The organism is Micromonospora sp. CB01531, assembly GCF_001905095.1.
Taxonomy (GTDB): domain Bacteria; phylum Actinomycetota; class Actinomycetes; order Mycobacteriales; family Micromonosporaceae; genus Micromonospora.
In genome coordinates this window covers 70,467-126,454 of sequence record NZ_LWLS01000060.1, presented here as the reverse complement: position 1 = coordinate 126,454, position 55,988 = coordinate 70,467, and the positions used below count along the sequence as shown (strand labels likewise).

General features: G+C 73.0%; 52 protein-coding genes and 2 pseudogenes (1 of these 54 only partly in view). 22 read left to right on the top strand and 32 right to left on the bottom strand.

Annotation, left to right across the window (positions count from 1 at the left end; translation table 11 throughout):
• A protein-coding gene (locus tag A6A27_RS11725; RefSeq protein ID WP_073834601.1) for a carboxymuconolactone decarboxylase family protein crosses the window boundary here: on the bottom strand, positions 1 to 926 show its 5' portion. Its footprint begins 154 nt before the window's first position; only the first 926 of its 1,080 coding nucleotides appear in the window; it begins with the start codon at positions 924 to 926; its stop codon lies off the left edge, out of view.
• A 280-nt stretch (positions 927 to 1,206) separates the two neighbouring features.
• Complete coding sequence (locus A6A27_RS11720) at positions 1,207 to 2,319, bottom strand: carboxymuconolactone decarboxylase family protein (RefSeq protein WP_073834600.1); 1,113 nt, start codon at positions 2,317 to 2,319, stop codon at positions 1,207 to 1,209.
• Between the two features lie 82 nt (positions 2,320 to 2,401).
• Between A6A27_RS11720 and A6A27_RS11715 the strand changes: the two genes are divergently transcribed.
• Positions 2,402 to 2,863, top strand: coding sequence for a winged helix-turn-helix transcriptional regulator (locus A6A27_RS11715; RefSeq protein ID WP_073834599.1), 462 nt, complete (start codon positions 2,402 to 2,404; stop codon positions 2,861 to 2,863).
• Between the two features lie 42 nt (positions 2,864 to 2,905).
• Here A6A27_RS11715 and A6A27_RS11710 read toward each other — a convergent pair whose 3' ends face one another.
• Both A6A27_RS11710 and A6A27_RS11705 read right to left on the bottom strand, forming a co-directional pair.
• Positions 2,906 to 4,561 carry an FAD-dependent oxidoreductase gene (locus tag A6A27_RS11710; protein WP_073834598.1) on the bottom strand — a complete coding sequence of 552 codons (1,656 nt, stop codon included), beginning with the start codon at positions 4,559 to 4,561 and terminating at the stop codon, positions 2,906 to 2,908.
• Positions 4,558 to 5,127, bottom strand: coding sequence for a DUF5987 family protein (locus A6A27_RS11705; protein WP_443189968.1), 570 nt, complete (start codon positions 5,125 to 5,127; stop codon positions 4,558 to 4,560). The genes A6A27_RS11710 and A6A27_RS11705 overlap by 4 nt, the downstream gene beginning before the upstream one ends.
• Before the next feature lie 398 nt (positions 5,128 to 5,525).
• On the opposite strand from A6A27_RS11705, the gene A6A27_RS11700 reads away from it, so the two are divergent.
• The 5 genes from A6A27_RS11700 (at position 5,526) to tsaA (ending at position 8,592) form a co-directional block, all read left to right on the top strand.
• Positions 5,526 to 6,122 carry a hypothetical protein gene (locus A6A27_RS11700; protein ID WP_073834597.1) on the top strand — a complete coding sequence of 199 codons (597 nt, stop codon included), beginning with the start codon at positions 5,526 to 5,528 and terminating at the stop codon, positions 6,120 to 6,122.
• A 40-nt stretch (positions 6,123 to 6,162) separates the two neighbouring features.
• Positions 6,163 to 6,735 (top strand): copper resistance CopC family protein, encoded by a 573-nt coding sequence (locus A6A27_RS11695; protein ID WP_158073979.1) that lies wholly within the window; start codon positions 6,163 to 6,165, stop codon positions 6,733 to 6,735.
• A 30-nt stretch (positions 6,736 to 6,765) separates the two neighbouring features.
• The gene (locus tag A6A27_RS11690) at positions 6,766 to 7,569 is read left to right on the top strand and encodes a TIGR03084 family metal-binding protein (RefSeq protein WP_073834595.1); all 804 of its coding nucleotides are present in this window, start codon (positions 6,766 to 6,768) and stop codon (positions 7,567 to 7,569) included.
• A gap of 77 nt (positions 7,570 to 7,646) precedes the next feature.
• Positions 7,647 to 8,105: a chorismate mutase gene (gene aroH, locus A6A27_RS11685; RefSeq protein ID WP_073834594.1), complete on the top strand. Its 459-nt coding sequence runs from the start codon at positions 7,647 to 7,649 to the stop codon at positions 8,103 to 8,105.
• A gap of 55 nt (positions 8,106 to 8,160) precedes the next feature.
• Positions 8,161 to 8,592, top strand: coding sequence for a tRNA (N6-threonylcarbamoyladenosine(37)-N6)-methyltransferase TrmO (gene tsaA / locus A6A27_RS11680; protein WP_073834593.1), 432 nt, complete (start codon positions 8,161 to 8,163; stop codon positions 8,590 to 8,592).
• Between the two features lie 45 nt (positions 8,593 to 8,637).
• On the opposite strand, the gene A6A27_RS11675 is transcribed toward tsaA, so the two are convergent.
• Positions 8,638 to 9,267, bottom strand: coding sequence for an MBL fold metallo-hydrolase (locus tag A6A27_RS11675; RefSeq protein WP_073834592.1), 630 nt, complete (start codon positions 9,265 to 9,267; stop codon positions 8,638 to 8,640).
• A complete protein-coding gene (locus A6A27_RS11670) occupies positions 9,264 to 10,352 on the bottom strand; it encodes an S-(hydroxymethyl)mycothiol dehydrogenase (protein WP_073834591.1) in 1,089 nt (362 codons plus the stop codon). The genes A6A27_RS11675 and A6A27_RS11670 overlap by 4 nt, the downstream gene beginning before the upstream one ends.
• A 152-nt stretch (positions 10,353 to 10,504) precedes the next feature.
• Between A6A27_RS11670 and A6A27_RS11665 the strand changes: the two genes are divergently transcribed.
• Positions 10,505 to 10,924, top strand: a complete 420-nt coding sequence (locus tag A6A27_RS11665) for a hypothetical protein (RefSeq protein WP_073834626.1) — start codon at positions 10,505 to 10,507, stop codon at positions 10,922 to 10,924.
• 59 nt (positions 10,925 to 10,983) lie between these two features.
• Here A6A27_RS11665 and A6A27_RS11660 read toward each other — a convergent pair whose 3' ends face one another.
• The 3 genes from A6A27_RS11660 to A6A27_RS11650 form a co-directional block, all read right to left on the bottom strand.
• Positions 10,984 to 12,291 (bottom strand): MFS transporter, encoded by a 1,308-nt coding sequence (locus A6A27_RS11660; RefSeq protein WP_073834590.1) that lies wholly within the window; start codon positions 12,289 to 12,291, stop codon positions 10,984 to 10,986.
• Positions 12,288 to 12,950 (bottom strand): GntR family transcriptional regulator, encoded by a 663-nt coding sequence (locus tag A6A27_RS11655; protein ID WP_073834589.1) that lies wholly within the window; start codon positions 12,948 to 12,950, stop codon positions 12,288 to 12,290. The genes A6A27_RS11660 and A6A27_RS11655 overlap by 4 nt, the downstream gene beginning before the upstream one ends.
• A gap of 70 nt (positions 12,951 to 13,020) precedes the next feature.
• Entirely contained in the window at positions 13,021 to 14,127 is a 1,107-nt protein-coding gene (locus tag A6A27_RS11650; protein ID WP_073834588.1) for a CapA family protein, read from the bottom strand.
• A gap of 65 nt (positions 14,128 to 14,192) precedes the next feature.
• On the opposite strand from A6A27_RS11650, the gene A6A27_RS11645 reads away from it, so the two are divergent.
• Positions 14,193 to 14,990, top strand: a complete 798-nt coding sequence (locus A6A27_RS11645; RefSeq protein ID WP_073834587.1) for an inositol monophosphatase family protein — start codon at positions 14,193 to 14,195, stop codon at positions 14,988 to 14,990.
• Positions 14,991 to 15,003: 13 nt separating this feature from the next.
• Here A6A27_RS11645 and A6A27_RS11640 read toward each other — a convergent pair whose 3' ends face one another.
• The 3 genes from A6A27_RS11640 to A6A27_RS11630 are packed head-to-tail and all read right to left on the bottom strand — an operon-like array spanning position 15,004 to position 18,256.
• Positions 15,004 to 15,858 (bottom strand): alpha/beta fold hydrolase, encoded by an 855-nt coding sequence (locus tag A6A27_RS11640; RefSeq protein WP_073834586.1) that lies wholly within the window; start codon positions 15,856 to 15,858, stop codon positions 15,004 to 15,006.
• Entirely contained in the window at positions 15,855 to 16,748 is an 894-nt protein-coding gene (locus A6A27_RS11635) for an SDR family NAD(P)-dependent oxidoreductase (protein WP_073834585.1), read from the bottom strand. Before A6A27_RS11635 ends, A6A27_RS11640 begins: the two co-directional genes overlap by 4 nt.
• 14 nt (positions 16,749 to 16,762) lie before the next feature.
• On the bottom strand, positions 16,763 to 18,256 hold the full coding sequence (locus A6A27_RS11630) for a flavin-containing monooxygenase (protein ID WP_073834584.1): 1,494 nt from the start codon (positions 18,254 to 18,256) through the stop codon (positions 16,763 to 16,765).
• A gap of 100 nt (positions 18,257 to 18,356) precedes the next feature.
• Here A6A27_RS11630 and A6A27_RS11625 point away from each other — a divergent pair.
• Positions 18,357 to 18,631: pseudogene (locus A6A27_RS11625) on the top strand (TetR/AcrR family transcriptional regulator); the annotation flags it as partial.
• Here the strand turns inward: A6A27_RS11625 and A6A27_RS11620 are convergent.
• The 3 genes from A6A27_RS11620 to A6A27_RS11610 all read right to left on the bottom strand — a co-directional run bounded on the left by A6A27_RS11620 (position 18,601) and on the right by A6A27_RS11610 (position 20,066).
• Positions 18,601 to 19,047, bottom strand: a complete 447-nt coding sequence (locus tag A6A27_RS11620) for a PH domain-containing protein (protein ID WP_143193978.1) — start codon at positions 19,045 to 19,047, stop codon at positions 18,601 to 18,603. The pseudogene A6A27_RS11625 and the gene A6A27_RS11620 overlap by 31 nt on opposite strands.
• Before the next feature lie 87 nt (positions 19,048 to 19,134).
• The gene (locus A6A27_RS11615) at positions 19,135 to 19,590 is read right to left on the bottom strand and encodes a hypothetical protein (protein ID WP_073834582.1); all 456 of its coding nucleotides are present in this window, start codon (positions 19,588 to 19,590) and stop codon (positions 19,135 to 19,137) included.
• Positions 19,590 to 20,066, bottom strand: a complete 477-nt coding sequence (locus A6A27_RS11610; protein WP_073834581.1) for a hypothetical protein — start codon at positions 20,064 to 20,066, stop codon at positions 19,590 to 19,592. Before A6A27_RS11610 ends, A6A27_RS11615 begins: the two co-directional genes overlap by 1 nt.
• Positions 20,067 to 20,109: 43 nt before the next feature.
• On the opposite strand from A6A27_RS11610, the gene A6A27_RS11605 reads away from it, so the two are divergent.
• On the top strand, positions 20,110 to 21,102 hold the full coding sequence (locus A6A27_RS11605; RefSeq protein WP_073834580.1) for a helix-turn-helix transcriptional regulator: 993 nt from the start codon (positions 20,110 to 20,112) through the stop codon (positions 21,100 to 21,102).
• 100 nt (positions 21,103 to 21,202) lie between these two features.
• Here the strand turns inward: A6A27_RS11605 and pdxR are convergent, their stop codons facing one another.
• Positions 21,203 to 22,678 carry a MocR-like pyridoxine biosynthesis transcription factor PdxR gene (gene pdxR / locus A6A27_RS11600; RefSeq protein WP_073834579.1) on the bottom strand — a complete coding sequence of 492 codons (1,476 nt, stop codon included), beginning with the start codon at positions 22,676 to 22,678 and terminating at the stop codon, positions 21,203 to 21,205.
• Between the two features lie 29 nt (positions 22,679 to 22,707).
• On the opposite strand from pdxR, the gene A6A27_RS11595 reads away from it, so the two are divergent.
• On the top strand, positions 22,708 to 23,319 hold the full coding sequence (locus A6A27_RS11595; RefSeq protein WP_073834578.1) for a LysE family translocator: 612 nt from the start codon (positions 22,708 to 22,710) through the stop codon (positions 23,317 to 23,319).
• A gap of 9 nt (positions 23,320 to 23,328) precedes the next feature.
• Positions 23,329 to 24,036 (top strand): B3/B4 domain-containing protein, encoded by a 708-nt coding sequence (locus A6A27_RS11590; RefSeq protein WP_073834577.1) that lies wholly within the window; start codon positions 23,329 to 23,331, stop codon positions 24,034 to 24,036.
• Between the two features lie 44 nt (positions 24,037 to 24,080).
• On the opposite strand, the gene A6A27_RS11585 is transcribed toward A6A27_RS11590, so the two are convergent.
• The 4 genes from A6A27_RS11585 to A6A27_RS11570 all read right to left on the bottom strand — a co-directional run bounded on the left by A6A27_RS11585 (position 24,081) and on the right by A6A27_RS11570 (position 27,260).
• Positions 24,081 to 25,343: a WD40/YVTN/BNR-like repeat-containing protein gene (locus A6A27_RS11585; protein WP_073834576.1), complete on the bottom strand. Its 1,263-nt coding sequence runs from the start codon at positions 25,341 to 25,343 to the stop codon at positions 24,081 to 24,083.
• The gene (locus A6A27_RS11580; RefSeq protein WP_073834575.1) at positions 25,336 to 25,902 is read right to left on the bottom strand and encodes an RNA polymerase sigma factor; all 567 of its coding nucleotides are present in this window, start codon (positions 25,900 to 25,902) and stop codon (positions 25,336 to 25,338) included. The genes A6A27_RS11585 and A6A27_RS11580 overlap by 8 nt, the downstream gene beginning before the upstream one ends.
• Positions 25,903 to 25,981: 79 nt before the next feature.
• Positions 25,982 to 26,404 (bottom strand): hypothetical protein, encoded by a 423-nt coding sequence (locus A6A27_RS11575; protein WP_073834574.1) that lies wholly within the window; start codon positions 26,402 to 26,404, stop codon positions 25,982 to 25,984.
• A gap of 94 nt (positions 26,405 to 26,498) precedes the next feature.
• Positions 26,499 to 27,260 (bottom strand): hypothetical protein, encoded by a 762-nt coding sequence (locus A6A27_RS11570; RefSeq protein ID WP_073834573.1) that lies wholly within the window; start codon positions 27,258 to 27,260, stop codon positions 26,499 to 26,501.
• 375 nt (positions 27,261 to 27,635) lie between these two features.
• On the opposite strand from A6A27_RS11570, the gene A6A27_RS11565 reads away from it, so the two are divergent.
• Positions 27,636 to 28,064 (top strand): archease, encoded by a 429-nt coding sequence (locus tag A6A27_RS11565; RefSeq protein ID WP_073834572.1) that lies wholly within the window; start codon positions 27,636 to 27,638, stop codon positions 28,062 to 28,064.
• 19 nt (positions 28,065 to 28,083) lie between these two features.
• Here A6A27_RS11565 and A6A27_RS11560 read toward each other — a convergent pair whose 3' ends face one another.
• From A6A27_RS11560 to A6A27_RS11530, 7 genes are all read right to left on the bottom strand, one after another.
• Positions 28,084 to 29,502, bottom strand: coding sequence for an RtcB family protein (locus A6A27_RS11560; RefSeq protein WP_073834571.1), 1,419 nt, complete (start codon positions 29,500 to 29,502; stop codon positions 28,084 to 28,086).
• 161 nt (positions 29,503 to 29,663) lie between these two features.
• Positions 29,664 to 30,725 carry an ABC transporter ATP-binding protein gene (locus A6A27_RS11555; protein WP_083672560.1) on the bottom strand — a complete coding sequence of 354 codons (1,062 nt, stop codon included), beginning with the start codon at positions 30,723 to 30,725 and terminating at the stop codon, positions 29,664 to 29,666.
• A complete protein-coding gene (locus A6A27_RS11550) occupies positions 30,722 to 31,786 on the bottom strand; it encodes an ABC transporter ATP-binding protein (RefSeq protein ID WP_073834570.1) in 1,065 nt (354 codons plus the stop codon). Before A6A27_RS11550 ends, A6A27_RS11555 begins: the two co-directional genes overlap by 4 nt.
• A 13-nt stretch (positions 31,787 to 31,799) precedes the next feature.
• Entirely contained in the window at positions 31,800 to 32,789 is a 990-nt protein-coding gene (locus A6A27_RS11545; protein ID WP_073834569.1) for an ABC transporter permease, read from the bottom strand.
• A gap of 59 nt (positions 32,790 to 32,848) precedes the next feature.
• Entirely contained in the window at positions 32,849 to 34,594 is a 1,746-nt protein-coding gene (locus A6A27_RS11540; protein WP_073834568.1) for an ABC transporter substrate-binding protein, read from the bottom strand.
• A 59-nt stretch (positions 34,595 to 34,653) separates the two neighbouring features.
• Positions 34,654 to 35,676 carry an ABC transporter permease gene (locus tag A6A27_RS11535; protein WP_073834624.1) on the bottom strand — a complete coding sequence of 341 codons (1,023 nt, stop codon included), beginning with the start codon at positions 35,674 to 35,676 and terminating at the stop codon, positions 34,654 to 34,656.
• Between the two features lie 366 nt (positions 35,677 to 36,042).
• Positions 36,043 to 36,651, bottom strand: a complete 609-nt coding sequence (locus A6A27_RS11530) for a hypothetical protein (RefSeq protein ID WP_073834567.1) — start codon at positions 36,649 to 36,651, stop codon at positions 36,043 to 36,045.
• Positions 36,652 to 36,845: 194 nt separating this feature from the next.
• Between A6A27_RS11530 and A6A27_RS11525 the strand changes: the two genes are divergently transcribed.
• From A6A27_RS11525 to A6A27_RS11515, 3 genes are all read left to right on the top strand, one after another.
• On the top strand, positions 36,846 to 37,703 hold the full coding sequence (locus A6A27_RS11525; RefSeq protein WP_073834623.1) for a pentapeptide repeat-containing protein: 858 nt from the start codon (positions 36,846 to 36,848) through the stop codon (positions 37,701 to 37,703).
• A 233-nt stretch (positions 37,704 to 37,936) separates the two neighbouring features.
• Positions 37,937 to 38,173 (top strand): preprotein translocase YidC, encoded by a 237-nt coding sequence (locus tag A6A27_RS11520; RefSeq protein ID WP_073834566.1) that lies wholly within the window; start codon positions 37,937 to 37,939, stop codon positions 38,171 to 38,173.
• A 42-nt stretch (positions 38,174 to 38,215) separates the two neighbouring features.
• Positions 38,216 to 38,443, top strand: coding sequence for a hypothetical protein (locus tag A6A27_RS11515; protein ID WP_073834565.1), 228 nt, complete (start codon positions 38,216 to 38,218; stop codon positions 38,441 to 38,443).
• On the opposite strand, the gene A6A27_RS11510 is transcribed toward A6A27_RS11515, so the two are convergent.
• The 3 genes and pseudogenes from A6A27_RS11510 to rnhA form a co-directional block, all read right to left on the bottom strand.
• Complete coding sequence (locus tag A6A27_RS11510; RefSeq protein WP_083672567.1) at positions 38,392 to 38,649, bottom strand: ferredoxin; 258 nt, start codon at positions 38,647 to 38,649, stop codon at positions 38,392 to 38,394. The genes A6A27_RS11515 and A6A27_RS11510 overlap by 52 nt on opposite strands.
• Before the next feature lie 14 nt (positions 38,650 to 38,663).
• Positions 38,664 to 39,887: pseudogene (locus tag A6A27_RS47125) on the bottom strand (cytochrome P450).
• 84 nt (positions 39,888 to 39,971) lie between these two features.
• The gene (gene rnhA, locus A6A27_RS11500; RefSeq protein WP_073834563.1) at positions 39,972 to 40,448 is read right to left on the bottom strand and encodes a ribonuclease HI; all 477 of its coding nucleotides are present in this window, start codon (positions 40,446 to 40,448) and stop codon (positions 39,972 to 39,974) included.
• Positions 40,449 to 40,556: 108 nt separating this feature from the next.
• Here rnhA and A6A27_RS11495 point away from each other — a divergent pair, with 108 nt between their 5' ends.
• The 6 genes from A6A27_RS11495 (at position 40,557) to A6A27_RS11470 (ending at position 53,178) form a co-directional block, all read left to right on the top strand.
• Positions 40,557 to 41,666 carry a serine hydrolase domain-containing protein gene (locus A6A27_RS11495; RefSeq protein ID WP_198940271.1) on the top strand — a complete coding sequence of 370 codons (1,110 nt, stop codon included), beginning with the start codon at positions 40,557 to 40,559 and terminating at the stop codon, positions 41,664 to 41,666.
• A 792-nt stretch (positions 41,667 to 42,458) separates the two neighbouring features.
• Positions 42,459 to 44,969, top strand: coding sequence for a glycosyltransferase (locus A6A27_RS11490; protein ID WP_073834561.1), 2,511 nt, complete (start codon positions 42,459 to 42,461; stop codon positions 44,967 to 44,969).
• A gap of 26 nt (positions 44,970 to 44,995) precedes the next feature.
• A complete protein-coding gene (locus tag A6A27_RS11485; RefSeq protein WP_073834560.1) occupies positions 44,996 to 46,633 on the top strand; it encodes a glycosyltransferase family 39 protein in 1,638 nt (545 codons plus the stop codon).
• Positions 46,630 to 48,006: an alkaline phosphatase family protein gene (locus A6A27_RS11480; protein ID WP_073834559.1), complete on the top strand. Its 1,377-nt coding sequence runs from the start codon at positions 46,630 to 46,632 to the stop codon at positions 48,004 to 48,006. The genes A6A27_RS11485 and A6A27_RS11480 overlap by 4 nt, the downstream gene beginning before the upstream one ends.
• On the top strand, positions 48,003 to 50,279 hold the full coding sequence (locus tag A6A27_RS11475; protein WP_073834558.1) for a hypothetical protein: 2,277 nt from the start codon (positions 48,003 to 48,005) through the stop codon (positions 50,277 to 50,279). Before A6A27_RS11480 ends, A6A27_RS11475 begins: the two co-directional genes overlap by 4 nt.
• Positions 50,280 to 50,340: 61 nt before the next feature.
• The gene (locus tag A6A27_RS11470) at positions 50,341 to 53,178 is read left to right on the top strand and encodes a CBM96 family carbohydrate-binding protein (protein WP_143193975.1); all 2,838 of its coding nucleotides are present in this window, start codon (positions 50,341 to 50,343) and stop codon (positions 53,176 to 53,178) included.
• A 74-nt stretch (positions 53,179 to 53,252) separates the two neighbouring features.
• Here A6A27_RS11470 and A6A27_RS11465 read toward each other — a convergent pair whose 3' ends face one another.
• On the bottom strand, positions 53,253 to 54,491 hold the full coding sequence (locus A6A27_RS11465) for a lycopene cyclase family protein (protein ID WP_073834556.1): 1,239 nt from the start codon (positions 54,489 to 54,491) through the stop codon (positions 53,253 to 53,255).
• An 81-nt stretch (positions 54,492 to 54,572) separates the two neighbouring features.
• Positions 54,573 to 55,841 (bottom strand): MFS transporter, encoded by a 1,269-nt coding sequence (locus tag A6A27_RS11460; protein WP_241825231.1) that lies wholly within the window; start codon positions 55,839 to 55,841, stop codon positions 54,573 to 54,575.
• Between the last annotated feature and the right edge of the window lie 147 nt (positions 55,842 to 55,988).

Below are 55,988 nucleotides of genomic sequence, written 5' to 3'. Positions count from 1 at the left end.
GAGGCGAGAGCGGTGAGCAGGGCCAACCGCGCGGCGGCCCGCTCCGCCGCGGGCAGCCCGGCGACGAGGTCCTCGCACCACTGCCGGCTCAGCCCGGTCTCCTCACCCCGCCAGTCCGCCAGCCGGGTGTGCACCAGCGCCCGGACCTCAGGCGACAGCGCCCGCTCGCCGGCCGCCTCCAGCGCCGCGTACGCCCGGGAAACCGCCTCGGCCACCACGTGGTTCCCGGCGGCCCAGCCGGCGTCCACCGGCAGCGCGGCGGGCGGCAGCAGCGACAGCGACCGGCCCGGCGGGAACGCGCCGCGCAGGGTGGGGCTGAGCAGGTGACTGATGCCCTGCTTGGCCCGCCGGCGGGCGGCCGGCGACAACCGCGGCGGCAGCAGGAAGCTGGCGAGGAAGACGTTGACCATCCGGGTCAGGTAGTGGAAGGCGACCATCACCCCCACCAGCTCGGGGCGCTCGGCCTCGGTGAACACGGCTCCCGACGGCATCGGCGCATCCAGCAGGTGCGCCTCGCGAGCCCAGCCGGCCAGCCGCCGGAGGCGCTCGTCGCGCACGTCGTCCAGCCGGTCCGTGGCGATCGCCTCCGCGTCGTCGGGGCCCGCCAGGCCGTACATGTTGGTGCTGTGCATGTCGAGGCAGTACGGGCAGATGTTCGCCACCGACACGGCGGAGGCCACGGCCTCCTTCGCCGACCGGTCCACCACGCCGCCGGTGGTCAGCGGCTCCCGCATCAGCATCCAGTACGCGGCGGTGGCCGGCGGCGACGGCGAGTGCAGCAGCACCGGTGGGACCACCAGGCGCATCTCCCCCGCCACCTGGTCGTACACCTCGGCGACGATGCCCTTGGCGGATTCCTGTGGGACGGGCTTGACGTACTTGACCTGACGCTGGACGACCGATGAAACGACCCGGCTGGCGAGCACTCCGCCTCCATGGTTGTGCTGACGTGGGCCGGGACCGGAGTCCGACTTGTCCCGGCTCCGGCGGGACGGGGTCCCGGCAGGGCCGGAGCGGAGGTCGGTCCCCTCCGGCAGGCCGGTCGTGGTGGGCGCCGTCGGGCCCCCGACCGGCGGCCACCGCCCCGGAACGGCGGGACTGGTGCCAGAATGACCGACCGCACCGAGGTGGCAGAACTCCGAGCGTGCGAACCTGAGCCGCCGTGGCGGGCCCACGGCGCGACCCGTGCCGGCCCGACACGCCGGCTCACCGCTCGGCGGGCTGCCCCGGGGTCCGGCTCCCGGTGGCCGGGCCGGCGCCGGCCCACATCCAGGTGCCGATCCGGCGTGCCGCGGTGAGGCTGGCCCAGGAGGTCGCCGCGATCAGCCCCCGGTCGTCCAGGCCGGCCCCTCGCGCGTCGTCGATCACCGACGCGTCCACCTGATAGGAGGCGAGGGCCGCGAGCAGAGCCAACCGGGCGACCGGCCGCTGCGCCGCCGGCAGGTCGGCGACGGTCGCCCGGGTCCAGGACCGGCTCGGGCCGAGCGGCCGGCCGTCCCACCGGCTCACCTCGGCCACCACCCGGTCCCGCACCTCGGGGGCGAGCGCCCGGGCGCCGGCGGCCTCGATGGCCGCGCCGGCGCGGGCGAAGGCGTCCGCCACGGGCGCGGAACCCCGCGCCCAGGCGAGGTCCGCCGGGAGGGCGGCCGGCGGCAGTTGGCCCCGTGCGGTACCGGCGGCGCGGGCCGTCCGGCCGGTGTGCCGCATCACCGTACGCAGCAGCCGGCGCAACGCCGACTGCACGGCGACCGGCGCCGCCGCCGGCAGCGGCGAGTCGTCCAGGAAGATGTTCACCATGCGGTTGATGTAGTGGAAGGTCACCGCGACGCCGATCACCTCCGGCGCCTGCGCCGGCCCGAACGGGGGCGCGGGACGGTCGGACGGCTCACGGACCCCGCTGTGCCGGGCCCAGGTCGCCATCCGCCGCACCTCGGGGTCGGTGACGAGGTCGACCCGGTCCCGCGCGACCGCCGTGGCGTCCGGGCCGCCGGCCAGGGCGTCCAGGGCGGTGCCGTGCACCTCCACGCAGTACGGACACCGGTTGGCGACGGAGACAGCCGCCGCCACCGCCTCCTTGACCCCCCGGTCCACCCGTCCGGCCGCGACCAGGGTCTCGCGCAGCATCGCCCAGCAGGCCGCGAGCGCGTCCGGCTCGGGCGAGTGCAGCACCACCGGTGGTGCGAGTACACCGAAGTCCCGCTCGACCTGGTCATAGAGCGCGGCCACCGGCGGCGGGGCCGCCGCCGGTAGCACCGGTGTCACGTACCGGATCTCCACAATCGACCGGCGCACGGCCGTCCTGAGCAGCCAGCCTCGCACAGTCCACTCCCTCGTCCCGGACGGCGCCGCCCGGCGGTCCGTCATCATCGGTCGATGTCGACGCGGTCACTAAGATGACCGGATGTACAACCGGATCTACACAGGCCAGACCTGCTCGATCGCCCGTTCTCTCGACGTGGTCGGCGAGCGGTGGAGCCTGCTGATCGTCCGGGAGGCGCTGGTCGGCGCGACCCGCTTCGACGTGTTCCTGCGCAACCTCGGGATCGCCCGCAACGTGCTGGCCGACCGGCTCGGCACCCTGGTGGACGGGGGCGTGCTGCAGCGGGTGCCCTACCAGGAACGCCCGCTGCGGCACGAGTACCACCTCACCGACCGCGGCCGGGAGCTGGTGCCCGTGATCCTGGCCCTGATGCAGTGGGGAGACCGGCATTTCGCGGGCCCGGCCGGCGCGCCTCGGATCGCCGAGCACGACGGCTGCGGGGGCGCGGCCCAGGCCGTGATGCACTGCGTCGAGTGCGAACGGCCACTCACCCCCGCGGAGGTGACCACCCGCCCCAACCCGGATCATGTCCCGCCCCGGTGACGCCGGTCCGCCGCGGCGGCCGGGCAACGGCCCGCCACCCGCTCAGTTCGCGGCGCGGCCGGCCACCAGGGGCAGGACCCCGCGCCGACCCGCGGTGCCGCCGTCCGGCGACGGAGCGCCGTAGCGGACCTGCACACCCCGCTCCTGGGCGGCCCGCACGATGGCCGGCACCGCGCGTTCGGCGAGCGCCGCGATGGTCATGGCCGGATTGACGGTGAGGGCGCCCGGCACGGCGGATCCGTCGGTCACGAAGATGCCGGGGTGGTCGCGCAGCTCGTGCCGGTCGTCCAGGGCGGAGCTGGCCGGGTCGTCCCCGATTCGGCAGGACGCCAGCGGGTGCACGGTGTAGGCGCCCACCACCTCGTTGGTCCACGGCATCACCCGGGATAGCCCGTCGCGTTCGAGGATGTCCCGCACCGCCGCGTCCGACTCGGCCCAGCCGCGCAGCGTGTTGGACGTCGGCCGGTAGCGCAGCGCCCCCCGGCCGAGCATCTGCTGGGACAGCCGCTGCGAGTTGCCGGACTCCGGGGGCGGCCCGAACACCCCCTCGTTGTCGTCCTCGCTCATCGTGAAGATGGTCAGCCAGGACCGCCACCGGCGGAGCAGTTCCTTCTTCTCCACGCCGAACCAGGTGGGGCCAACGGCGTCCGGCACCTGGGCGAGGATGGTGCCGAAGCCGGGCGGGAAGTACAGCTGCTCCAGCGAGAAGCGGGTGTACTCGGGCAGTGATCCGTCCAACCGGTCCCAGCTGGCCACGCACGGCCCCTTGCCGATCTGGTAGCCCTCGTACGGCACACCGTCGGCTCGGGACAGGCCGAGCACGTCGCGCACCCGGTCCTCGTCGAAGACCGCGGTGTTGAGCCGTTCCCCGTTGCCGGAGAAGTACCGGCCGACGGCCGACGGCATCGGCCCGAGGTGCGGCTCGGAACGTTGCAGGATCACCGGGGTGGCGCCCGCTCCGGCGGCGAGCACGACGATCCGGGCGTCGATCGCCCCGGCGCCGACCTCGGCCCGGTAGTCGACCTCGTCCAGGACGCGGTAGTGCACCCGGTAGCCGCCGTCGTCGGTGCGGGCCAGGTACTGCACCTCGTGCATCGGCCGGATCTGCGCGCCGTGGGCCAGGGCGGCCGGGAGGTAGTTCAGCAGCAGGGACCGCTTCGCGTCGAAGCGGCACCCGGACATCATCCAGTTGCAATTGGTGCAGCGCTCCCGGTCGATGGCGACCGGGACCGGGTTGGCGGTCCGACCGGCGTGGGCGCAGGCCGCGCCGAACAGCCCGCCGGAGTACGGCACGTCGGTCCAGGTCTGCTGGCTGACCGGCAACGCCTCGGCGACCCGGTCGTACCAGGGGTCCAGGGTGTCCCGGGAGATGGCGGCGGGCCACATGCGACGGCCGATGCTGCCCTGCCGGTCGAAGACGAAGCGGGGCGCGCGGGGCATGGCGGCGAAGTAGACGACGCTGCCACCGCCGACGCAGTTGCCGCTGAGCACGCTCATCCCGTCGCCGATGACGAAGTCGAACACCCGGGTCGAGGACGATCCGAACTTGAAGTCCTGGTCGAACTCCTCGCCCTGCAGCCACGGGCCGCGTTCCAGCACGACCACCCGGGCGCCGCCGGCTGCCAGGTGGTAGGCGGTGATCGCGCCGCCGAAGCCGCTGCCGATCACGAGGACGTCGGTCTTCTCGGTAACCGTCATGCCGGGCTCCCTGAGGGGGTCGTGTCGGGGTGTGGACGGGCGAGCACCCGGCCGTAGGAGTACTCCGGGAACCGCCAGATCCCGTCCCGGTCGGGTGGGTAGTAGCCGAGGGTGGCCAGACCGGGGTGGCCGGCGGCGAGCGCGTCGGTGGTGTGCAGGTGCGCGGCGGCGTCGAAGGCGATCGTGCTGAACATGGCCAGGCTCACCCAGGCCTCCCGCTCGGGGTGGTCCACGGCGGTAAGCTCCTGCACCAACGCCACCCGGTCCGGGTAGGCGAGCGCCACGAACGGCGGTACGTCCGCGTCGGGCGTGAGCCGGTGCTCCTGGGCGTACCGGCGGGCGTGGCCGTTGAGCGCTTCGGCCAGGCCGTCCAGGGCGGGGGCCATCCCGCCTTCCGGAGTGCGCAGCACGTCCACCGCGCCCGACGCGACCGCGCCGCCGCCGGCGGAGACCCCGGCGACGCTGCGATCGTCGGGCGACCGCTTCTCGCCGGGAAGGATCGTGTCGGCGAACGCCTCCAACGTCATCGTCACTGCCAAGTCGGCATCAGGGGTACTCGGTTGCACTGGCGTGTCTCCTGTCGTCGGTGAGGAGCACTGGTCGGGAGCCGGCACTGGGTCCGGCGGCAGCGGGCGACCGCCGCGGACGCCGCCCAGCTGCGAGACCCGTAGGGGCGCCGGCGGCACGCCGGCCCGATCCGCCGCGCGCCGGGACGGACCGACAGCGGCCGCCCGGTCGGGCTCCGCACGGGCCGGGTGGCGCTGGCCCGGTGCGGGCGGTCCTATCGTCCGGATCGCCGAGCAGACGCCGCATCTTCCCAGTTGCTAACCAGAACCGAGCAGTTCAGAGCGGTGTGAGACACCTCAGTCGGCGCTCCACCGAACTGCGCAACATCGAAGAGCATGGCGGGTCCGGACGCCGCTAGCGTGGCTGGTGCAGCCCAGTCACACGGATGGAGACAGTCATGCGCGTCCATGAGGCAGAGCGCGGCCGAGGCCTCGTCGCCCGGATCAACGGCCGGTACCACCAGGCGGCGGTCCGGCTCTACCTGCTCATCGTCGTGGCGCACTGGGCCGAGCACCTGGTGCAGGCCTACCAGATCTGGGTGCTCGGCAAACCCCGGCCGGCGGCCCGCGGTGTGCTCGGCCAGTTCTACCCCTGGCTGGTCACCTCGGAGTGGCTCCACTACGGATACGCGCTGCTCATGCTCGTGGGCCTGTTCCTGCTGCGACCGGGCTTCGTGGGGCGGGCCCGCACCTGGTGGACGATCTCACTCGCCCTGCAATTCTGGCACCACATCGAGCACGCCCTGCTGTTCATCCAGGCCCAGACCGGCGCCTATCTCTTCGGCGCGAAGGTGCCGACCAGCATCCTGCAGCTGGTCCTGCCGAGGGTGGAGCTGCACCTGTTCTACAACTCGGTGGTCTTCATCCCGATGGTGGTCGCGATGTACCTGCACCTGAGGCCTAGCCCGGCCGAGAGCGCGGCCATGTCCTGCGCGTGCGCAGCGAGCCACCGCCCGTACCGCGAGCCGATGCCGTCCTCGCCGATGCCCGCCTGAGATGGCCGGCCATCACCTGATCCGGGCAGTGGTTCCGGCCGTGCTCACCGTCGCGCTCGCCGTGCCGGCCGCGCCCGCGGCGGCGTCGGGCGGGGACGACGCCACTGCCAGTGTCCCGGCCGACGGGGCTGCCCTGTCCGCCGCGCCGGCGCACGTGGAGCTGACCTTCTCCCGGGTCCCCGTCGCGGCCCGCTCACACCTGGCCGTCGTCACCGAGGACGGCCGGCGGGTCAACCGGTCCGACACGCCGACCGCCGCCGGGCGCCGGCTCGTCCAGGCCGTCTCGATCCAGCGGCCCGGTGTCTTCACCATCGCGTACCACGTCGAGTTCGCCGACGGCGGCGAGGCGCAGGGCAGCCGGCGCTTCAGCGTCGGCACCGGCGTACCACCCCCGGCCGCGCCGGTGCCGGCGGAGGCGGCGGCGGTGTCGGAACACCAGCACGGCGTCGACCCGGTCAGCGCGGTGCTGTTGGTGGTCGACGGCCTGGTGGTCCTGGGCGCGGTGGCGATGCTGCTGCGGACCCGGCGGCCACGGCACGCCGGACCGGACCCGTCCGCCCCACCCGGGCCGCCCGCCGCCCATCCCGGACCCGGCATCCGGCCGGTTCCCTGACCAGCGCCCGACCGATCGAGAGGAAGAGCCGTGACCGCACAACCCGACGTGTACGCCCAGCTGACGGCCGAGGGCCAGGACGTGGACAGGTTGGTGGCCGACCTGGACACCGCCGGGTGGGAGCGCCCGACGCCGGCGCCCGGCTGGACCATCGCCCACCAGATCGCCCACCTGGCGGCCACCTTCCGGATGGCCGAGCTGGCGGTCAGCGACCCGGACGCCTTCACCCGGCTCACCTCCGGGCTCAGCGCCGACTTCAACGCGAACGTCCAGCACGCCCTGGCCGGCTACCTGGCCGAGCCGCCGGAGGTGCTGCTCAAGCGCTGGCGGGCCGAGCGTGCGGCGGTGGACGACGCGCTGACCGCGACGCCGCCCGGGCAGCTGGTGCCGTGGCTGGTCCGCCCGCTGCCGGCGGCGGTCCTCGCGGCGGCCGGCATGATGGAACTCTTCGCCCATGGTCAGGACATCGCCGACGCGCTCGGCGTACGCCGGCAGTACGGCGACCGGATCCGGCATCTGGTCGAGTTCGTGGTACGGACCTGGGACTTCGGCTACCAGTCCCGCGGCCTGGCCGTACCCGACGTGCAGCTGCGGTTCGAGGTGACCGGGCCCTCGGGGGCGTCCTGGACGTTCGGTCCGGCCGACTCCGGCGAGCGGATCACCGGGCCGGCCGTGGACCTCTGCCTCATGGCGACCCGTCGTCGCCACCGGGGCGACCTGGCGCTCACCGCGATCGGCGCCGAGGCGGACCGCTGGCTCGATATCGCCCAGGCCTACCGTGGCCCCGCCGGCGCGGGGCGGCAGCCGGGACAGTTCACCGGCGCGACGGCCTAGGCAGGGCCGGTCACCAGCCGGCGAACCGACCGCGCGGCCGTCGTCGACGGCGACCGCGCCCGAGCGGAGGTGCCCAGATGCGACCGGGACAGCGGATCCGACACCGGGCCGAGCCGCCCGCCGTCGTCCGGGCGGTGCGCGGTGCGGTCCAGGTGGAGCGGGACGACCCCAAGGTCGTCGACTCGCAGACGCAGTTGCTCCTCACCGAGGTGATACGCCGCAACGGCCTGACCGCCGTCGATGTCATCAGCATCCTGTTCACCGCGACGCCCGACCTGGTGAGCTGCTTCCCCGCGGTGGCCGCCCGCCGGCTGGGGCTCACCGACGTGCCGCTGCTGTGCGCCACCGAGATCGCCGTGCCCGGTGCCATGTCGCGGGTGGTCCGGTTGCTGGCTCACGTCGTCACCGCCCGGCCGGCGTCGGCCCTGTCGCACGTCTATCTGAACGGCGCCGCCCGGCTGCGCCCCGACCTGTCCTCCGCCGAGGACGTCCGCTCCGACCCGGACCGGCCCGGCGGCCCCGTCGCCGGCGGGTAGCGGTGACCCGGCGGCGCGCCTGGCCATCGGGACCGCCCTGTGCGACGTTGTACGGATGCATACTCATCCGTCCGGCCCTGAGGCCGCGTTGTACGCGCTGCGGCCCGTCGGCCGGGTCGAGTCCCCGCTGACCGATCCGGCGCTGGCGCCGAAGCAGGGCGACGAGGGGGCGCCGGAGGCGTGGCTGGTCTTCGACGAGACGTACGCCCCGGCGTTGCGCGGCCTGGGGCCCGGTGCGGACCTGCTGGTGCTGACCTGGTTGGACCGGGCGCAGCGGGACGTGCTCGTGGTGCACCCACGGGGCGATCGGTCCCGGCCGGAAACCGGGGTGTTCGGCACCCGCTCGCCGCACCGCCCGAACCCGATCGGACTGCACCGGGTACGGGTGCGGGAGGTGGCCGGCCTGCGAGTGCGGGTGGCCGACCTCGAAGCGGTGGACGGCACCCCGGTACTCGACCTCAAGCCGGTGCTGGACGGCGAGCGCTGAGCCCGGCGGTGCCCGGCCGGGTCGGCGACCCGGCCGGGCGGTGGTTCAGTGGCCCCGGGCGATCCACTCGGCGACGTGCGGTGCCTCGGCGCCGATGGTGGTGTCGTCGCCGTGTCCGGTGTGGACCACGGTCTCCGGCGGCAGCGTGAGCAGCCGGGTTCGGATCGAATCGATGATGGTGCCGAAGTCGCTGTAGGAGCGGCCGGTGGCGCCGGGCCCGCCCGCGAAGAGGGTGTCGCCGGCGAAGACGGCGCCGAGGTCGGGGGCGTGCAGGCTGCACGCGCCCGGGCTGTGCCCGGGGGTGTGCAGCACCCGCAGCGTGCTGCCGCCGACCGCCACCGTCTGGCCGTCGGTCAGCTCCCCGTCGGGTGGCGTGTCCGGATGGACCTGGTCCCAGAGCACCCGGTCGGCGGGGTGCAGCAGCACCGGAGCGCCGGTGACCCGGGCCAGCTCGGGCGCGACCCGGACATGGTCGTCGTGGGCGTGGGTGGCCAGGATGGCGACCACCCGGCGGTCGCCGACGACCTTGCGGATGGCGGCCACGTCGTGCGGGGCGTCGATGACGACGCACTCGGCGTCATCGCCGATCACCCAGACGTTGTTGTCGACGTCGAAGGTCTGCCCGTCGAGGGAGAAGGTGCCGGAGGTGACGGTGTGGTCGATACGGGCGGTCACGGAAAGACCACCACCGAGCGGAGCACGTCGCCGTGGTGCATCCGGGTGAACGCCTCCTCGACCTGGTCGAGGGCGATCTCCTCGGTGACGAACGCGTCCAGGTCGAGGCGGCCCTGCCGGTACAGCTCGGTGAGCATCGGGAAGTCCCGGCTGGGCAGGCAGTCGCCGTACCAGCTGGACTTGAGTGCCCCGCCGCGGCCGAAGACGTCCAGCAGCGGCAACTCGATCTTCATCTCCGGGGTGGGTACGCCCACCAGCACGACCGTGCCGGCCAGGTCCCGGGCGTAGAAGGCCTGCTTCCAGGTCTCCGGGCGGCCCACCGCGTCGATGACCACGTCGGCGCCGAACCCGCCGGTGGCGGCGCGGATCGCCTCGACCGGGTCGTCCTCGGAGGCGTTGACCGTGTGGGTGGCGCCGAACCTGCGGGCCCAGTCGAGCTTGCGGGAGTCGGTGTCCACCGCGATGATCGTGGTCGCCCCGGCCAGGGCCGCCCCGGCGACCGCCGCGTCGCCGACGCCGCCGCAGCCGATCACCGCGACCGAGTCGCCGCGGGTCACCTGGCCGGTGTTCATCGCCGCGCCGAGGCCGGCCATCACGCCGCAGCCGAGCAGGCCGACGGCGGCGGGTCGGGCGGCCGGGTCGACCTTGGTGCACTGCCCGGCGTGGACCAGGGTCTTCTCGGCGAACGCGCCGATGCCGAGGGCGGGAGTGAGCTCGGTGCCGTCGGTGAGAGTCATCTTCTGGGCGGCGTTGTGGGTGTTGAAGCAGTACCAGGGGCGGCCCCGGCGGCAGGCCCGGCACACCCCGCAGACCGCCCGCCAGTTGAGCACCACCAAGTCGCCGGGGGCCACCCCGGTGACCCCCGCCCCCACCTGCTCGACCACACCGGCGGCCTCGTGCCCGAGCAGGAACGGGTATTCGTCGGTGATGCCGCCCTCGCGGTAGTGCAGGTCGGTGTGGCACACCCCGCACGACTGGACGCGGACCACCGCCTCGCCCGGCCCCGGGTCGGGCACCACGATCGTGGTGACCTCCACCGGCGCGCCCTTGCGCCGCGACACGACTCCCCGGACTTCCTGGCTCACGGGCCCCTCCTGCGGTCGGTATGCGATCACGTCCCTGGAGCGAACCTACCGCCCGATCACCAAGGAACCGGCCCACCGGTGTGGGGCGGGTTATCCCGCGCATCGCGGGGTACGCGGGGGCCCGGGCTTCTCCGGCACTGACGGGAGTGATCATGAAGCTGACGCATGCGCCGCTGCGGGTCGCCATCGGCGCGTTCATCCTGAATTCCGGGCTCAGCAAGCGGAGCCTGGAGGGCGAGGCCGCCGCGGGCATGCACGGCATGGCGGTCGGCGCGATCCCGCAGCTGCAGCAGTTCGCGCCGGACCAGTTCGCCAAGCTGCTGTCCCGGGCCGAGCTGGCCCTGGGCGCCGCGCTGCTCGTCCCGTTCGTGCCGTCGTTGCTGGCGGGTGCGGGGCTGACCGCGTTCGGCGCCGGCCTGGTGCAGCTCTACCTGAAGACGCCGGGCATGCGGGAGCAGAACAGCCTGCGACCGACCCAGGCGGGGATCGGCCTGGCCAAGGACGTCTGGCTGGTCGGCGCGGGGCTGACCCTGGTGCTGGACGCGCTGACCCACCGCCGCAAGCACATCTGAGCCAGTCCGCGCGCTCGACGGTACTCGCGGGGCGGAAGCCGCGCCGCCGGCGTATCTGGTCAGGCGCCGGCCGGCGCGGGCACTGGGGCGGCGGTGCGCTCAGCCGCCTGCCGGCGGCGGGTGGCGTTGCGGTAGCGCAGCACCTGCACCGCACCGAGGCCCCACAGCACGTACTGCACCGCGAACGCCCAACGGAACGCGTCTAGCGGCGGGGTGTCGCGGCCGGCTGGGGTGGCCAGGTCCAGCACCACGCCGACGGCCAGGATCAGCAGGATCGAGGCGACGAACCCGCCGACGTTGACGATCCCGGTGGCGCTGCCGATCCGGTGTACCGGGTTGAAGGTGCGCGCGTAGTCGAAGCCGATCATCGAGCCGGGACCGTTCACCGCCAGCACGACGACAAGGGCCACCAGCAGCCAGTGCGGCGCGCGTCCCGGCCAGGCCAGCACGACCGCCCACACGGCGGCGGTGGCCGCGGTGATGGCGAAGACCACCACCGACCGGTGGAACGGGTGCCGGGCGCACAGGTGCGCGATCACCGGCCCGCAGATCAGGGTCACCACGGTCATCAGGGTGAGCAGGGACGCCGCCGCGGTGGGCGCGAAGCCCTGGCCCTGGACCAGGAACGGGTAGCCCCAGAGCAGCGCGAAGACCGAGCCGGAGAACTGGGTGACGAAGTGGGCCCACAGGCCGAGGCGGGTGCCCGGCTGGGCCCAGGAGTCGACGAGCTGCCTACGTACGGTGGCCAGGTCGGTGGCGACGGCGGCGGGATGCGCGGCGTGCGGGGTGTCCCGGACCGCGACGAGGACCAGCAGCAGCACGGTCGCGCCGAGCGCCGCCGAGGTGAGGAACGCGGGCGTCCAGCCGACGTGGTGCAGCAGCGCCACCAGCGGTACGGCGCCGAGCACCGCGCCGAGCTGCCCGACGGTGCCGGTGAGCTGCACCAGCAGCGGGTTGCGCCGCCCGGGGAACCAGAACGCCACGATCCGCAGCACGCTGATGAAGGTCATCGCGTCGCCGAGCCCGACCAGCACCCGAGCGGCGACGGCGAGCCGGACGTCGGTGGCGAGGGCGAAGCAGAGCTGGCCGGCGGCCATCAGCGCGCCGCCGGCCAGCAGCAGCCGGCGGGAGCCGAACCGGTCGAGGAGCACCCCGACCGGGACCTGCATGGCCGCGTACACGGCGAGCTGGGCGACGGAGAAGGTCGCCAGGGCGGCGGCGTTGATGTGGAAGCGGTCCGCCGCGTCCACCCCGGTGACGCCGAGCGAGCTGCGGTGGAAGACGGCGGTCACGTACGCGGTGACGGCGACCGCGTAGACCAGGGCGGCGGAGCGGCGTGGGGCGACCGTAGGGGCGGCGGCGCTCACCGCAGTGTCCGCAGCACGGTCGCGGCGTTGTCGACGTGCGCGCCGACGGCGTCGAGCCAGGCCTGCATGTCGTCGCCGTCGAGCGCGGCGAGCTGGCCGGCGTGCTCGGCGAGCACCACCTCGGCCCAGCCGGGCGAGAGGCGGAAGCTGGCCTCGCCCATCCGGAGCTGCCGATCGCGCAGCCGCTGGTACAGCTCGGCGAGGATCTCGTTGCCGGCCGCCTCCACCACGGTGGCGTGGAAGGCCCGGTCGGCGGTCATCAGGGCGGTGACGTCGCCGGCGGCGTGCGCCCGCCGCATCTCGTCGAGCCAGCGGGCCAGGTCGGCCCTGATCTCGGCGCGGCGGGGCCAGACCCGCTCGGCGGCGTGCAGCTCGACCAGGCGTCGGGCCTCGATCACGTCGGTGATCTCCCGGGTGGAGACCGGCCGGATCAGCGCGCCGCGCTTCGGGTAGAGGGCGACCAGGCCCTCGGCCTCCAGGCGCAGCAGCGCCTCCCGGACGGGGGTACGGGAGACCCCGGCCGCCTCGGCGATCTCGCCCTCGCTGATCAGCTGCCCGCCCGGATAGACCTGTTCCAGGATGGCCCGCTTGAGGTGCCGGTACGCCCGCTCCGCGGCCGAGGGCCCGGCGGTACGCGCCGAGGCGGTGGGATGCGTCATGTATCTATGGTGCGTGCCGAGCGTGTGGCAGTCCCCTGCCGCCCCCGTAAAGGTGACCCGTCCCACGCGCTCAGTCGGGGCGCAGGGTGATCAGGCCGTCGTCGCCGAGTTTGAACCGGGTCCGGTACGGGGCACCGAGCCCGTCGAGCAGGTCCGCCAGCCAGCGGGCCTCCTCCGGGGCGGCCCGCTGCAGCCGCATCCGCCGCATCCGCACCGGCACCAGCCGCAGTCGGCGCAACTCCCCGGTCTCCGCGTCGAGCGTAGGCAGGTGCAGCAGGCGCAGCTCGGGCCGGTACGACTCCTGCCCGCCGATCCCCTCGTAGTCGTCGATCAGATCGCCGCAGCCGTACAGGACGAGCCGCCCCCGGTACCGCTCGATCGGGCGGGGGTGGTGCGACGAGTGGCCCTGGACCACGTGCACTCCGGCGTCGACCAGCGTGTGCGCGAAGCGGACGTGCTCGTCCGGCACCTCGTGGCCCCAGTTCGACCCCCAGTGCACCGAGACCAGGAGCAGGTCCCCGGGCCGGGCCTCCCGGGCGATCCGCTCGGTGAGCGCATCGGCCGACCTCGCCGAGGCGTCCGGCAGGTACGCCACCCCGGGCCGCCCGTCGGCCGCCGCCCACTGGGGGTACACGCCGCTGGACGGGGTGCCCACCGACCAGACCAGCAGCCGGTGGCCCCCGGTGAGCCGTACCACGGCGGGCCGCCACGCCTCGTCGGCGTCCCGACCGGCGCCTGCGGTCCGGATGCCCGCCGTGTGCAGGGCCTCGAGGGTGTCGGTGAGCCCGGTGGGGCCGAAGTCGAGGACGTGGTTGTTGGCCAGCGCGCAGACGTCGAGCCGGGCGGCGGTGAGGCAGGCCAGGTTCGCCGGGTGCATCCGGTAGTGGATGCCCTTGCCGGGGGCGTACTCGCCGCGGCCGGTCACCGACGTCTCCAGGTTGATGATCCGGGCGTCCGGGCGCGCCGCGTTCAGCAGTTCCAGCGCCTCGCCCCACGGCCAGTCGGGCGGGGCCGGGCGCGGCACCGGGCCGGTGACGGACTCGGCCAGCTCGACGTAGCGGCGGGCGTCGGTGACGGCCGGCTCGCGCAGCGCGGGCGGCCCCGGGTGGGGCAGGATCTGGTCCACCCCCCGGCCGGTCATCACGTCCCCGGCGAGGAAGAGGGTCACCTCGGGCATGAGGGTTGTCTTCCCACCCCGGGCGCTCCCGCACCTGCCGGACGCACCCGTTCTATGCTCCAGCCATGATGATCATGGATCGGGACGTGGCGATCGCCGCCGCGGAGGCGGGGGCCGCCGCCGTGCGGTCCCGGTACGGGGCCGAGCTGGCGCGGGTGGAGAAGACCGGGGGTGACTTCGCCACCGCCGCCGACCTGGAGGCGGAGCAGGCCATCCTCGACGTGCTGCGGGCCGTCCGGCCCGACGACACGGTGATCGGCGAGGAGAGCGGACGCACCGGGGCCGAGCGCGCCGACCGTACCTGGCTGGTCGATCCGCTCTGCGGCACCCTGAACTACGCGGCGCGGATGCCGCTGGTCGCGGTGAACGTGGCGCTGCGGACCGGCACGGGCATCGCGGTGGCCGCCTCGGCCGACCCGTTCGCCGGGGAGCTGTTCTGGACCGACGGCGGCCCCGCCCAGGTACGCCGGGACGGGGTGGACGAGCCGCTCACCCCGTCGACCGAGTCCCGGCTGGTGGACGTCAACCTCGACCCGCCGTTTCCGAACGGTCCCGCGTTCCAGGCCGCCCGGCTGCTCGCGCACCCGGAGTTCGGGGCGCGGTTCCGGCCGCGGGTGGTCTCCACGACCCTGGCGGTGGCCTGGGTGGCCGCCGGCCGGCGGGCGGCGTACGTGACCGACGGCCACCTGGCGGACAGCGTGCACTTCGCCAGCGGAATCGCCCTGTGCCGGGCCGCCGGCTGCGTGGTCACCGGCCTGCGGGGACAGCCGCTGCACACCGGCGCGGGCGGGCTGCTGGTGGCGGCGGACCAGGACACCCACCGCACCCTGCTGGCCCTCATCGAGGAGCACTTCCCGGGCTGAGGCACCGTACGCGTCAGCTGGCGGCGGGGCGCGACCAGAAGTCGCTGACCAGGGCGTGGAACGCCTGCGCCTGCTCGATCTGCGGCATGTGCCCGGTGTCGGGGAACAGGTGGGTCCGCGCCCTCGGCAGTCGGGCCCGGGCCGCCGCCAGGTGGTGGGCGGGCAGGATCAGGTCACGGTCGCCCCAGATCACCAGCACGGGCAGGTCCAGCGCGGCCACCGCGGCAAGCAACTCGTCGCGCCACTGTGGCCGTACGCCCCGCCAGGTGCCGAGGTTGCGGACCAGTTCCAGCATCACCTGCGCGGCGTGCGGCTGGCGGGCCACCGCCAGCGCGAGCGCGATCCGCTCCTCGGTGGCGTACGCCGGGTCGTGGAAGATGGCCCGCTCGGTGCGCCGGGCGATCGCCGGGTGCGGGCGCAGCATTAGCCGGGCCAGCGGGCGCAGGGCGAGCAGCCGCAGCGCGACGGTGACCTCCGGGCCAAAGCCGGCGCTGTTGACCAGCACCAGGCTCGCCGCTCGGGCCGGCTGGTCGGCGGCGAGCCGCATGGCCACCGCCCCGCCGAGGGAGTTGCCGACCAGGTGCGCCGGACCGGTGACCCCGGCGGCGTCCAGGAACTCGGCGACCGCCCGGGCGAGGGCGGGCAGGGTGTGCGGCGCGTCCAGCGGCGCGCTGCCACCGTGGCCGGCCAGGTCGACGCTGATCGCCCGGTGGTCGCGCGCCAGCAGTTCGTGCTGGGCGGTGAAGTCCTCGAGGGTGCGCCCGATGCCGTGCAGCAGCACCACGGGCGGGCCGGCACCGGCGATGCGGCAGCGGACCGGGCGGCCGGCCACGGTCACGCTGTCGGCGGGCGGTAGGGCGACGGTCACGACGAGCCCTCCGTCTCCGACGTGACCGGCTCGGGGGCGGGCCGCGGCGCCGGCACTCGGGCGGCGCGTCGGTTCATCCCCAGCGCCAGGACCTTCCCGTACGAGGCGGGGGCGAGCCGGGCCAGCAGGTCGGGCAGCTTCGCCGACCAGCCGATCAGCACCCGGCCCCGGCGGCGCTCGACGCCGCGCAGGATCACCTCGGCGGCCTTCGCCGGGTCGATGGAGAGCAGCTTCTCGAACTCCTTCCGGCCGGCCTCGTACTCCTCGCGGGAGACGCCAGTGCCCACCCGGGCGCTGGCCGCGATCCGGGTGCGGATGCCGCCCGGGTGCACGGAGGTGACGCCCACCCCGTCCTCGACCAGCTCGTGCCGCAGCGCCTCGGTGAAGCCGCGAACGGCGAACTTGCTGGCCGAGTACGCCGCCTGCCCGGCCGGCGCGATCAGCCCGAACAGGCTGGAGACGTTCACCAGGTGGGCGCCCGGCTCCGCCTTGAGCGCGGGCAGCAGCGCGTGGGTCAGCCGGACCACGGCCCGGAAGTTGACCTCGATCACCCAGAGGAACTCCGCCAGGGTGACCTGGTCGAACCGACCGCCCAGCGCGACTCCCGCATTGTTGACCAGCAGCCGGATCCGGGGATACCGCCGGCGGAGCTCGGCAGCCACCCGGTCGGTGGCGTCGGCGTCGGCGAGGTCGACGAGGTGGGTGTCGATCCGCCGGTCGGGGTGGGCGGCGCGGATCGCGGCGACCACGGCGTCGAGCCGCTCGGCGTCCCGGTCGAGCAGGACCAGATCGGCGCCGCGCCGGGCCAGCGCGTGCGCCAGGGCCTCGCCGATGCCGCTGGCCGCGCCGGTGACCACCGCGGTGCCGCCGGGAAAGACGAAGTCACGCATCGTGTTCCTCTCGGTCAGGTGACGGGCGCGGCCGGTTCGGCGGGGGCGGGCGCACCGGCACGGGAGAAGCGGACCCCCTCGTCGGTGAGCCGGCCGTGCCGCATCAGCAGCACGTCCCGGGGATAGTTCTGGTGCAGCCGCCACGGCGCCGTCGGGCCCTGCTTGGGCAGCCGGTCGACGGCGCGCAGCACGTACCCGGACTTCAGGTCGATGAGCGGCACCAGCTCGCCGGAGGCGGGGGCGACCGGGGTGACGACCTGCTGGCTGGTGCCGTCCAGGTGGCGCAGCAGCCGGCAGACGTACGTGGCGACCAGGTCCGCCTTGAGGGTCCAGGAGGCGTTGGTGTAGCCGATCGTCAGGGCGAAATTCGGCACGCCGGAGAGCATCATGCCCTTGTAGGCGACGGTCTGCGCCAGGTCGACCTCGGCGCCGTCCACGGCGAGGGTCATGCCGCCCAGGGCGAGCAGGTTGAGGCCGGTGGCGGTGACCACGATGTCGGCGGGCAGTTCCGCGCCGGAGGCCAGCCGGATGCCGTGCTCGGTGAAGGTCTCGATGGTGTCGGTGACCACCGCGGCCCGCCCGTCGCTGACCGCGACGAAGAGGTTCCCGTCGGGCACCACGCAGAGCCGCTGGTCCCAGGGGTTGTAGCGGGGCGCGAAGTGCCGGTCCATGTCGTACCCGACCGGCAGCCGCCCCTGGGCGGCCCGGCGCAGGAACCTCTTGACCAGGTTGGGGGCGCGCCGGCTGAGCTGGAAGTTGACCACCCCGAGCAGCACGTTCTTCCAGCGCACCACGGCGTACGCGACCTTTGCCGGGAGGCGGCGCCGCAGCGCGTCGGCGAGCGGGTCGCGCGACGGCAGCGCGATGACGTACGTGGGTGAGCGCTGGAGCATGGTGACGTGGCCGGCCCGCTCCGCCATGGCCGGGACCAGGGTGACCGCGGTGGCGCCGCTGCCGATCACCACCACCCGCTTGCCGGTGTGGTCGAGGTCCTCGGGCCAGTGCTGCGGGTGCACCAGCCGGCCGGCGTACCGCTCGATCCCGGGGAACTCGGGGGTGTAGCCCTCGTCGTAGCGGTAGTAGCCGGCGCAGGTGAACAGGAACGCGCAGCTGAGGACGACGTCCTCGCCGGTGTCGTCACGGTGGGCGTGCACCGTCCAGCGGGCGGTGCCGCTGTCCCACTCGGCGCGCACCACCCGGTGGTGGAAGCGGATGTGCTCCTGCACGCCGTACTCCCGGGCGGTCTCGCGGACGTACTCCCGGATGGCGTCGCCGTCGGCGATCGCCTTCGGTTTCGTCCACGGCTTGAACGAGTAGCCGAGGGTGTACATGTCGGAGTCGGACCGGATGCCGGGGTAGCGGAACAGGTCCCAGGTGCCGCCGATGGCGCCGCGGGCCTCGAGGACCGCGTAGGTCTTCCCCGGGCAGTTGCGCCACAGGTGGACGGCGGCGCCGACGCCGGAGAGCCCGGCACCGACGATGAGGACGTCGACGTGGTCGGAAGCCATGGTGTCTCCGGTTCGGGGGCGGCAGTGATCCGGACACTACCCACCAACGGCCGATCGAAGACTGTGAGGGGTTTACGAGCCGGGGTGGCGCCCAGGTCCCGGCACCAACGCCGAGGTGCGCCGGCTCTGGACCGAGGTCCTGGAGCGTTGGGTACGCCCGGTCGAGGCGGCCATAGCGAGCGTCGGCGCGGCGCGGCCCCGGACGGACTGCCCGCCCGGGACCTCGCCATCGCGCTCAACTCCATGAACGAGCGGGTCTGGTACGCCACCATCGCCGGCGACGGGCCGGCCGTGGCCGAGCGGGACGTGGTCGACGTGCTGCTCGACGTCTGGCTGACCGGGATCTACCGCACCACGACTCCCCCGCCGGCCTGAACGGCGGCGTGCGCCTCGCGCAGCCGCGCCATCATCAGGTCGAAGTCCGCGGCGGACAGCACCGGCCCGGTGTTCTTCCGCCAGCCCACCAGCCTCGAACGCTGCTGCACCGGCGTCTCCCACGCACCGTCCCTAGTGAGCACCCAGGCAGCGTTCCGGACGGTCGCCGATCCGAGGAACCGCGCCGTCCGGACGTCGAACCCCGTCACCTGCGACCAGGGCAGCAGTCGAGATCGATGCACGTACCGGAGCAACAGGCCACGCTCGTTGCGGTAGATGCCGACCAGGTAGAGCCGGACCGCGAAGGTCAGCCAGACCGCCAGAAAGGCGACCGCACCGAGCATTCCCGCTGCCGTCCTCAGGTCGGTGCCGTGGGCCACCACGCGGAGGATGCTCGTCGCCACCACCGATGCCATCGACGCGCCACAGAGAACGAAAAGCCCGAAGACCCTCTGCCGCAGCCCCAAGGGATCGACCCGCCGCCATCGCCGCACGGCCTCACCCTAGCCGGTGCGGGCGAACTCCATGATCCAGTTCGTCTCCCAGGTGCGCTCGCCGTCGGTGGAGAACGCCTGCTCCCAGCGGCAGGACGTGGGGGTGATGCCGGACCAGATGAACCGGCAGCGGACCGGGCGCCCCTCGTCGGTGTCGTCGGCGTAGAAGGTGCCGACGCCGTCGACGAACCGGCCCACCACGGGCGGCAGTTCGAGGACGCCTCGGCGGCTGTTCATCCAGTAGATCGACCAGAGCCCGGTCGACGGGTCGAGGATCCGCACCGTGGACCCGGAGAAGCCCCGGGCCGGGAAGCGGATCTCGTCGAAGCTGCCTGCGCCGTCGAAGAACCGGTGCGCGACCGTCGTGCCGGGGAACTCGTCCCAGTCGTCGCTGCCGACGTGCCGCTTGTGCAGCCGCCGGCTGACCACGTCCCAGCTGCCCACGAAGAAGTCGAAGTCGCCCATCAGTGGCCCACCGGCCCCTCGGCCCGGAAGTCGGCCAGGTATCCGGCCAGGTCGGGCCGGTCGGGCACGAGCAGGTGGCGGACCCAGGCGGCCCGCTCGTGCTCCAGCACGCCCAGTTCCCAGACGCAGCCCACCCCCGGGCGGTCGAGCGGGACGAAGTGTGCGGGGTCGTCGTCCGGGCAGTCCAGGGCGGGCTGGCCGGCGATCGCGATCCGGCACTCCACCACGTTGTCGAAGAACCAGCTGTACGCCAGCAGGTAGGCCCCGGTGTCCGCGCCCCGGTGCAGCACCACCCAGCTCGCCGGCGGGGTGCCGCCGTCCGACCCGGGCAGCAGCTTCGGCAGGTACGCGTACGCGGCCTCGATCACGGCCGGTTCGAGCCGGCGGTCCGGCTGGTCGATGTGGTAGCGCTTGACGTGCCGGCCGGCGACCTCGACGGTCCCCGGCACGGTCAGCTCCTTGTCTCGGAATGCCATGCCGGGACGGTAGGACCACTCCGCTGACAGCTACTGTCAGTGGATGCGAGCCAGCCGCCTCCTGTCGATCCTGCTGCTGCTCCAGGCCCACGACCGGCTCACCGCCGCCGAGCTGGCGCGCCGCCTGGAGGTCTCGGTGCGCACCATCTACCGGGACGTCGAGTCGCTGCACGCCGCCGGCATCCCGCTGTACGGCGAGGCCGGCCACGCCGGCGGCTACCGCCTGGTCGACGGCTGGCGGACCCGGCTTACCGGGCTCACCGCGGAGGAGGCCGACCGGCTGCTCTTCGCCGGGCTGCCCGGGCCGGCCGCCGAACTGGGCTACCAGTCGGTGGTGGCCACGCTGCAACTCAAGCTGCGGGCCGCGTTGCCGCCCCCGCTGGCCGACCGGGCGTCCCGGCTGCAACAGCGTTTCCACCTGGACACCCCCGGCTGGTACTCCGACGGCGACCCGTCGCCGTACCTCGCGCCGGCGGCTGAGGCGGTGTGGCGGCAGCACCGGATCGAGGTCCGCTACCGCAGTTGGACCGGCGAGGTGACCCGGGTGCTGGAGCCCTACGGCCTGGTGCTCAAGGGCGGTCGCTGGTACGTGGTGGCCGCCCGCCCGGATCGGACCGAGCCGGCGACCTACCGGGTCAACCAGATCCTCGACCTCACCCCGCTCGACGAGCCGTTCGAGCGGCCCGAGTTCGACCTGCCCGGCTGGTGGCGGACGCACGTGGCGGACTTCCGGGCCCGGCTGCACCGGGACGAGGCCATCATCCGGCTCTCCCCGCGCGGCCGGGAACGGCTGCGGGAGATCGCCAGTGACCCGGTGATCGCCGCGGTGGACGCCAGTGCCGGTCCGCCGGACGCGGCGGGCTGGGTCCGGGCGGTAATCCCGATCGAGTCACTCACCCACGCCCACGGCGAACTGCTGCGGCTCGGCGCCGAGGTGGAGGTCCTCTCCCCCACCGTCCTGCGCGACCACCTCGCCACCACCGCCACCGCCCTAGCCACCCTCTACCATCCGCCATCCCCCGCCCCATCCAGTTGATCAAGGAGTCTGCGTCGATGTTGATCACTACGGAGACGCAAACCTCTTGATCAACGGGAGCTCCCGGCGGGGCGTTCGCGGACCGGAGACCGGCCAGCGGTCAGGGGAGGTCGCGGAGGGCGGCGGCGACGGTGGCGAGGCCGCGGTCGATGTCGCTGGCGACGTTCGCGGCGTAGCCGAGCACCAGGCCGGGCGGCTGCGGCCGCTGCCCGTGCCAGGACAGCGGCTGCACCTTGACACCCCGGCGCAGCGCGGCCGCGGCCAGTTCGACGTCGTCGACGTCGCCGTCGAGGGTGACCAGCAGGTGCAGGCCAGCCGCGGCGCCGTGCACGACCGCGCCGGGCAGATTCGCACGGACCGTCCGGATCATCGCGTCCCGGCGGCGGACGTGCCGGCGGCGCAGCAGCCGTAGGTGCCGCTCCAGCGCGCCGGAGTCCATCAGCTCCGCGAGCACCAGTTGGGGCAGCGCGGCGTTGCCCAGGTCGGCCATCCGCTTGGCCGCCACCAGCGCCGAGTGGTAACGCTGCGGCACCAGCACCCAGCCGATCCGCAGCGCCGGAGCGAGCAGCTTGGAGACGCTGCCGGCGTAGCAGACCTGCTCGGGCAGCATGCTCCGCAGCGCCGGCACCGGCGGGCGGTCGTAGCGGTGCTCGGCGTCGTAGTCGTCCTCGATGACCAGGCCGCCCCGCTGCGCCCAGCGCAGCAGCCGGCGGCGCCGGTCACCGTCGAGCACCACCCCGGTCGGGAACTGGTGCGCCGGGGTGAGCATCACCGCCGGGGCGCCGCTGGTCGCCAGCAGGTCCACCCGCAGCCCGTGCGCGTCGACCGGCACCGGCGGGGTGTCCAGCCGCCAGTTGCGCAGGTGCTGGCGTACGCCGAGGGATCCGGGATCCTCCACGGCGACGGTGTGCACGCCGTCGCCGTGCAGCACCTGGGCGAGCAGGCCGAGCGCCTGGGACACCCCGGCGACGATCACCACCTCGGCCGGGTCGACCCGGATGCCCCGGTTGCGGGCCAGCCAGGTGGCGACCGCGAGCCGCAGCGCGGGAGTTCCGGTCGGGTCGCCGTACCCGAAGGCGGCGGGCGCGAGGCGGTGCAGCACCGCCCGTTCCGCGCGCAGCCAGGCCGCCCGCGGAAAGGCCGCCAGATCCGGCACGCCGGGCGTCAGGTCCAGTTCCGCCGGGGCGGTACGCAGGGCGTCGAAGACGTCGGTGTCGGGCTGGTCGGCGAACACCTCGGCCCGGGCAGGTGCCGCCGGCGCGCGGGTGACCACCGCGGCGGGGGTGGCCACCACGACGGTGCCGGCCCGGCCCCGTCCCACCACGTGCCCGTCCTCGGTCAACCGTTGGTACGCCTCGGTCACCACGCCCCGGGACACACCCAGCTCGGCGGCGAGCACCCGGCTGGCCGGCAGGCGAGCCCCCACCGGCACCCGGCCATCGGCGATGGCCGCCCGCAGGCGCCCGGCCAGCCAGTCGGCGCGCCCGCCTGGCGGGGCCTCGCCGACGTCAAGCTGGAGGAAATCGGTGCCGGCCGCTATGGACCCCTCGACCACCGGGGCTTTGGCCCTGTCCATCGGACCATTATGGCCGCAGGGTGGACCGCGTGAGCATCACCTTCCTGCTGACCACGCTGGTCGTGGTGGCCACCCCGGGCACCGGAGTGGTCTACACGATCTCCGCTGGGCTCGCCGCGGGCCGCCGCGCCGGACTCGTCGCCGCGGCCGGCTGCACGGTCAGCCTCGTCCCGCACCTGGCCGCCGCGGTCACCGGCCTGGCCGCTGTGCTCCGCGCCGGCACCCCAGCGTTCCGGGTGGTGACCTGGCTGGGCGTGGCGTACCTGCTCTGGATGGCCTGGTCCGCGCTGCGCGACCGGGGACCACTGCCGCTCGACGACACCGCCCCGCCCCGCCCGACCGCCCGGCTGATCCTCGACGGGGTGCTGGTGAACCTGCTCAACCCGAAGGTGACCGTGTTCTTCGTGGCGTTCCTGCCGCAGTTCGTACCCCCGGACGCGCCCGCGGCGGCGGCCCGGATGCTGGCCTGCGGCACGGTCTTCATGCTGACCACCTTCGTGGTCTTCGCCGGGTACGGCGTGCTGGCCGGCACGCTCCGGCGCCGGGTGCTGGCCCGGCCCCGGCTGACCGCGCTGCTGCGGCGCGGCTTCGCCGGCAGCTTCCTCGCCCTGGGCCTCGGCCTGGCCCTCACCGCCCGATAGGAGTCTCCCGTGCGTTTCCGGCACGATCCGCAGGTCTGGTCGACCTTTCCCGAGCTGGCCTGCGGCGTCCTGCACGTCACCGGCATCACCCCCTCCGCCGACGTCGACCCGTGGCTCGCCCGGCACGCCGAGGCCGCCCGGGCCCGCCTCGCCGCCGGTCCGGAGAGCGGATTCCCGGAGATCCAGGCGTGGCGGCGGGCCTTCGCTCGGATGGGGCTGGCACCGACCCGCTACCGGTGCGCCGCCGAGTCGCTGCTGCGCCGCTTCCGCCGCGACGACCGCCTGCCCCGGCTGCACCCGCTGGTCGACCTGGGCAACGCCCTCTCCCTCGGGTACGCCGTGCCGGTGGCCGTCCTCGACGTCGACCGGATCGACGGTGACCTGGCGGTGCGACCGGCCACCGGCGCGGAGACGTACCTGACCCTCGGCGGGAACGACGAACGCCCCGAGCCCGGCGAGACGGTCTTCGCGGACTCGGCCGGCCGGGCCCACTCCCGCCGCTGGACCCACCGGCAGAGCGGCTGGTCGGCCGTCCACGAGGACACCACGGAGGTGCTCGTGGTGATCGAGGCGCTGCACGACGGCGGGACGGAGACCGTGCCCCGGATGCTCGCCGAGCTGGCCTCGGCCGTGGCGGACCGGTGGCGGGCACCGGTCCGGTTCGCGGTGCTGACCGCCGACGCGCCGGTCTTCGCGGTGGCGCCGGCGGCCAGCTGAGGGGGCTCCCGGGCGACCGGAGTCGCCGGGAAGCCCCCCACCGGTCACAGCGTGGGCGGGTCCAGCCAGCGCCACGTGACGCCGTCGGCGGATAGCCAGACACCCGTGCTGTCCGGCCAGCCAGTCTGGACGTACCCGCCGGACACCGGCAGCGGGTCGGCGCCCGGCCCGAGGGGCGCGGGACGCAGCGTCGCGCCGCCGTCGGAACTGCCGAACATCAGGGGGTCCTCGCGGGCGGTGACACCGGCCTGGACCATCAGCACCCCGTCCGGCCGCACCGCCGCTCGGATCGTGCGCTCCCCGACCTTGGCCGTTCCCGTGGTACGCGCCCAGGTGCGGCCGCCGTCCACGCTGCGCCAGATCACCAGGACGCCCCGGACCCGGCCGAGAGCGTAGACGGTGCGACCGTCCTGGGTGGCCACCGCCGGTCCGCCGACATCGTCGGAGGCGGTGAGCCCGTCGGGGAACTCGTGCCGCCGCCAGGTTCGGCCGCCGTCCCGGCTGACCTCGACGGCGCTACCGGTCCAGATCACGCGACCGCCGTCGCCGACCTTCTCCCCGGTGCGGCCGCTGACCCAGAGGCCGGCGCCGATCGGCGCGCTCGCCACGGTTACCGCGTTGTGCAGCGTGGACCGCTTGGCGAGCTGCGCGACGTCCCCGGTGGCCGGGTCCACAGCGACCAGCGCCTCGCGGTCCGGGCCTGGTTGCCGGGCCAGCACCGGCCACCCGACCGGCAACGCGTCCACCCGCCGCGCCTCGACCTGTCGCCAGGTGGCCCCGCCGTCGCGGCTGGCGGCCCACCGGGCGGATCGGCTGTCGGGAGCGGAGCGGGAGAGATACCAGGCAATCAGGGTGCGCGGTGCCACCACCCGCAGGTCCACCATCGCGTCGTCCGGCACCGGCAGCGCGCCGGTACGCCAGTGCCGGCCCCCGTCGTCGGTGCCCGCCCAACGGGGCGGGCACCCGTTGCGGCACTCGTGGTATCGCAGGTACACGTGGTTGAGATCACCGGCTCCCGGGCGCCCGGTGGAGACCTGCCGGTCCGGGCCGGGCGTGAGCGTGGGGCCCGGGGTGGGGATGAAGTCCGGGGTGCGGTCCGGGCCGAAGCCGGGAGCCGGCACTGGCGGACGCTCGGGGCGGCCCGCGACGGCGATCCCCGAACCGGTCGCCAACAGGGCCACCACGGCGACGGTGACGATCCGGTGTCGCTGGCGCCGCCGCCGGGCACGCGCGGCCACCTGCTCGAAGTGCGGCTTGAAGCCGGCCTGGGCGGCGACGTTCAGCCCCGCGAAGTCCAGGTCAGGCATGACGGACCTCCCGCTCGGCACAGGTCGGGGAGGTCGTCTGATCGGCGCGGACGTGCTCCGCCGAGTCGCCGGGGCCGGTGTCGCCGAGGTGGTCGGCCAAGGCCCGGCGGGCCCGCACCAGGCGGGTCTTCACGGCCTCCACGGAGCAGCCCAGGGCGATCGCCACCTCGCTCACCGGAAGGTCGGCGAGGTGGTGCAGCACCACGGTCTCCCGGGCCTGCCGAGGCAGCCGCTGCAACGCCGCTACCAGGGCGACGTGGTCCGGCGACAGGGCCGGCGCGGTGCGCTGCGCCGGATCGAGCCGCCCGGAGCGGACGATCCGCCCCAGGACCACCCGACGCCGGTGCCGGGACCGGGCGACGTTCAACGCCACCGTCCGCAGCCACGCCTCCGGGTTCTCCACCAGCCGGAAGCGCCCGGGCCGCGCCAGGGCCCGGACGAACGCCTCCTGCACGACGTCCTGCGCCTCCGCGTAGTCGCCGGTCATCGCGTACATCTGGGCCACCAGGCGGGCCGCCGAGGCGGCGTACACCTCACTGATCTGTTGCTGTGGGTCCACATCGTCCCCTCCCGAGTCGGTCGTCGCACCCGGTACGACCGACGAGTGGGCGGCGAGGTGACATCCGGCCGACGGGGCGTCAGTCCTCGTCGGGCCAGCGGGGGTCGGGCTCCTCGATCCAGCGGACCCGCCCGGCGTCCGGGCCCAGGATCTCCTCGAACTCGGCCCGGGTGATCTCCCCGCGGCGCAGCCGACGGACGTTGGCGACGAACCGGGCCATCCCCGCGCCCCGGAGTTCCGGCTCCGGCGCCAGGCCGCTCGCCGGGGCCAGCGACCGGGCCTCGCCGGCGACCTGGCGCGGGTCGTCGGGGTCGACCGGCTCGCCGTGCAGCTCGAGCAGCGCCACGGCGAGGCGGGTGTCGGCGGCGGGGCTGGTGCCCCAGGACCGGGCGAGGTCGACCGTCCGGCCGAGGGTGTCCTCACCCACCTTCTCGGCACGCAGCTCGGCGCGCATCATCCGATGAAAGAGGACGGTCACGGCGTCGGAGTCGTCGGCGATCATGTCCGGCACGGTAGCCGGCCGGTGCGACAGTCCCGCCGGCCCGCGCACTCCTCGCCGGGCCGCTCAGGCCACGCCGAGGTCGAGCCGGGAGAGCTCATGCGGCCACCCCGAGGATCCGTCGGGCGTTTCCGCCGGCCACCGCCGCCACCGCCGGCGGGTCCAGATCGGAGTGGCGCAGGCGCAGCCGGGGCACCACGGCCTCGTGGAACGGGGTGCGTGAGCCGTAGAGCAGGCGCTCGAGGCCGACCTGCGCGGCCACCGTCTCCAAGGCGTCCGGGGAGTTGAGCAGCCGGGTCGAGGTGTGGAAGCCGGGCTCGTCGCGGGCGACCACGACGAAGTCGCCCAGGTGGTAGAAGTGGGTGTCGAGGAAGACCACGGTCGTGCCGCGCAGGGGCCGCCAGAACCGGCGTACGTCGCCGCCGGCCAGCAGCACCAGTCCGGCTTCGGTGGCGCGTCGGGCGACGTGCCGCACGGACGGGAAGTCCGGCTCCACCCGCTGCTCGTCGGGGAAGAGCCGAACGGCCCGGACGCCCCGCTCGGCGAGCCGGACCACCTCCCTCTCGGCACCCAGCGGGTCCCGCAGGTCCACCGCGCCCACGGGCAGCACGGCCGGCCCGGCGAGCGCGGCCACCTCGTCATTGCCGCTGGGCACGTCGAACAGGGCCGCCCGCAGGCTGGCCACGGCCGCCGCCGCGATGCCGTTGGCGGCGAGCGCCGCACGTACCTGGGCCGGGTCGCCGTCCGGCCCGGGTCGGTCGGCGTACCGGCCGACCAGGACGTCGACGTCGAAGGTGACCGGTGGCAGGTCGTCCGCCGCGAACGGCCTCCGGGTGCCCTCCCGCTGGTGGCCGGTCACTGCAGCACCCGGGCCCGATCCGCGCCGGGCAGGTCGGGACCGTACGAGTCGACGGCGTACTGGGACTGCGGCGGCGGCCAGGCCAACCAGCGCGGCCTCGGCGCACCACAGCAAAGACGGACCGCACATCCGGCCCGCAGAAACGGCCAAGCGGCAACGCCCAACTCGGTTACGGTCATGGCCCTGACCAGCCTAGGTTCGGCGATCCACGGGCGTCAACGCCGTGCCGGCTCGCCCAGGCTGGTCCGTTGCCCCGGGTCGGTCGAAGCGCCCGCGCCGGGCGGCCGCCGTCACGTACGGTGGCAGCGGCACCACCGCGCCCGCCGCGACGGCGTACGGCTCGGTGGCCGCGGGCGTCCGGTATGGGAGCGGGAGATGGGCAGACGACCGGCGCGGGGGCACCGGAACGTGCCGCACACCGCCGACGTACGGATCGAGGCGTGGGCGCCCGACCGGGAGGACTGCGTGGCCGAGGCGGTGAGCGCCCTCGTCGACACCTTCGTCGACACCGCCGGCGCGGACGGCACCACCGAGACCGAGTTCTCCGTGCCGCCCGGCGACGACGAGGACATGCTGGTCACCGTCCTCGACGAGGTGATCTTCCGGATGGAGACCGCGGGCATGTTGCCGCTGGCTACCGACGTACGCCCGGCCGACGGTGGCGGGCTGCTAGTGCGGTGGTGGACGGTGGACACCGACGCGGTGGAACTGGTCGGCGCGGTGCCCAAGGCGGTGGCGCTGCACGAGTTGCGTTTCGGCCCGGACCAGGACGGCTGGTCCTGCGCGGTGACGCTCGACGTGTGACCGCCGGCCCGGCGTACGGTCAGCCCTTCACCACGCCGACCGGGACGAGCCGGGCCACCCGCCGGCACAGCCCGGCCCCCTCGGTGGCCTCGATGACGGCGGTGATGTCCTTGTACGCGGTGGGCATCTCCTCGGCCAGCCCCTTGCGGGACTTGCCCCGCACCGCGATGTCCTGCGCCTCCAGCTCGCGGCGCGGATCGTGCCCCCGGACCGCCTTCTCGGCCTGCTTTCGGCTCTGCGTCCGGCCGGCTCCGTGGCAGGTGGAGGCGAACGCGGGTGCCCCCGGTGTCCCGACGAGCACGTACGAGTCGGTGCCCATCGACCCGGGGATCAGCACCGGCTGCCCGACCGGGCGCAGGTCCTCCGGCAGGTCCGGGTGGCCCGGCGGCAATGCCCGGGTGGCGCCCTTGCGGTGTACGCAGAGCCGCCGCTGGTCGCCGTCGACGCCGTGGGTCTCGATCTTCGCGAGGTTGTGCGAGACGTCGTACACCAGATCCAGGTCGCCCCCGGTGATCCGCGCGAACACCGTGCGGGCCGAGTGGTGCAGCAGTTGCCGGTTGGCCCGGGCGTAGTTCGCTGCGGCGGCCATCGCACCGAGATAGGCGCGCCCCTCGTGGGACGACACCGGCGCGCAGGCGAGCTGCCGGTCGGGCACGTGGATGCCGTACCGGGGCATCGCCTTCTCCATCTCCCGCACGTAGTCGGTGCAGATCTGATGGCCCAGCCCCCGCGACCCACAGTGGATCATCACGCAAATCTGGCCGGCGCGCAGCCCGAAGGCCGCCGCCACCGCCTCGTCGTACACCTCCTCGACGGCCTGCACCTCGAGGAAATGGTTGCCGGAGCCGAGGCTGCCGACCTGGCCGGCGCCTCGCTCCACCGCCCGCTCGCTCACCTGGGCCGGGTTCGCGTCGCCGACCGCGCCGTAGTCCTCGCACCGGTCCAGGTCCCGCTGGACGCCGTAGCCGCGTTCGACGGCGTACCGGGAGCCGCCGCGCAGCATCGCGTCGAGCTCGCCCCGGTCGCTCAGGTGCCACACCGCGCCCTTGCCCATGCCGCGCGGGGTGGCCTCCCCCAGGCCGTCCATCAGCGCCTCGATGCGGGGCCGCAGCGCGGCGCGGTCCAGGTGCGCGGCGAGCAGCCGTACCCCGCAGGAGATGTCGAAGCCCACCCCGCCGGGCGACACGACCCCGCCGGCCTCGACGTCGGTGGCGGCGACCCCGCCGATCGGGAAGCCGTACCCCCAGTGCACGTCCGGCATGGCGTACGAGGCGCCGACGATGCCGGGCAGGGTGGCCACGTTCGCCACCTGGTCCAGCGACTTGTCGGCCCGGGCGTCCGGCAGCAGCGACCGGGACGCGAAGATCACCCCGGGGACCCGCATCGGATCATGCCGGTCGATCCGGAACCGGTACGGCGACTCCTCGACCAGCTCCATGCGGCACGGCTACCCCGCTGCGGGGCGGTTACACCACGCGGGTGTGCGGGTTTCGATGGTGGGTGCGGCCGACCGTGCCCGACTCCGGGCGGTCAGGCTTGATCCCTCCGCCGGGTCGGCCCCACTCCCGTCGTGGTTCGGCTCGATGGGTTGGTGGCGGCTCAACCCACCGCAGCAGCTTTGGTTTCCGACAGTGCTCCGCGTTCGGGGTAGTGGCAGGCGGTGAGTTGGGTGCCGCCGTCGCGGGTGATCAGGGCGGGTTCTTCGGTGGCGCAGTGGTCCTGGGCTTTCCAGCAGCGGGTGCGGAAGCGGCAGCCTGATGGTGGGTTGAGTGGGGTGGGTACGTCCCCGGCCAGGCGGATCCGCCCGGCTGGGCCGAGGGTGGTGACGTCGGGGATGGCGGACAGCAGGGCTCGGGTGTAGGGGTGTTGGGGGTGTTGGTAGATGTCGTTGCGGTCGCCGATTTCGACGATTTTGCCGAGGTACATGACGGCGACGCGGTGGCAGAAGTGGCGGACGACGGCGAGGTCGTGGGCGATGAAGACGAAGGCCAGGTCGAGGTCGCGTTGCAGGTCGCGCAGGAGGTTGATGACCTGGGCCTGGATGGAGACGTCGAGGGCGGAGACGGGTTCGTCGGCGACGATGAGTTTGGGGCGTAGGGCGAGGGCGCGGGCGATGCCGATGCGTTGGCGTTGGCCGCCGGAGAATTCGTGGGGGTAGCGGTTGTAGTGCTCGGGGTTGAGGCCGACGAGTTCGAGCAGTTCCTGGACGCGTTTCTTGGTGCCGCCGGGTGGGTTGATGCCGTTGACCTGAAGCGGCATGGCGACGATGCGGCCGACGGTGTGGCGGGGGTTCAGCGAGGCGTAGGGGTCCTGGAAGATGATCTGCAGGTCCTGCCGCAGCGGCCGTAACTCACCGCGGCGGGCGTGCGTGATGTCCCGCCCCGCGAACTCGATCGACCCGGAGGTGGAGTCCAGCAGTCGGACCAGCATCCGCCCGGTGGTGGTCTTCCCACAGCCCGACTCCCCGACCAGGCCCAACGTCTCCCCCGGCCGGACGTCGAAGTCCAGCCCGTCCACCGCCCGCACGAGCGCGCGGCCGCCGAGGGCGCCCCGGACGGGGAAGTGCTTGGTCAGGCCGCGCACCCGCAGCAGCGCCTCGGGTGCGCGCGGCTCGGGTTCGCCGACGATGGCGGCCGGAAGCCGGCCGTTGACCGTGCTCATCTCGCCACCCCCACCTGGGCGATCTCGTCGCGGTAGATGCGTTGCCGGGCGGCCTCCGGCAGGTGGCAGGCGACCAGATGCCCCCGCTCGACCACCTGGCGCAGCTCCGGCACGTCGGTGCGGGAACGGTCGCCGTTGCGGTCCGCGTAACGGCAGCGCGGGTGGAAGGCACACCCCGAGGGCAGGTTGATCAACGAGGGCGGATTGCCCTTGATCGGCACCAGGTCCGCGTCCGCGTCACCGTGCAACGACGGCACACTCGACAACAACCCCCACGTGTACGGATGCTGCGGCCGCCGCAACACCTGCTCCACACTCCCGTGCTCGACCGCCCGACCGCCGTACATCACCAACACGTCATCCGCCACCTGGCTGACGACCCCAAGGTCATGGGTGATCAGGATGATCGCCGACTGGAACTCCTGCTGGAGGTCTTCCAGGAGGTCCAGGATCTGCGCCTGCACCGTCACATCCAACGCCGTCGTCGGCTCATCCGCGATCAACAGATCCGGATCGTTCACCAACGCCATCGCGATCATCGCCCGCTGCCGCATCCCACCCGAAAACTCGTGCGGATACTGATCGAACCGCTTCCCCGGCTGCGGAATCCCCACCCGACCCAACATCTCCACCGCCCGGCCGCGGGCCTCCCGCCGGCCGGCCCGCGGATGATGCACCCGATACGCCTCAGCGATCTGCCTACCCACCGTGTAATACGGATGCAGGGCCGACAACGGATCCTGGAAGATCATCGCCATGTCCCGGCCCCGCAGCCGCCGGACCTCCTCCTCCGGCAGGCCCACCAACTGACGGCCACCCACCGAGATCTCCCCGCTGATCGTGGCCCGCTTCGCGTTGTGCAAACCCAGGATCGCCAACGACGTCACGCTCTTACCCGAACCCGACTCCCCCACAATGCCGAGGGTGCGACCCCGCTCGACCGAGAACGACACCCCATCAACGGCACGGACCACGCCGTCCTCGGTGTCGAACCGCACCCGCAGGTCCTTGACCCGCAGATAGGGGCCCTCGCCCGAGCGGGAGGCCGGTAGCTTCACCATCTCGATCCCTCCGTCAGTTCAGCCGGACCCGCGGGTCGATGACCGCGTAGAGCACGTCGACCACGATGTTGGCGACCACGATGAACACCGCCGCCAGCAGCACGGTCGCCATGACCACCGGCAGGTTGAGGAACTGCACCGCCTCCACGGTCGCCTTGCCCAGCCCCTGCAGACCGAAGATGGTCTCGGTGATGAACGTCCCGCCGAGGCTGGTGCCGATGTCCAGGCCGGCGATGGTGACGATGGGCGTGATCGCGGCCCGCAGCGCGTGCCGGGTGTGCACCTGCCGCGTGGAGAGCCCCTTGGCCCGGGCGGTCCGCACGAAGTCCTCCGACAGGGTCTCCAACATCTGCGCCCGGGACAGCCGGGCGTACAGCGCCGAGTTGAGGAAGCCGAGCGTCATCCAGGGCAGCAGCAGGCCCACCGCCCACCGGGCCGGGTTCTCGGTCAACGGGGTGTAGCTGGGGAACGGCAGCAGGCCGGTGGCGTACACCAGCAGGTAGAGCAGGACCAGCCCGAAGAAGTAGACCTGCATGGACGCCCCGGCCAGGGTGATGCCGATCGCGGCCCGGTCGAAGACCGTTCCGCGGCGCAGCGCCGACACCATGCCCAGCGAGATGCCCAACGCCAGCCAGAGCACCGCGCCACCGAAGACGATGCTGAGGGTGACCGGCAGCCGCTGGGTGATGATCTCCGTGACCGGCTGGTTGTTGCGGAACGAGTAGCCCAGGCAGGGTGCCGGGCAGTCCTGCCGGAAGTCCCCCGAGCCGTACGTGCGGCCGACGAAGACCCCCTTGACGAAGTCCGCGTACTGGCGGGGCAACGGCTGGTCGATGCCGAGCCGCTGCTCGACCTGCGCGATGTCCTCGGTGGTGCAGTTCTTGCCGCACATCACCTTGGCCGGGCTGCTCGGCACCGCGAAGAAGAGACCGAAGGTGACCAGGCTGATGACCGCGAGGGTCACCGCGGCGACGACGAGCCGCCGGAGGACGAAACGGAACACGGGAACACCTCCCCGATGGACGGTGGGGGCGGCCCGGACGAGGGCCGCCCCCACGGCGGTCACTGCTTCACATAGATGCCGTTGAGCGAGATGATCCCGAAGGCGTCGCTGAGGAAGGCGTTGCCGACCTTCGACCCGTGCAGCTCGTAGGCGGCGTCGTAGTAGCAGGGCACGACCGGGACGTACTCCCGCATGATCTTCTCGTCCAGGGCCATCCACCCGGCGTCCTGCTCGGCGGCGGGCAGGTTACGGACCTGGTCGACCTCGGCGCCGATCGACGGCTCGTTGAGGTACGAGACGTTGTTGTTCCCCTCGGCGACGATCTCTCGCCCGTCGTACACCGGCGGGATGACGGTCGAGCCGGTCGGCCAGTCCGAGCCCCAGCCGCTGATGTAGAGGTCGTACGGGTTGTTCTTGCGGCCGATCTCGTCGTAGTAGCTGCTGCTCTCGATGGGCTTCATCACGATGTCGAAGCCCATGTCGGTGAGGTTCTTCCGGATCGCCTCGGCCTGCTGGGTCCGCAGCTCCGTGTTGGAGTGGGCGAAGACCAGCTTCGGGCGCTTGCCGGCGAGCAACTCGGTGACCTTGGCCTTGTCACCGGTGACCGGGGCGTTGAAGACGTCGTACTTCTTCCAACCGGCCGTGGTCGGCGACATCAGCGTGGTGGCCGGGGAGCCCGCCGCCTGCCCACCGATCGCCTTGAGCGCGGCGTCCTTGTCCACGGCGTAGTTCAGCGCCTTGCGGACGTTCAGGTCGGTGACCCGCTGGGTGTTGATGTTCAGCACCCAGGTGTACTGCGTCGGGCCCTTGACGACCCGCTCGACGACGCCGGCCGCAGTGGTCCGGGGCAGTACGGCCGGCGGCACGTCGGTCCAGCTCAGCGCGGCCTGGTCGGCCTGGGCGTCGGCGACGAGCCGCTCGGCGATCTGCGCCTGCTCCAGGCCGAAGGTGATCCGGATGGCGTCCGGGTACGCGTTGCGGATGGGGTCGGTCTTCGGGTCCCAGTTCGGGTTGCGCTCCAGTTCCAGCGCCACGTCCCGCTGGTACGACTTGACCTTGTACGGCCCGGAGGAGAAGGGCCGCAGGTCGTAGTTGGCCCGGGTGTCCTTGGCCGCGGGCACGGGCGCGCTGGTGGGCAGCGCGGCCGCGTACGGCAGGTCGCAGTGCGCCTCCGGGAAGGTGAACCGGATGGTGCGGTCGTCGGGCGTCTCGATGCCGTCCGGCGCCGGCTTGCCGCCGTCGTACGGCCCCTGGTACTTCGCGTTGTACGCCCCACCCGGGTAGAGCCACTGCTGGATGTAGTGCGGCCCCTCGTTGAGGTTGGACGCGAACGAGCGGGCGATGCCGTAGGCCACGTCCTTACTGGTCACCGGAGAGCCGTCCTCGTACTTCACCCCCTCGCGCAGGGTGAACTCCCACACCTTGCAGTCCTTGTTGACGTCCTTGCCCGGATCGGTGGCGAGGTCGCCGACGAGCAGCAGCTTGCCGGTGCCGTCCTCCTTGTAGCCGTTGAGCGCCCGGTAGAGGAGCCCGCCGGTGACCTGCTGCACGTTGACGTAGTTGCGGGCCGGGTCGAGGTGCTCGAAGTCGGAGTTCTGCATGATGGTGAGGGTGCCGCCGCGGGCGGCCCCGTCGACCGCCTTCGCCGGGCCCTGGTTGTCGGCGGGCTCGTAGGAGACCGAGCCGGTCTGGGTCTTCGTCTTGTCGTCGCCGCCACCACCGCTCTCGGTGGTCGGGCTGCAACCGGCGGCGACGAGCGCCGCGGCGAGGACACCGGTGGTCAGTGTCCGGGTTCGTGCTCGCACGGTGTGCTCCCTTTCCCGCCCGGCGGCCCCGCCGGCCGGGCGTGTTTGATGGTCGGGGGTTACCGGGTCGACCGGGGATCCAGCGAGTCGCGCAGGGCGTCACCGAAGAGGTTTAACGCCAGGACCAGCAGGAAGATCGTCAATCCGGGGAACAGGGTGTACCAGGGGTCGCTGGCCACGTAGCCGATGCTGTTGTAGATCATCCGGCCGAGGTCAGGCGTGGGTTCGGTGACGCCGATGTTGACGAAGGCCAGGGCGGCCTCGATGGCGATGAACTGCGGCACGTTCAGCGAGACCGTGACCAGGATCGGGGCCCAGATGTTCGGCAGCAGTTGCCGGAACAGGATGTGCCCGGTGCCGGCGCCGGCGGCCCGGGCGGCCTCGACGAACTCCCGCTCGCGCAGGGAGATCACCTGGCCGCGGACCAGCCGGGCCGTGTACGTCCAACTGAACAGGCCGAAGGTGGCGATGATCAGGGCAACCCGGAAGGCCGGCGGCGGCGCCTCCCGCTCGGTGTAGAAGCGGTCCTGCAGGATCGGGATCACCGCGAGAGCGAAAATGAGGAACGGGAATGCCAGCGTGAGGTCGACCAGCCAGTTGATGACGCTTTCCAGCCAGCCGCGCGCCCACCCGGCCACCACACCCACCGTCACCCCGATGACCGACGCCAGCAGGGCCGAGGCGAAGGCGATGAACAATGACGTCCGCAGTCCGTACACCAACTGGAGCATGATGTCCCGTCCGCTGCCCGGTTCGAGTCCGAGCCAGTGTTCGGAGCTGACGCCGCCGGCGTAGCCGATCGGCATTCCGAAATCGTTGAGCCGATCCACGAACTTGTCCGTCGGGTCCATTCCGGTGAGCCAGCCGAGCAGCGGCGCGCAGAGGGCGACAAGGGCGGCGACGACCAGCGTCAGGGCGCTGAGCCGGGCGGTCCGGTCCCGCTTGAGCCGCAGCCAGGCGAGCTGATTCGGCGACCGGCCGACGATCTCCCGCCGGCCGCCCTCAGGCGGGGATTCGGTTTCGACGGCGACGTCCGGGGCGGCCGGGTCACCGTGCGCGGTCAACGACGGTGGCTGGGACATGTCGCTCATGAGGAGCCCTCCCGACGGCGACGAAAACGTCCTGCCACCCGACGGTAAACCGCTGGGGAACGGCGAATTGAATCGTTACGGTAACGGCCGGATCGGTTGTCAGACATTGACAACGATCTGGTTTACGAAATGACTCGGTGCAATAACGGACCGATTTGGTTGTCATCCGTTCGGCCATCTTCCCGACAGTTTCCGAATACGCTGCGACGGGCCCGCCTTCCGGTTGTCACCCGTTCGGACATTCCCGCCCGCCCGCACCCGGCTCTCCGTCGCCCCGGCCCGGCGACCGCCAGCCGGCTCGCCGCCCGCGTCGTCGGTGCCCTCGACGCCCTGGCTGGGACCCGGGCGCCGCCCGGCTCAGCGGCCGAGCGAGATGGAGGCCCGGTTGATGTAGCCGATCTGGACGGCGAAGGCCGCCAGCACCACCACCACGCCGACCGCGATCGCCAGGCCGGGTGCGGCGCCGGACAGGCCGCTCAGCAGGGTGGCGCCGAGCCCGATCAACAGCGCGTTGACCGCGCCGACCAACGCGGCCGCGGTCAGCAGCATGTGCCGGCGGCCGGGCCGGCTGCCCACTGCCGCCCACTCCGCCCGCGTGCCGCCACCCTGGGTCAGGGCGTCGGCGAAGAAGCCCTGGTCGTCGGCGAACCGCCGGTGATACCAGGCGCGGATGCGCTGGATCCGCTGCAGGTCCACCTCGTTCTCCACCATGCTCTGCACCAGCCGGGCGAAGGTCAGCAGCCCGGTGATCACCAGGGTCGGCAGCACGGCGCCGAGGTACGGCCGCAGCAGGTGCCCGCTGCTGGAGACGAAGCCCAGCCCGATCAGCGCGGCGGAGAGCATCGACATGAAGATCGTGGCCCGGCCGACTGACTCGGTTATGGTGGCGCTGCGGGAGGTCTGGAGCACGAAGTGCTCGGTGGTTACTGCGGTGAGCAGCGCCTGCTCCCGCGCCTGCTCGTCCATCCCGCCGCCTCCTTCGTCACCCCACGATACGGAGCAACGCCGCATCTCGGGGCAGAACAGGCACGGTGTCGCCCCGCCCGCCGCCCAGCCGCGGCGGGGGCGGGACAATGGCATCCGGATGCGGCGGTGGTGGCCGGTGGTGGCGAGACGATGGGAGGCCGGGCAGGGTGTCCGAGGCGGCGGAACGGCAAGCGGTGGCGAGCGCGGGGCGTGAGCTGCAGGCCGATTGTGCCCGGTGCTTCGGAATCTGCTGCGTCGCGCCCGCGTTCGCCGCCTCCGCCGACTTCGCCATCGACAAGCGCGCCGGGCAGCCCTGCCCGAACCTGCGCCCCGACTCCCGCTGCGGCATCCACAGCGACCTGCGGCAGCGGGGTTTCCCCGGCTGCACGGTCTTCGACTGTTTCGGCGCGGGCCAGCACGTGGCGCAGGGGACCTTCGGCGGGCGGGACTGGCGGGCGGACCCGGCGAGCGCCCGGCGGATGTTCGACACCTTCGCGGTGATGCGACCGCTGCACGAGCTGCTCTGGTACCTCACCGAGGCCCTGGCGCTGACCCCGGCCGGCCCCCTGCGGGACGACCTGGCGGCTGCTCTGGCCGAGACCGGGCGGCTCACCGACGGCACACCGGACGAGCTGCTCGCGCTGGACGTCGACGCCCAGCGGGACCGGGTCAACCAGCTGCTGTCCCGGGCCGGCGCGCAGGCCCGGGCCGGGCGGGAGGGCGTGGACCGGCGCGGGGCGGTGCTGATCGGGGCGGACCTGCGCCGGGCCGGGCTGTCCGGGGCGAACCTGCGCGGGGCCTGCCTCATCGGCGCGGACCTGCGGGGCGTGGACCTCGGCGCGGCCGATCTGACCGGGGCGGACCTGCGCGGCGCCGACCTGCGCGGCGCCGACCTCGGGCGCTGTCTCTTCGTGCATCAGTCGCAGCTCGAGGCGGCCCGCGGCGACCATCAGACCGTCCTGCCGCCCCGCCTGCGCCGGCCCGCGCACTGGTCGCTGGCGGTCACCCCGGCCCAGCCCTCGCGCGGGCGGCCCGGCTCCGCACGCCGCTGACCGACTCCGGATGCGGCATCCCGCGCCGTCCCACAGCGCGGACCCCGCACCCTGCCGCACACCGGGTGGATCAGGCGGGACGTCGGAACTACTCGCCCCGGACACGGCGTTCGCCCTGCGCCAAGGGGGCCGGCCGGGCGGTGTCGCACGTTTCGGGGCGCCGGAGCGGGGTAGCCGGAGTTGGCGTCACCTCGGGCGACGCGGGTGACGCGGCACCGACGGGAGGCGGATTGGTGAAGTATCGGGTACGCCAGGGCGAGCAGCCGGTCGATCCGGCGCACGCCGAGGACGAGGCCGGTCAGGCCCGACTGGTCCAGGTCGACGCGGACACGGACGTACCGGCGCCGGAGCCGGGCACACCGAAGCCGGACGTGGTCACCGAGGACGACGGCTCCGGGGTGGCCGGCGGGTCGTCGGGCACCAGCGCCGGCGGCTCGTCGATGCCGACGCACCCGGATGCGCCCCGCTGACCGGGGGCGTTTACCCACGAGCGACGCGGGCAGGAGTTCGACATGACGAAGGAGCATTTCGGCCGCGCGCCCACGGACGAACCGGACGGCGCCACCGCGTACGAGGCGTCGCTGCGACCGCCGGGCGAATCCCTGCACACCACCGACGACACCGGCGACGACTTCGCCGACCTGCCGGCCGAGGATCGACGCTCCGCCCGGGAGACGAGCCGGGCGGGCTACGACGTCGACCAGGTCTCGGGCACCGGCGAGCTGCCGAACGTGGAGTGATCCGGCCGGGTCGGCGGGTCGAGGCTGATCGCGCCCGACGGGCAGAGGTCGACGGCCCGCCGGACCCGGTCGGCCGCGTCCGGCGCGGGCTCGGCGCGGCGGAGCACCACGAGGCCGTCGTCATCGTCCTGGTCGAAGACCTCCGGCGCGGTCACCACGCAGTTGCCCGACCCGCAGCAGCGGTCCCGGTCCACTCGTATCCGCACGCCCGCCGCCTCGGTCACCACGTCACCGGCAGCGCGTCGAGGCCGAAGACGACCGAGGTGTCCCGGGTCGGCAGCCGCCCGGCCTCCGTGGCGGCCCGCAGCCGGGGGAACCGTCGGGCCAGTTCCACCAGGGCGACCCGCAGTTCCGCCCGCGCGAGGGGCTGGCCGATGCACTGGTGCACGCCGAACCCGAACGCCAGATGCTGCTACGCCTGCCGGTACGGGTCGAACTCGTCGGCCGCGTCGAAGACCCCCGGGTCCCGGTTGGCCAGGGAGAGCACCCCGATCGCACCCTCCCCCGCCCGGATGAGCTGCCCGCCAATCTCGACGTCCTGCATGGCGAGCCGGGGCAGGCCGGTGCGCACGATGCTCAGGTAGCGCAGCAGTTCTTCGACCAGACCGTCGGCGTGCCCGGGGTCGGCGCGCAGGGCGGCGTACCGGGCGGGGTGGCGGAGCAGCAGCAGGGTGCTCAGCCCGATCATGTTGGCGGTGGTCTCGTGGCCGGCGATGAGCAGCAGCACCGCCATGCCGACCAGCTCGTCGACGGCGAGCTCTCCGGTGTCGACCCGGTCCCGGGCCAGGCGGCTGAGCAGGTCGTCGGTGGGGGTCCCGGCGGCCACTTTCGTCTCCACCAGCCGGTGCAGGTAGTCGCGCAGCTCCCGCACGTGCAGCTGGACCCGGTCCGGTGGCGCGTCGCGGTCGATCAGGGTCCGGCTGCGTTCCTGGAAGAAGTCGTGGTCGGCGTACGGGACGCCGAGCAGGTGGCAGATCACCATCGAGGGCACCGGCAGGGCGAAGTGCGCCACCAGGTCGGCGGGCGGGCCGGCGTCGCGCAGCCCGTCCAGGGCCCGGTCGACGGTCTGCTGGATCAGCGGCTCGATCCGCCGCACGTTCTTGATCATGAACTCCGCGGTGAGCATCCGGCGCAGCCGGGAGTGCTCGCTTCCGTCCATCCGGATGAAGCCGCCCCGCCGGTCGCTGGGCGTGCCGGGGGCGACCCGGCGCAGCAGGGGGAAGCCCGGTCGGCTGAGGTCGGCGCTGAAGCCAGGGTGGCGCAGCAGTTGCCGGACGTCGGCGTGCCGGGTGACCAGCCAGGCGGTCTCGTCGGTGGGGAGCCGGACCCGGGTGACCGGCCCGGAGAAGCGGTGCCGCTCTGCCGCGTCGAGCGGGACGAGCGGGTCGCGGTCGAGGTTGATCGGCGGCCACAGGGGCAGGTCGGTGAGCGGCGCAATGGTCACGCAGACACCTCCGGGGGCGACTGTCCGTGACGACATCGATCCGTTACGTTACTCATTGACGGGGTTCGACACAACCCGCCGGCGTCAGCGGGCGGCGACCGCCTCCGCCCGTGCCTCGGCCATGCCCCGGTTGGCCAACGCGTCGGCCCGCTCGTTCTCCGGGTGTCCGTTGTGGCCCTTCACCCACAGCCAGGTCACGTCGTGCCGGGCGCAGGCGGCCTCCAACCGCTGCCACAGGTCGGCGTTCTTCACCGGTTGCTTCGCCGCGGTCAGCCAGCCGTTGCGCTTCCACGAGGCGAGCCAGCCGGTGATGCCGTTGCGGACGTACGTGCTGTCGGTGTGCAGGCGCACGGTGACCGGTCGGGTCAGGCTCTCCAGCGCCTGGATGGCGGCGGTCAGCTCCATCCGGTTGTTCGTCGTCGGCGTCGCCTCGCCGCCGCACAGCTCGCGCTCGTGGTCGCCCCAGCGCAGCAGGACACCCCAGCCGCCGGGGCCGGGATTGCCGCTGCACGCCCCGTCGGTCCAGATCTCCACGACCCTGCCGCTCACGTCGTCCGCCATGCCGGCAACCTACCCGGTACGCCCGCCGGCGCGAGCATCCGACCCGGCCGAGCCGGGTCCCGGAAAAGCCCGCGACGCCCGCCCGACGGCCTGGCAGGGTGACCGGTGGTGGACGGACGTTGGGACGGCCTGCGGGCCGCGGTACGCACGACGATCGACGAGCTGGTCACCTCCGGCCGGGAGGCCGGGGTGCAGGTGGCCGCCTACCTGGACGGCGAGCCGATCGTGCAGGAGCAGGCCGGCCTGGCGGACCTCGCCACCGGGCGACCGATGACCGCCGACACCCCGATCCACGCGGTCTCGACCGGCAAGGGACTCACCGCCACCGTGGTGCACGTGCTGGCCGAGCGCGGGCTGCTCGACTACGACCTGCGCATCGCCGACGTGTGGCCGGAGTTCGCCCGGCGGGGCAAGGACCGGATCACCCTGCGGCACGCGCTCACCCACACCGCCGGGCTGCCCGCGCTGCCGGCCGACACCACCCCGGAGGACTTCACCGGCTGGGACCGGATGTGTGCGGTGATCGCCGACGCCGAGCCGCTGTGGGCGCCGGGCGCGCGGCTGGCGTACCACGCCTGGACGTTCGGCTGGATCGTCGGCGAGGTGGTCCGGCGGGTCACCGGCCGGCCGATCTCGCAGGTGCTCGCCGAGGAGGTGGCCGGCCCGCTTGGCGTGGCCGGGGAGCTGTTCCTCGGGGTGCCGGAGGCGGACCTGCCCCGGCTGGCCCGGCTGGAGGACGCCGGCCTGACCGCGATGATCGCGTACGCGAGCGCGCACCTGCCGAACTTCGACGCGGTGGCCCCGCCCGGCGTCCGACCCGACGCGGCCATCGGCAGCCGCCCCGACGTGCTGCGCGCCGACGTGCCGGCGGTCGGCACGATGAGCGCCCGCGCGGTCGCCCGGATGTACGCGGCCCTGCTCGGCCCGGTCGACGGCGTACGGCTGATCTCGCCGGAGCGCCTGGAGGAGGTGTCGGCGGTGGCGGCCCGCGGCGAGGACTGGGTGTTCGGGCAGGAAGTGACCTTCGGCCTCGGGTACGCGGTCGACGGCGACGGGTCGTTCGGCACGGCCGGCAGCGGCGGAAGCCTGGCGTTCGCGTACCCGGCGTTGGGGCTGACGGTCGCGGCGGTGCGCAACCGGCTCGGGGCGGGCGACGGCGACCCGATGGACGGCCTGCGGAGGCTCGTGCGCGACGCGGTGGTCGCCGGATCCGCCTGAGCGGACCGGGCCGGCAGCGCCGGATGCGTCCGGTGTGGTGGCTGACCTCTCGCCGTGGACGAGGTTCCGCCCGGTCTTGCCGCCGCGACCCGACGCACCCTTTCGGCGGCCGTCTGGTCGGCCGCTCGGCTGCCTGGGCTGACCGGACGAGGTGGTCCGGCCCGTCGGTCAGGTGCCCGGATCGCACGAGCGGCCCGGCCGGCGATGGTCTGCTCAGGCATCGCGGCCGGCGGCGAACCGGCAGACCCGCCACACCGTTCGGAGAAGTCCTCGGATGACCCGGCGGATGCCGGCAGATACTTTACGAAGCAAGGACTCAGCCGAACAGCCACAGTGCCGTCACCCGAAACAATTCCTGGCCATTGCAGGCGGTGAAGAAAGACGATCACGTCGTCGGCCACTGATCTGTTCGCGTGGACTGCCGTCCGCCGTTCATCAAAAGGCTTTCCGGCTTACTGTGAGCCGGCTGTGGCACCCTTCCGTCAACTCCACCGAGCGATCACTCAGTGCAACGTGAGGGTTGCCTAGCCGTACTTGGCGCAGTCAGGAGCGGTGGCACAGCGGCCGGAGCGCTGGGTGAACTGCTGTCACCTTCACGACTGTTTGCCTGTTAGACACCTCGTGTTTGCCATCCGTAATCTCAGGCGAACCCGCGGACATCCCTCAACGCCCACGGTGCAGGGCGGGAACAGATCCCGCCCGGCGCAATTTCGGACTGGCTTCCGTCGCTGTTTCTGAGCCGGGTTTCCGGCGGCTCGTCACTGCCCGGAAGCGCAACTGATGGAGGGTCGAATGACCGAAGTCGCACAGGCGCCTTCGACCGGCAAGGACGACGAAGAGGCCGGGGGTCCGGGCGGCGATCTCCGGCGGCGCCAGAAGCGGCGCACCGCAGACCTCGCACCGCAGGACCTGCACTCGCCCGCAGCGGATCAGCAGGTACGGCTGAGCGTCGTCGTGCCGACCCGCAACGAGGCGGAGAACGTCCCCGCGCTGCTGTCCAGGCTGGGACCGGCCCTCGCACCACTGCCTGCGGAGATCATCGTCGTCGACGACAGCGACGACGACACTGTGGACGTCCTGACCCGACACGCAGCCGAGGCTTCGGTCGCCGTACGCCTGCTGCACCGGCCGCCGCACGCGCGCAGCGGCGGGCTGGGCGGCGCCGTGCTGCTGGGCGCGCGGCACGCCCGCGGCGAGTGGGTCCTGGTGATGGACGCGGACCTGCAGCACCCGCCGGAATCGGCCGGCAGGCTGGCTGCCGTGGCGATGCGGCACGACGTTGACCTGGTGATTGGCACCCGCTACGCCGGCGAGGGCTCCCACGAAGGCCTCGACGGCATGGCCCGTGAAGTGACCTCGTCGTGGGCCACCCGACTGGCGAAGAGCCTGTTCCCGCGCCGCCTGACCACCGTCAGCGATCCGATGAGCGGCCTGTTCGCCTTCCGCCGGGCGGCCGTCGACCTGGACCGGGTGAACCCCATCGGCTTCAAGGTCCTGCTCGAACTGCTCGTCCGCCACCCCGGCGCCCGGGTCGCCGAGGTCGCCTACGAGATGGCGCCCCGGCACGCCGGCCGTTCCAAGGCGTCGCTGCGGGAGGGACTGACCTTCCTGCGGCACCTGTGGCGGCTGCGCAGCCAGCGACTGATCGGCCAGATGCGCGAACGCCCCGCCGCCGCCCGCGACCGGCTGCGGGAGCTCACCAGGATGATCGCCTTCGGACTGGTCGGTCTGTCCGGGATGGTGGTCAACACCGCCGCGTTGTGGTTCTTCTACGAGCCGGCCAAGCTGCACCACCTGCTCGGCGCCACGCTGGCGACCCAGCTGTCGACCGCGTGGAACTTCGCCCTCATCGACGCCCTCATCTACCGGCGCCACCGGCAGGGCTCCCGGACCGGCCGGGCCGCACGCTTCTTCCTACTGAACAATGCGCTGCTGCTGTTGCGCCTACCGGCGTTGCAGGCCCTCGTCTGGGCCGGCTTCGGAATCCTGGCGGCGAACGCCCTGACGCTGGTCGCGCTCTTCCTCGTCCGCTTCCTGATCAACGATCGGGTCATTTACGCCCCGGGCGGCATCGGCCGGCGGGATCCGGTGCGCATGCTCGTCAACCTGAACGCCCCCGAAGCCGTCGCCACCCCATCCCGCAAGCGGTACCAGTACCTGAAGTACCGGTACGACGTGGCCGGGGTGGTCACCATCGGATCTCAGATCATGCTGCCGGAGCTGGAGTTCTTCCGCGCCCAGTGGGTCGCGGACTCGGACGTCGACATCGCGGTGCGGGTCAGCGACGTGGGCGGCCGAGTGCCGCGGCGCCGGGCCGCGATGACCGAGTACGCCAACGAGTCGGTCCTGCGCTACGAGGAGCACCTGGGTCGGCTGGGCGCGAACTTCCGGATCCGACTCGGGTCGCCGATCGACATCCAGGTCGGTCCGCTGCTCGCCCGTTCGCCGCACGTGGTCTACACCAACATCGTCGAAGCGCTGCTGCGGTTCGTGCTGGTGTCGCGGGGCCACATGCTCCTGCACTCGGCGTGCGTCAGCCTGAACGGCGTCGGGGTGATGCTCTCCGCCCTCACCGACACGGGCAAGACGGCCACCGTACTGCGCCTGCTACGCGACCACGGCGGGCTCTTCCTCTCCGACGACATGACCCTGGTCAACGCCGACGGCGTCGCGACGTGCTTCCCCAAGCCGCTGACCATCAGCGCCCACACCTTGCGTGCCGTGCAGGCCAGGGACCTCACCCCGGCCGAGTGGCGCCGCCTGCAGTTCCAGAGCCGGCTGCACTCCAAGGGGGGCCGCTCGCTGGCGCTGACCCTGAGCCGGTTCAACGTGCCGATCATGGGCATCAACGCCCTCACCCAGCGGCTCGTCCCGCCGCCGAAGTACAGCGTCGACCGGCTGGTTCCCTGCCGCATCGGCACCAGCACCAAGGTGGAGGAGCTGTTCATCATCGAGCGCGGCACGCCCCGGATCGGTGACCTCGGCAAGGACGAGACGCTGGAGCGGATGATCCAGAACACCGACGACGCGTACGGGTTCCCGCCGTTCCGCTACCTGGCACCGGCGATCACCATCGACGGGCAGGGGTATGCGCAGCTGCGGGAGCGGGAGCGGGAGATCCTGACCGGCTTCCTGTCCCACGTCCGCAGTCGGGTGGTGGCCTCGGACCGGTTCGGCTGGGCCGACGAGATCCCGCGTCTGCTGCATGCCGAACGGGGAGACCTGCCGACCGAGCCACAGGTGGTCCTGCCCTCCTGGCCGCAGTGGAGCGGGGCGCCGGCCCCGAGCGGAGCTCGTGCGTGAGCGCTACTCGATCTCCGGTCGAGGAGGTGAAGCACGACCGTCTCGCGACGACGGTCGTGCTCCACCCCGTCAAGCTTCCCGCGCCCGGCGCGACGTCCCGGGCCGGGGACGGCGGCGAGGGACGCGGGTGGCGCCGGTGGGCGGTGCCGGGCGCCCTCGTCGCCATCGCAGCGCTGGCGTTGTTCCTGCGGGTGTGGAAGCTGAACGCGCTCGGCTTCAACAGCGACGAGGCCGTCTACGCCGGACAGGCCGCCTCGCTGGCCGGGAACCCGAACTACGCGCCGTTCTTTCCGGTCTTCCGCGCTCATCCGATGCTCTTCCAGACCATCCTGTCGCCGTTCTTCCGCACCGGCGAGGTGGACCTGGCCGGGCGGCTGGTCGTGGCGGTGCTGGGCGTGGTGACGGTGCTGGCCGTCCACCTGCTGGGCGCCCGGCTCTACGGTCGGCGCGTCGGGCTGATCGCGGCGCTGCTCGTCGCCGTCATGCCGTACCACGTGGTCGTCACCCGCCAGGTGCTCCTCGACGGGCCGATGGTCCTGTTCGCGACGCTCACCCTGTACTGCCTGGTGCGGTTCGTGCAAGGCCAGCAGGTGCTCTGGTACGTCGCGACCGGCGCCATGTTGGGCGTGACGATGTTGACGAAGGAGACGAGCATCGTCCTGGCCGGTGGCGTCTACGCGTTCCTGGCGCTGACCCCGATGGTGCGCCGGCCGGTGCGGATGTCGTTGCTGGCCCTGACCGCGACGGTGGCGGTCTTCCTGGCCCACCCGGTCTCGCAGGCGCTGGCCGGGCGCAGCCAGACCGGGAAGAGCTATCTGGTGTGGCAGCTGTTCCGGCGGCCCAACCACTCGATGGGGTTCTACCTGGAGACGGTGCCGCCCGCGATGGGGCTGCTCGTGGTGGCGGCGGCCGTCGGCGGCCTCTGGTGGCTGCGCCGGCACCGCTCCTGGCGGGAGACCCTGCTGCTGTCGTGGATCGCGGCACCGGTGGTGTTCTTCCAGCTGTGGCCGGTCAAGGGCTTCCAGTACCTGCTGCCCGCCGCGGCGCCCGTCGCGGTACTGGCCGCGCGGGCACTGACGCAGATGCCGGTGCCGGAGCCGGTCCGCCGGCTGCTCCGCCGATTCCACCACGTGTCGCATGGTGAGCCGGCGCGCACGGTACGGGCGGTGCGGACCTCGGTGATCGCCGTGGTCGCCCTGAGCCTGCTTGTGCCCAGCCTGAACGCGGTCAACCGGGCCGACAATTCCACCTTCCTCGCCGGGTCCGGTGGGGTGCCGGGCGGCCGGGAGGCCGGCCGGTGGCTCGCCGCGAACACCCCGGAGGGGTCGGTGGTGCTCACCCTCGGCCCGTCGATGGCCAACATCATCCAGTACTACGGCCACCGCCGCAGCTACGGCCTGTCGGTCAGCCCGAACCCGTTGCGGCGCAACCCGTCGTACGAGCCACTGCCCAACCCCGACTGGTGGCTGCGCCACAACGACCTGCAGTACGTCGTCTGGGATTCGTTCTCCGCCGGGCGATCGGCGTTCTTCTCCGAGCGGCTGATGGTCCTGATCCGCCGCTACCACGGCCGCGTCGTGCACACCGAGTACGTGGACCGGACCGACTCCACCGGGGCCCGCGTCCCCGTCCCGGTGATCATCATCTACGAGGTGCGTCCGTGACCGACCCTGCTCACCCGCGCCGCCGGCACGCCGGTCGGCTGTTGATCCGCGCGCTGCTGATCGCCTGCCTCCTGGCCCTCGCGAACCCGGCCGGAGCCGCGCACGCCGCAGCTCGGACGGCGCCCGCGGCGAGCGCCACCACCCCGATCGACCACTTCGTCTTCCTGATGCAGGAGAACCATACCTTCGACAACTACTTCGGCACCCGGCCCGGGGTCGACGGCATCCCTCCGGGCACCTGCATGCCGGTGCGCCGGGGCCAGGCCGAACCCTGCGTCAAACCGTTCCACCTCGGGGAGTTGGGCAGCCTCGACCTCGACCACACCGCCGAGGCGTTCCGGGTGCAGTACAACAACGGCCGGATGGACGGCTTCGTCGAGGGCGTGAGCACGCAGGGCAAGGACGGCAAGCTCGCGATGGCCTACTACGACGACCGCGACCTGCCGTACTACTGGAACATCGCCGACGAATACGTGCTGTTCGACCGCTTCTTCAGCTCGTCCAACTCGGGCAGCATCCGCAACCACATGTTCCGGGTGACCGGCGGTCCGGGCGCCACCGGAGCCTCGGAGTCCATCCCGGCGAACGGGTGGGGCGACATCCCGACCATCTTCGACCGGTTGGAGGCCGCCGGGATCAGCTGGAAGTTCTACGTGGAGAACTACGACCCCACCATCACGTTCCGGTCCCGGACCAGCGAGGAGGACATCGACCGGGGGGCGCAGGTGATCTGGGTGCCACTGCTCGCCTACGCGCGCTACGTCGACGATCCCCGACTGTTCGGCAAGATCGTCGGCCTGGACGAGTACTACGACGACGCCGCCAAGGGCCAACTGCCCGCCGTCTCCTTCATCGCCCCGGCCGGTGACAGCGAACATCCGCCCGGCAGTATCCGGGCCGGTCAGAACCTCGTCCGGACGCTGCTGACCCAGCTGATGCGCTCACCCGACTGGAACTCGTCGGCGTTCCTGTGGTCGTACGACGACTGGGGCGGCTGGTACGACCACGTGGCGCCCCCGCAGGTCGACCGGTACGGCTACGGCTTCCGGGTGCCCGCCCTGCTGGTCAGCCCCTACGCCAGACGCGGGTACGTGGACTCCACCACGCTCGACTTCACCTCCGCCCTGAAGTTCATCGAGGTCAACTGGCGACTGAAGCCGCTGGCCGACCGGGACCGCAACGCGAAGACGTTCCTCGACGCCTTCGACTTCGACCGACCACCACGGCCGGCGGTCTTCCTCAGCACCGAACGCACACCCCCGGTGGTGAACAGACCGAACCCGGTCCCGGTGTACACCGCGTACGCCGTCACGGGCAGTTTGGTGACGGCGCTGGTCGGCGTCGCGGCGCTTCGGCGGCGGCGATGGACATGACCCGCCGGATCGTGCCGGCGGCCCTGCTGTCGCTGGTCGCGGCCGTACTGGCGGTGGTCGTACTGCCCACCGCCGCGAGTGCGCGACCCGCGTCGACAAGGCCGGGAAAACTGCACCTGCAGACGGTGCCGCCGCTCGGTGGCGTGGTGGTGAAGGTGGACGGGCAGGTGGCCCGGTCCGACGCCAAGGGCCGGATCCAGGTACGCGTGCGTGACTTCGTCGACCTCGAAAAACGGCTCGTCGTTCCGGAGACCCTGATCAGCCCGGATCGCAAGGTCGTTTTCGACCGCTTCCGCGGCAACGTCGACGCCGGCGGGCGCGGCAAGATCGTGGAACTCGGCGTGCGTACCTCCCGGCTGGTCTCGTGGAGCTTCATCGACCGCTTTGGCAGGGCCGTGCCGCCGGACCGGGTCACCGCCATGCGACTGCGCAGCAACACCGGGGAGATACACGACCTGAGCGGCCCCGAACTGGCCCGGCCGCGCTGGGTCGCCGAGAGCCGCACCCAGCAGGGCCCGCAGGGGCTGGCCTCCAAGCAGCTCTACTACGTGGTCGACAGCGCGATGGTCGACGGCACGTCCGTGGTGAACCGCGCCGGACAGAAGTTCGTGCCGTGGGAGCAGCAGGCGTGGGTGGTGCAGTTGCTCTTCTTCCGGGTCTCGTTCACGGCGACGGACATGTTCTTCACCCGCCAGGTCGGCGACGGCATCGAGCTGACCCGCGCCGACGGCGACGTCGAGCGGCTGCCGTTCGGCCGGGACGGCACGGCGCTGGTGCCCGACCTGCCGCGCGGCACCTACACGATCACTGTCTTCGGCGGCGGCGTGTCGTTCGGGCGTCCGGTCAGCATCAGCAAGGACCAGGTGGTGTCCCTCACCGTGATCAGCGGCACCGACCTGGCCCTGGTGACGCTCGCGGTGCTGGTCGTCGCGGTGGGCCTGGTGCTGCTCGGACGGCCGCATCTGCTCGCTCGGCTACGCCGCGCCGGGACGGCCGGAAAGCGGGACCGCCCGCGCCCGCGACCGAAGCACCGCCGGCGGTTGCCGACGCGGCGGGCAGGTAGCCGCCCGCCGCATGCCCCGGCCGACGAGGACCGCCCGCCGGCAGCGGTGCGGGGCGGAATCGCACTGCTGCTGCTGGTCGCCGCGCTGGCCGGCACGCTGCTGCCGGCCGGCGCCGCCCGCGCCGACGTCGGTCACCGGCGGGCCGACCCGTCCTCGGCGACGGCTCCCGTGCCGGTGCTCGCCTACTACTACATCTGGTTCAACCCGACGTCCTGGAACCGAGCGAAGATCGACTATCCCCTGCTCGGGCGCTACTCCAGTGACGACGTCGAGATCATGCGACGGCACGTGCGGATGGCGAAGTCCGCCGGCATCAACGGGTTCCTGGTGTCGTGGAAACACACGCCGCAACTCGACGAGCGCCTGGCCAAGCTGGTCGAGGTGGCCCGGGAGGAGAACTTCCGCCTGGGCATCGTGTACCAGGGGCTCGACTTCGCCCGTACCCCGCTGGCCTTCGACACCGTGCGCACCGACCTGTCGTTCTTCGCGACTCGCTACGCCACCGACCCGGTGTTCGACATCTTCGGCCGGCCGGTCGTGGTGTGGACCGGCAGCGACCGCTTCACCCCGGCGCAGATCCAGACCACCGTCGGCGGCGTACGCGGGAAGCTGCTGGTCCTCGGCAACGCCAAGAGCCTCGAGGACGTCGAGTCGAGCCAGGGCGTGCTCGACGGCCAGGCCTACTACTGGTCATCCGTGGACCCGGTGGCCGGTGCCAGCGGGCGCAAGCTGGCGGAGATGTCCCGGGCGGTGCACCAGCGGGGCGGGTTGTGGATCGCCCCGGTGACCCCCGGCTTCGACGCCCGCCTGGTCGGGGGCAAGCGGGAGGTGCCGCGCCGCGAGGGCGACACGCTGCGAGCCTCCTTCGCCGCGGCCCGCCTGTCTCAACCCGACGCGATCGGGGTGATCAGCTGGAACGAGTTCAGCGAGAACACCCACATCGAGCCGAGCGAGCGGTTCGGCGCGGCCGACATCAACGTGCTGGCCGACCTGCTCGGCGTGCGCGTCGACGTGGACGTACCGGTGGACAGCAGCGAGCCGGGCGGCCCTCACCGGGGGCTGAGCGCGTGGGGCGCGCTGCTGGTCACGGGCGCGGCGGTGGTGCTGCTGCCGCTCGGCGTGCTCCTCCAGCGACGTCGCTCCCCCACCGCCGCCCGCCGGGGCCGGCCGACCGGCGCCGACCCGCCCGGCGGCCCCGCCGACCTCTGACGACCATCCGCTCCTGGGGAGGCGCGGCGGTTCCCACACTCACAAGCTGGAGGTCCACCCGATGAAGCCGCGCAGAGCGACCCGGTCGTCCGCCGGGTCCACAGTCGTCGCCGTGTTCATGGCCGCCGGACTGACCCTGATCCTGAGCGGTCGCGCGGAGAGCGCCTCCCCCACGTGCCACGCGTCCACTGCGTCGAGCGGGGCCTACACGGTGCTGGTCTGCCTCACCCAACCGTCGGCCGGCAGCACGCTCGTGGGCGACACCACGGTCACGGCGACCGTCAACGTGACGGTCGGCACCAGCCCCGGCGTCGGCAAGACGGAGTGGTCCCTGGACGGCCAGTACCTGCTGACGGACTTCCAGTCGCCGCACCAGTTCACCCTCTCCTCCGCCGACTTCGCCGACGGCGCACACACGATCGGCGTCGCGGCGAAGATGCGCGACGGTTACGTCACCCCGGAGACGGCCATCACTGTCACCTTCGCCAACGGCAACGTCACCCCTCCGGAGAACACCCGGCAATGGTCCGTCCCACCCATCCGCGCCAGCGGCCCGCAGGAACCCTTCGTCGTGGCCGCCGTCGGCGACGGCGCCGGCGGCGAGACCAACGCGGTGAACGTCACCAACGCGCTCGTCGGATGGAACCCGGACCTGTTTCTGTACCTGGGCGACGTGTACGAGGACGGCACCCTGACGGAGTTCAAGAACTGGTACGGCGACCCGACCGCCTTCTTCGGCCGGCTACGCGACGTCACCACCCCGGTCGTGGGGAACCACGAGTACACCGGCAACCGGGCGGACGGTTACTTCAATTTCTGGGACAACATCCCGCACTACTACAGCTACGACGCCAACGGCTGGCACTTCATCGCCATCGACTCGACCAGCAACTACAACAAGGTCGCGCCCGGCACACCGCAGTACGAGTGGCTGGTGGCGGACCTCGCCGCCAACCGCAGCCCGTGCACGATGGTGTTCTGGCACCATCCCCTCTTCAGCGTCGGCTCGGAGGACCCGGCGCCGCGGATGCAGGCCATGTGGGACCTCATGGCCGCCCAGCACGTCACCATGCTCGTCACCGCCCACGACCACAACTACCAGCGCTGGACGCCGATGAGCGCGGGTGGCGTGCCCGCCGCCGACGGCATCGTCGAGCTCGTGGTGGGCGGCGGCGGCCACTCCAGTCAGGGCTTCCTGAGCTCGGACGCACGGGTGGTCAAGACGAACAAGAGCTACGGCGCGATGCGCATGGACCTCTACGGAAACCGCGCCGAACTGCACTACCACGCGGCCGGCGCCACCGGCACGACCCTGGTCGACTCGTCGACCATCTCCTGCAAGGGCGCGGACCGGCTCGCCCCGACCGCACCCGGCGAGCTGACCGCGACCGTCAACCCCACCCCGTCGGTGAGCCTCGCCTGGACCCCGGCCACCGACACGTACGGTGTCACCGGCTACCGCGTCTACCGCGACGGCACCGCGGTGGCCGACCTGCCGGCGACCGCGACCGCCTGGACGGACACCTCCGTCGGCGGAGCGACCCGGTACGAGTACACGCTCGACGCCGCGGACGCGGCCGGCAACCGGTCGGTGCGCAGCCAGCCGGTCGCCGTGACCACCCTCGGCCCGGACACCACGCCCCCGTCCGTTCCGGGCGGCCTCGTCGCCACCGCCTCCCCGGATGCGGTGACCCTCGCCTGGTCGCCGTCGAGCGACAACGTCGGCGTCACGGGGTACGAGGTGCTCCGTGACGGCACGGTGGTGGCGACCGTGCCGGCCACGACGTACGCCGACAGCGCCGTACCGCCGGACGAGTCACACGTCTGGACCGTGCGCGCGGTGGACGCAGCCGGCAACGTCAGCGTTGCTGCCAACCCGGTCACCGCCGTTCGCGACACACTGCCACCCTCCGCCCCGCCGAACCTCCGGGTCACCGGCGTGGCACCCGGCGCGGTCGGCCTCGCCTGGGATCCGTCGACGGACAACGTCGGGGTCGCGCGGTACCGGGTGTTCCGCGACGACACCCTGCTCGCGGAAACCTCCTCGGGCCAGACGTTCCTCGACGACACGGTCGGCAACACCCGCACCTCGTACACGTACCACGTCACGGCGGTCGACGCCGCGGGGAACGCCTCCGCACCAGGTAACACGGTGACCGTCACCACCGCGGACGCCAGCCCACCCACGGTGCCCAGCAACCTGCGGGCCGCAGCGGCCGGACCCAACCAGGTGCTGCTGTCGTGGGAGCCCGCGACCGACGACTTCGGCGTGGCCGGGTACACGGTGTACCGCAACGGAACCGTCCTCGGGACCACCACAGGCTTGAGCTTCACCGACAGCAGCGCCTTGTCGGAAACTTCGTACACGTACCGGGTCTCCGCGTTCGACGCGTCCGGAAACTCGTCCGGCCCGAGTACGCCCGCGATCGTCACCACACCGGCGGCCACGCCCATCGCAGCGGTGGCGGACACCTACGTCAAGGCGTCCAGCCCCACGAGCAGATACGGAAGCACGCCCGTCGTACGGGTGGACGGTGATCCGGTCACGAACGCGTACCTCAAGTTCACCGTGTCCGGCCAGGGCGCGGTCCTGCGCGCGCGCCTGACGGTCTGGGTCGCGGCCGGATCGTCCAGCGGCTTCGTGGTCCGCCCGGTGGCCGACTCCACCTGGTCGGAGTCGTTGACGAACTGGGACAACGCACCCGCCATCGGCGACACGTCGATCGCCGCCAGCGGTCGGACCACCAGCGGCACCTGGGTGACCCTCGACATCACGCCCCTGGTCAGCGGGAACGGTACCTTCACCGTTGGTCTGACCTCCAGCGGCGCCTCGTCGAGCAGCTACGGCAGCCGCGAGTCCAGCACCCCACCGCAGTTGCTGCTGGACATGACGTCATGAGGAAAGGCCGGTCAGGGGTACCCGATCCCGGCTGACCTGTCGAGACGGCACTCGCTGTTCGTGGTGGTCGCCACCTACGAGCCGGCCTGACCGGCCGCGCGCGACCCGGCCTCGGGCACCGTGGGGGTCGGGTCGCGGCGCAGCCGAACGCGGAGCCGGTCGACGGCGTCGCCGAGCACCGCGCCGGTCATCGGCAGCAGCGGGCTGGACCGCATCACCGCCAGCTCCTCCGCCGGGGAGGTGGCGCCGTCGAGGAAGCGCAGCACCCGCTCCGGCGGGTTGCGGTCGAACAGCCGGGCGAAGAACTCGACCCCGCCGACGTGTCCCCGGTCCAGGGCGCGCAGCGCCACCGCGTCCAGCCACCGGTGCCGCCGGGGGTACGCGGGCGCCGGCACCGGCGCCTGGCCGGCGGCGAGCGCCCGGGCGATCTGGTCGGCCTGCCGAAGCATGGCGGCGAAGGTGAACCCGGTCGACGGTCGGGTGGCGCCGCCGGCGGTGCCGAGCCGGACCACCCGGGGCGACGGGCGGGGCAGGAACGGGCCGTCGGTCATCGGGATGATCCCGTTCTCCAGCTCGCGTACCCGCAGCGCGGTCAGGTCGAGGCCGAGCAGGGCGGCGTACCCGCGCAGCGCCGCGTCGTACCCGGCGTCGGTGAGCTGGGCGGGTGAGAACTCGGTGTACTCGACCAGCGCGTACCGGTCGTCGACCGGTAGCACGTAGCCGAAGGAGACGCCCCGCACGGGCTGCGGGGTGCGGAAGTCCATCAACACCGCCCGGTCCGGGTCGAACGTGGGCCGGTCGGCCGCCAGCCACCAGCCGCGGAAATGCTGCAACCAGGTGGTCCGCCCGGGCCGCTCGGGCGGACGGGGCCGCGAGTCGAGCACCCAGCCGGCCCGGACCAGCACCCGCCCGGCCGGGTCGTACACGGTCACCCGGTGGCCGTCGTCGTGCAGCGTCCCGGCCGGCGCGCCGATCCGTGCGGCGCCGAGGCGGCGTTCGGCCGCGGCAGCCCGGTCGTAGACCGGGGCGGAGCGGAGCATGGCGTACCGCAGCGGGTCGAGCGACAGGACCCGGCGGCCGGCGGGCGTGACCACGTCGACCCGTGACCAGCTGGCGGTCAGCAGCGGGTCGACGTCGCCGCCCGGGGCGCCCCAGAACGCCCAGGTGCGATCCTGTCCCCGCTTGTGCACCGGGTCGACCACGGCGACCCGCAGGCCGGTCAGGTCGTGCCGGTCCAGGGCGGCCAGCACCAGCGAGGCGGCGCCGCCACCGCCCACCAGCGCGAGGTCGACGTCGATCGGGGACGGGTTCACCCGCCCACGCTGTCACATCCCCGTGCCCGTGCGGCGCGACCCCCACGACGCGCCGCCCGACCGGGCCGGCAGCGAGGCCGCTCAGGCGACGCTCGCCGGGGTTTCCGGCGCCGCCGGGGCCGAGCCGGATGCGTACGCGGCGGCGACCGTCGCCCGGTCGAAGACCCGCCAGGTCACCGCGATCACCACCAGCGCGACCACGAAACCCACCCAGTACGGCGCGGTGATCCCGAACCGGTTGGCGACCACCCCGCCGAGCAGCGCGCCGACGCAGTTGCCACCGGCGGCGAGGAACAGGTTCGTGCTGCCCACCCGGCCCAACAGCGCGGGCGGGGTGAGCCGCTGCCGCAGCGAGTTCGCCACCATGTTCCACAGCGCGCTGTGCACCCCGAAGACGAACAGCGCCAGCCCGACGACCACGGCGCTGCGCGAGGCGGCCAGGGCCAGGTGCAGACCGGCCTCGATCAGCAGGCCGACCCGGATCGTCCAGGTCGCGGTGATCGCGGCGACGAGCCAGTCACCGACGGCCGAGCCGAGCAGCCCACCGACGGCAATGCAGGTGAACAGCGTGCCGTAGCCGACCGAGCCGAGGCCCAGCCGATCGGTGGCCAGCAGCACCAGCACCGCCAGGGCGGCGGTGAGGGTGATGTTGAGCATGCCGATCAGCAGGGTCATGGTGCGCAGCAGCCGCTGCGAGAGCAGCCACCGGAACCCCTCGGCGACCTCGGCGCGGACCGACCGGCGCCGGCCCGGCTCCAGCGAGCCGCGGTACGTCCCGGCGAGCAGTCCGACCAGCACGGCGCTGAGGGCGTACGTGCCGGCGTTGACGCCGAACGGGATGGCGGGGGCCACCACGAACAGGAAGCCGCCGAGCGGGCCGGCGACCATGTTCTGCATCACCTGGGTGCCGCCGCCGAGCCAGCCGTTGGCCCGTTCCAGCCGCGACCGGGGCACCACCGCCGGCACGACCGCCTGGGCGACGGTGCGGAACACCACCTCGCCGGTGTTGACCACGAACAGCACCGCGTACAGCAGTGCCACCCCGGCCCGGTCGGTGACCATCGCGGCGGCCAGCACCATCAGCACGGCCACCCGCACCCAGTCGATGACCACCATGAGCCGGCGCCGGTCCACCCGGTCCACGAGCACCCCGCCGGGCAGCGCGAACAGCAGCCACGGCAGCCACGCCACCGCGGCGCCCGCCGACACGATCAGCGGATCGTCGGTCCGCGACGCGACGTACAGCGGCGCGGCCACCGTCGCCATCCCGCTGCCCAGCGCCGACATCGTGCTGGCCGCCCAGAGCCGCGCGAAGCGCGCGCCCAGCCGTTCCCCCGCAGTCCCCGTCACGGCGAGCGAACCTACCAGTGGTCGCGGCTTCCGCCGATCCGATTACGGCCCGCGCAGCACGTCGCGGACGATGGCGTCGTGGTCGAAGGAGTCCCGGTAGGGGCGGAGACATGTGCGTGCTGGCCACCACCGGCCCGGACGGTCCCC

Excerpts from the sequence above, each read along its gene's own strand:
- A6A27_RS11715 (WP_073834599.1), top strand. The coding sequence starts at position 2,402 with ATGTACAACCGGATCTACACAGGCCAGACCTGCTCGATCGCCCGTTCT.
- A6A27_RS11710 (WP_073834598.1), bottom strand. The coding sequence starts at position 4,561 with ATGACGGTTACCGAGAAGACCGACGTCCTCGTGATCGGCAGCGGCTTC.
- A6A27_RS11700 (WP_073834597.1), top strand. The coding sequence starts at position 5,526 with ATGCGCGTCCATGAGGCAGAGCGCGGCCGAGGCCTCGTCGCCCGGATC.
- aroH (WP_073834594.1), top strand. The coding sequence starts at position 7,647 with ATGCGACCGGGACAGCGGATCCGACACCGGGCCGAGCCGCCCGCCGTC.
- tsaA (WP_073834593.1), top strand. The coding sequence starts at position 8,161 with ATGCATACTCATCCGTCCGGCCCTGAGGCCGCGTTGTACGCGCTGCGG.
- A6A27_RS11665 (WP_073834626.1), top strand. The coding sequence starts at position 10,505 with ATGAAGCTGACGCATGCGCCGCTGCGGGTCGCCATCGGCGCGTTCATC.
- A6A27_RS11655 (WP_073834589.1), bottom strand. The coding sequence starts at position 12,950 with ATGACGCATCCCACCGCCTCGGCGCGTACCGCCGGGCCCTCGGCCGCG.
- A6A27_RS11650 (WP_073834588.1), bottom strand. The coding sequence starts at position 14,127 with ATGCCCGAGGTGACCCTCTTCCTCGCCGGGGACGTGATGACCGGCCGG.
- A6A27_RS11645 (WP_073834587.1), top strand. The coding sequence starts at position 14,193 with ATGATGATCATGGATCGGGACGTGGCGATCGCCGCCGCGGAGGCGGGG.
- A6A27_RS11635 (WP_073834585.1), bottom strand. The coding sequence starts at position 16,748 with ATGCGTGACTTCGTCTTTCCCGGCGGCACCGCGGTGGTCACCGGCGCG.
- A6A27_RS11630 (WP_073834584.1), bottom strand. The coding sequence starts at position 18,256 with ATGGCTTCCGACCACGTCGACGTCCTCATCGTCGGTGCCGGGCTCTCC.
- A6A27_RS11620 (WP_143193978.1), bottom strand. The coding sequence starts at position 19,047 with ATGGCATCGGTGGTGGCGACGAGCATCCTCCGCGTGGTGGCCCACGGC.
- A6A27_RS11615 (WP_073834582.1), bottom strand. The coding sequence starts at position 19,590 with ATGGGCGACTTCGACTTCTTCGTGGGCAGCTGGGACGTGGTCAGCCGG.
- A6A27_RS11610 (WP_073834581.1), bottom strand. The coding sequence starts at position 20,066 with ATGGCATTCCGAGACAAGGAGCTGACCGTGCCGGGGACCGTCGAGGTC.
- A6A27_RS11605 (WP_073834580.1), top strand. The coding sequence starts at position 20,110 with ATGCGAGCCAGCCGCCTCCTGTCGATCCTGCTGCTGCTCCAGGCCCAC.
- pdxR (WP_073834579.1), bottom strand. The coding sequence starts at position 22,678 with ATGGACAGGGCCAAAGCCCCGGTGGTCGAGGGGTCCATAGCGGCCGGC.
- A6A27_RS11585 (WP_073834576.1), bottom strand. The coding sequence starts at position 25,343 with ATGCCTGACCTGGACTTCGCGGGGCTGAACGTCGCCGCCCAGGCCGGC.
- A6A27_RS11575 (WP_073834574.1), bottom strand. The coding sequence starts at position 26,404 with ATGATCGCCGACGACTCCGACGCCGTGACCGTCCTCTTTCATCGGATG.
- A6A27_RS11565 (WP_073834572.1), top strand. The coding sequence starts at position 27,636 with ATGGGCAGACGACCGGCGCGGGGGCACCGGAACGTGCCGCACACCGCC.
- A6A27_RS11560 (WP_073834571.1), bottom strand. The coding sequence starts at position 29,502 with ATGGAGCTGGTCGAGGAGTCGCCGTACCGGTTCCGGATCGACCGGCAT.
- A6A27_RS11555 (WP_083672560.1), bottom strand. The coding sequence starts at position 30,725 with ATGAGCACGGTCAACGGCCGGCTTCCGGCCGCCATCGTCGGCGAACCC.
- A6A27_RS11550 (WP_073834570.1), bottom strand. The coding sequence starts at position 31,786 with ATGGTGAAGCTACCGGCCTCCCGCTCGGGCGAGGGCCCCTATCTGCGG.
- A6A27_RS11535 (WP_073834624.1), bottom strand. The coding sequence starts at position 35,676 with ATGTCCCAGCCACCGTCGTTGACCGCGCACGGTGACCCGGCCGCCCCG.
- A6A27_RS11530 (WP_073834567.1), bottom strand. The coding sequence starts at position 36,651 with ATGGACGAGCAGGCGCGGGAGCAGGCGCTGCTCACCGCAGTAACCACC.
- A6A27_RS11515 (WP_073834565.1), top strand. The coding sequence starts at position 38,216 with ATGACGAAGGAGCATTTCGGCCGCGCGCCCACGGACGAACCGGACGGC.
- rnhA (WP_073834563.1), bottom strand. The coding sequence starts at position 40,448 with ATGGCGGACGACGTGAGCGGCAGGGTCGTGGAGATCTGGACCGACGGG.
- A6A27_RS11490 (WP_073834561.1), top strand. The coding sequence starts at position 42,459 with ATGACCGAAGTCGCACAGGCGCCTTCGACCGGCAAGGACGACGAAGAG.
- A6A27_RS11475 (WP_073834558.1), top strand. The coding sequence starts at position 48,003 with ATGACCCGCCGGATCGTGCCGGCGGCCCTGCTGTCGCTGGTCGCGGCC.
- A6A27_RS11470 (WP_143193975.1), top strand. The coding sequence starts at position 50,341 with ATGAAGCCGCGCAGAGCGACCCGGTCGTCCGCCGGGTCCACAGTCGTC.